The organism is Flavobacterium micromati, from assembly GCF_900129585.1.
GTDB lineage: Bacteria > Bacteroidota > Bacteroidia > Flavobacteriales > Flavobacteriaceae > Flavobacterium > Flavobacterium micromati.
Map to the genome: position 1 here is coordinate 57,672 of NZ_FQWF01000006.1, position 55,499 is coordinate 113,170.

Consider the following 55,499-nt stretch of genomic DNA (forward strand, 5'->3'; position numbering starts at 1 on the left):
GATAGAACGACATCCGATAGAAGCTCGTTCACTAAATGCGCTTGATTTAATCTCAAGTTTTTTACATCTGTTAAATCATTTAGATTATTTAAAATACTATTTGGTTTTTTAATAATGACTTTACAAATGTCGTTAAGAGCTGCAATTATATGTTTACAAAGACCTCCATGATCGTAGGGACAGTTGCAGGAGGTTTGAATTTTTTTTGGATTAGAGATATTAATTTCTATCTGATATGGTGCAGTAGCTCCGCCAAGATACTCAAACTCAAACTGACCAAAATAAGTATTTGTCAACGTTGGACTTATGTTCTTCGCATTGGCGATGCTACTTTTACTGCTATTTTCTTTTAGATAATCTTGTATATATTTTAGGTCAGTTGGCTCCATTATTAAACGATATAAATCAGTATTTAAATTAACCCCGCTCTTTTCAACAAAGCATCTGGCTTTGGTTCTTGGCCTCTAAAACGTTTGTATAATTCCATCGGTGGTTCAGTTCCACCTTTAGAAAGTACGTTTTCTTTAAATTTGGTTGCGACCTCTTTATTAAAAATTCCTTTTTCTTTAAAGTATTCAAAGGCATCTGCATCTAAAACTTCTGCCCATTTATAACTATAGTAACCAGAAGAATAACCACCTTGAAAAATATGTGAAAATGCAGTACTCATCGCGTTTTCAGCAACTTCGGGATACAATTGTGTGGCGGAAAATTGTTCAGTTTCGAAAGTTTTAATATCTGTAATATTCGAAGGATCTTGGCCGTGCCAACCCATATCTAGCAATCCAAAACTCAACTGACGCATTGTTGCTAATCCTTCTTGAAAACTCGCGCTTTCTTTGATTTTGTTTACGAAGTCTTGCGGAATCACCTCGCCGGTTTCATAATGCGTTGCAAATAAAGCCAGAGCTTCGGGTTCGTAACACCAGTTTTCCATCACTTGACTTGGCAATTCGACAAAGTCCCAATAAACAGAAGTTCCTGATAAACTGGGATAAGTGGTGTTGGCCAACATTCCGTGTAATCCATGTCCAAATTCATGAAATAACGTAGTTACTTCGTTAAAAGTCAATAAAGATGGTTTCGTTTCAGTAGGTTTCGTAAAATTACAAACGTTCGAAATGTGCGGTCTTTCGTTTACGCCATCTTTTAGATATTGTGATTTAAATGAGGTCATCCAAGCGCCATTGCGTTTCCCTTTTCGAGGAAAAAAATCAGCGTAAAATACAGCTACTAAATCCTTTTTTTTATCTGTAACTTCGTAAGTAATTACTTCAGGATGGTATTTATCAATATCAAATACTTCTGTAAAAGTCAGTCCGTATAATTTATCAGCAATCGTAAAAGCACCTTTTAAGACTTTCTCTAACTGAAAATACGGTTTTAATTTTTCATCATCTAAATTAAAAAGCTTTTGTTTTAATTTTTCAGAATAATAACTGCCATCCCATTTTTCTAACTGTTCGATTCCGTCTATTTCTTTGGCGAAAGCCGATAATTCTTCGAATTCTTTTAGTGCTGCAGGTTTGGCTTTTGCCAAAAGATCATTGGAGAACGAAAGTACTTTTTCTGGGCTTTGTGCCATTCTTTCTTCTAAAACAAAATGAGCATGCGTTGCGTATCCTAATAATTGGGCCCTTTCAAAACGTAATTTAGTAATTTTTAAAACGATTGCCTGATTGTCAAATTCATTGTTTTGAAAACCTCGAGATCCAAAAGCAATTGCTAATTTTTTACGCAGTTCACGATTATCGGCGTAAGTCATAAAAGGAACATAACTAGGATGGTCTAAAGTAAATATCCAACCTTCTTTATCTTGTGCTTTCGCCAAAGAACGAGCTGCTTCAATGGTGCCTTCTGGTAAACCTGCTAAATCTTTTTCATCTGTCAAATGCATTTCGAAAGCATTGGTTTCAGCCAAAATATTTTCGCCAAATTGCAAACTTAATTTTGATAGTTCTTTGTCAATTATGCGTAGTTCATTTTTTTTATCTTCAGGTAGATTTGCTCCGTTGCGTGAAAAGCTTTTATATTTTTTGTCTAATAAAGTGCTCTGTTCTGCGGTAAGTTGAATAGATTTTCTTGAATTATAAACTGCTTTTACCCTTGCAAATAGTTCAGGGTTTAATCGGATGTCGTTTCCAAATTCAGATAAAAGTGGGGAAATTTCTTGTGCAATTTTTTGCATTTCATCATTGGTTTCAGCCGAATTTAAGTTGAAGAAAACACTAGAAGCTCGATCAAGAATTTCGCCGGTGTAATCCATTGCTTCAATGGTGTTTTCAAAGGTTGGAGCGTCAGGATTATTTACGATAGAATCAATTTCGGCTTTGGCCAAAGTGATTCCTTGCTGAATAGCAGGTAAAAAATCTTCGTTTTTTATTTGTGAAAAAGGAGCTGTATTGTGTTTAGTAGAAAAGTATTTTGTTAAGATATTCATTGCTAGTGTGGTTGTTCCTATTAATTATTTTGAATTTTTTATTTTCACAAAGGTAGCGATTTATAAAAAAGACAATGATAAAATAGAGGTGATTATCTTTCCGTAGTTTATGAGGATTCGTGTTATAGTTATGTTATTTATTTTTTTGAAAGTTTTTAAAGGCGTAATTTCGAGTAAAGGTTAATTATTGCAAAAAATTAGTCAAAAATCATTTTAAAATAAGATTATGAATTATCAAATTATAATAAAGCGAGTTGATACTGTGAATGAACTAGAAGGATATTGGTCAGATGAAGATCTTATTCATTTACTAGAAAAATTCAATTATCCAGACGGCGCAACTGCTGAGAAAAAGAATTTACCAGAATTGTTAGAAATGGCTATCTCAGATTACGAGCCCAATGAGGCCGCCGAAATTGTCCTTACCTATAAATTGTCGGAGGAATTAAATGAGGGACAAATTCAGCAAATTTCACATAACATGTTAATCGATAAAGTATGCGAGGAATATCCTGAAATTCACCTGCAAGGAAGATTATTTCATACAAACCAATTACTTTTTAAGGCCTATAACGGAAAGTTTCCAAATGCAAAAGCCTCAGTTGTGCATTTCTCAATGACACCTGATGAAGATAAAACGGCAAAGGTTTTGACTAAAGAAAACGTGTTAAAATTATTAAATAACGGATTGTCTGATAGAAATCTTATTAAACGATTGTTTGATGATCAAATCTCTCAAAACATTCCTTTTCCAGAAGCCGAAGGAATTATTTGGGAATTAAAAACAGACGACAATGTAAATTATACTTTAGTGACTTCAGAGAATTGGATAAATAATGAAGATCTAATTAGTTCAGAATTTGAAAGTATATTGGAAGAAATTATCGAAGAGGTTTAATTGTAGATCACAAAGCTATAAAACGTCAAAGGCCTCCTGAAATTCGAGGCCTTTGATTTTTGTGTTTTTTTCCGACACGAATTTTACGAATTAGCACAAATTAATTACAGAGCTTTATGTCTTAATTTTTATTTTTTCAAACTTTCCGAAGCTTTATTTACGGCCTCTTTCAATTCTAACTTATAAGCAATTATGCGGTCTAAAATTTCTTTGTTGCTGCTTCCAATAATTTGAGCCGCTAGAATTCCAGCATTTTTTGCTCCATTTAGTGCTACAGTTGCTACAGGAACGCCGCCTGGCATTTGTAAAATAGATAAAACCGAATCCCAACCATCAATAGAATTACTTGATTTCACTGGAACACCAATCACCGGAAGTGGTGACATTGATGCGACCATTCCTGGTAAATGCGCCGCGCCTCCAGCTCCGGCAATGACCACTGAAATTCCTCTTAAATGAGCGTTTTGACTGAAATCAAATAATTTTTCAGGTGTTCTGTGAGCCGATACAACATCAACTTCCACCTCGATTTTAAATGATTTTAATATATCTATTGCTTCTTGCATTACAGGCATATCGGAGATACTTCCCATTATTACGGCTACTTTCATATTAGCCCCCTAATCCCGCCTTGGCGGGGGAATTCCTACTAGGGGTAAGTAGGGTTTTAGTTAATTTTATTATTAGGTTAGTCTTTTAAATCATTGAAAAGAACATAAAGTACAAAGACGAAGAATAGAAGGGCGATTAAAGAAAATGAAATTATTAAAAAATTTACAATTCGAATCCCTAAATATTCGTTTCTATCTACCAATTTGTCGTAAGCCTCTTTTAAATAATTAGAGTTATCTGCTATATTTAAAAAGTGAAGGAAAGCTGTAAATAAATCCATTTTCCAAATTTTAAATTAATCCAATATTATTTTTAAATTTTCTTGAACTTTCCGAGCTAAATTTTCAGGTAATGTTCCAATTTTTTTTAGCAATCTAGTGTTGTCTATTGCTCTTATTTGGTCGATCATAATATCACAATCCTGTTCAGTATTTGCGATTCCCTTTTGAATGTTTACTCTTAATATATCTGCTTTAGGCTTTACTATTGAAGTGATCGGACAAATTACGGTAGAAGGATGTTCAATGTTATTTAGTAAATCCGTTTGAACAATTAATACGGGTCTTATTTTACCCAACTCTGTTCCATTTCGTGGATTTAGATTAGCAAGCCAAATTTCAAATTGATTAATTTTCATAATCAAAATCTTCAAATTCGCTCAAAATATCCATCGAATTTTCAGCAACTAATTTTGATTCCGCTTTTAGTTTTTTTGCTAACAAGCTTTTTTTATTGACTTTGTTATAAAATTCTATTGCTTCGTTTATGTAACGATTCCGAGGTTTATCTAATGATTCTAAAATGTTTTCCGTTTCACTAAATATAACATCGTCAATTTTTAAAGAAATAGTTTTCATAATGTCATTTTTTTTTACACAAAGGTATATATAAATGGTATATACTAATTAACGAAAAAAGCTAAAAAGTTCCAAATCACTATATTTTTACAATCTACTAATCACTCTTATACTTTTCTTCACATCCTCGGCAATTCGTCTGGCTTCATTAATGTCTTTATTTACAATAGTAACGTGCCCCATTTTTCTAAAGGGTCTTGTTTGCTTCTTTCCGTAAATATGAGGAGTAACTCCATTCCAAGCTAATATCTTTTCGATATTTTCATAGACAACATCTCCAGAAAAACCTTCGGCGCCAACTAAATTCACCATAATTCCAGCCACTTTACTATCAGTATTTCCTAAAGGCAAATCTAAAATAGCTCTTAAATGATTTTCAAATTGTGAAGTATAACTCGCCTCAATAGAATAATGTCCAGAATTATGTGGTCGTGGTGCGACCTCGTTTACAATAATCTCGTCATCCTCTGTTTGGAACATTTCTACCGCTAAAAGTCCAACATGATTGAATTTTTCAGAAACATGTAAGGCAATAGTTTTTGCTTTTTCGGAAACTTCATCGCCTATTCGAGCAGGACAAATCACATATTCAACTTGGTTGGCTTCGGGATGAAACTCCATTTCAACTACAGGATACGCTTTTATTTCGCCGGTAGGGGAACGACAAACAATCACCGCTAATTCATTTTTAAACGGAATCATTTCCTCTGCAATGCATTCTACATTCGCTAGATTATCTAAATCAGAAATTTGTCTAATAACTTTTACGCCGTTTCCGTCGTATCCAAATTCAGTACATTTCCATACAAAAGGAAGCGTTATTTTCGCATCTAAAATAGAAACTATTAAAGCTTTTAAATCACTAAATCGTTGATAATTTGCCGTTGGAATAGCATTTTTTGTATAAAAATCTTTTTGAACACCTTTGTTTTGAATCAGTTTCAACGTTTTGGGAGAAGGATAAACTTTTAATCCTTCTTCCTCTAATTTTACTAAAGCTTCCAAATTAACTAATTCAATTTCGAAAGTCAAAATATCAACTAATTTCCCAAAATTATAAACAGTTTCAAAGTCCATTAAATCTCCCTTGACGAATTTATCGCAAGCTATTTTGCAAGGCGCTTCGTCACTAGGATCCAAAACATAAGTTTGTATGTCGAATTTGCGAGTGTCAAACAACATCATTTTGCCGAGTTGACCGCCGCCTAATATGCCGAGTTTAAAATCAGAAGAAAAATAATTCATTTGTTTTAGTTATTGTTTGTTAACGGTCAAATGCAGTCGCTACGCTCGTGTCATTGTGTAGATGTAATTGTTTAGTGTAATGCGTTTAAAAATTCATTAGGTGTAAATATCTTTATTTCAGCATTTTTATAATCTTTTAAATCTCTAGTCACAATACAATCCATATCGCTGATAGATTGAGCGGAAATTATTTGAATAGCATCTTCAAAATCTTTATGATTGGATTTAAGACTTTTCCTCAGGATCTCCTCAGTCACAGGAATTATTAAAATTGTATCTAATAAATCCTCGATGATAGATCGTAATTCGACTTCGTTTACCATTTTTTTTACAATATAATGTAATGTTCCGATAGAATGAGAAGTGGAGTATGTATTAATTTTGTTGTGCTGGCAATAATCAAAAATTGCTATTGATGATTCTGCAAAAGGTTTTCTGTTGGCTACAATGTCAACTAAAACATTAGTATCTAAAAAAATATTTTTATATACCATATTTTTCTTTGTAATATTCTTCTTTAGCTTTTTTAATATCAAAGTCATCTGGAAGGGTAATACGACCGATCAATTTTCTAATTTTTGGATCAACGTTTTTGTAATCCAAATCTCTTTTCGATGTCAAATTTCTAAAATAACTTTCTACCATTTCAGATAAACTTCTACCTGTTTCTTTGGCATAAATTTTAGCTTGCTCAATGACTTCTTTTTCTAACGATAAAGTGAGTTTAGTATTCATGTACGTATAGTTTTCACAAATGTACGTAAATATTATAATTGGTTACTCATCTTCTTTAAAATTTCAGTAGCAACAGCCTTGTAAGCATAAGAATGTTTATGATATGCATCTGTAAGAATACGTTGTAATTCAGAATAAATTCAATCGTTTACTTTGCCTATTTCATAAAGTGCTCGAATTTAATATGCTTTTGTAGAAACTTTTGTCATTTGTATCAACTATATTTTTATAAAGATCCATAATCATTTGAAACATTCAAAACAGAAAATTTTAAATATACAGTATTCTTATGCTTTTTAATCTAATTTCTAAATTCAGAAATTGCTATCTTTGCCCATTATTTTAAACATTAGATAATGATACAACTTCACGATAAACAATTTGTTCCATTTATTTCTGCTAAAGAAATTCAGTTTGCCTTAGCAAAAATGGTTGCCCAAATAGAAGACGATTTTATAGATGAAATTCCGGTATTTGTCGGTGTTTTAAATGGTGCTTTTATGGTAGTTTCTGATTTTATGAAATTATATAAAAAACCATGTGAAGTCTCTTTTATAAAAATGGCTTCTTATGAAGGAACTTCCTCAACTAACGATGTAAAACAGTTAATAGGACTGAATCAAGACTTGACTGGACGTTCAGTTGTTATCATTGAAGATATTGTAGATACTGGAAACACCTTAGTAGAATTGAAAGAATTATTCAAAAAGCAAAATGTAAAACATTTTAAAATAGCGACACTTTTCTTTAAACCAGAAGCATATACTAAGGACATAAAAATCGATTATATTGGGATCCGAATTCCAAATAAATTCATTGTAGGTTACGGTTTGGATTATGATGGTTTGGGTCGGAATTTATCAGAAGTTTATAAATTAAAAGAATAACTACACAACAACATGACTAATATCGTTTTATTTGGAAAACCAGGAGCTGGTAAAGGAACTCAAGCTGAATTTCTAAAAGAAAAGTATAAATTAACACATATTTCAACTGGAGATGTATTTCGTTTTAATTTAAAAAATGATACTGAACTTGGTAAACAAGCCAGAGTTTTCATGGATGCGGGCGATTTAGTTCCAGATGAATTGACCACTAAAATGCTAATTGACGAGGTGAACAAACACCCAAATACGAACGGAATTTTGTTTGACGGATATCCCCGAACATTATCGCAATCAGTGGCATTGGATGAATTTTTGACTTCTATTAATTCAAAAGTTGCAGCAACAATTGCACTAGAAGCCGATGATGAAATTTTAATCCAGCGTTTGTTAGAAAGAGGAAAAACAAGCGGGAGAATAGACGATCAAGATGAAGAAAAAATCAGAAATCGTTACCAAGAATACAATGAAAAAACAGCGCCCTTAATGGATTATTACAAAGCGCAAGGTAAATTTTTTCCAGTAAATGGAATTGGCTCTATTGCTGAAATCACAGATAGAGTCAGTGCAGTTATCGATAATTTATAGAAGCTATTTCCAGCTGTACGTTACAAGTCCTCACTTACAAAACGTATTTTCTAAGCCATAAAAGGAGCTTTCGCTGGTCGCTCTTTTCTGTTAAGAAAATTACTTTTTATAAGTTCCGGGCTTTCCACTGCCATCTGGGCTAAAATAAGAATGATTAAGAATAATCGATTTAAAAATGAAAAATCGAGTAAGAATACCTAAACGAATCAAAATATAACATTGGAAATAGTAATAATATTTTTTCTAATACTGCTAAATGGGGTTTTCTCTATGTCCGAAATCGCCTTGATCTCAGCACGAAAAAATAGATTAGAAACAGCAGCAAAAAAAGGAAATAAAAGCGCAAAAATAGCACTTGATTTGGCTAATTCGCCAAATAAATTTTTGTCAACCGTACAAATAGGAATCACTTTAATAGGGATTCTTACTGGTATTTACAGTGGCGATAAAATAACCTCTGATGTTCAAAATTTCATACAAGGATTTGAAGTATTAAAACCTTATTCACCCGCCATTGCTGTAGGTCTGGTAGTTGTAGTATTGACTTTTTTCTCACTAGTTCTAGGGGAATTATTACCTAAAAGAATAGGATTAAATCACCCAGAAGCAATCGCTAAGGCCGTTGCGATGCCTATGAAGGTAGTGTCCATTGTAACAGCGCCTTTTATTTGGTTATTGACGCAATCAACTGAATTTCTTTTAGATGTTTTGCGAATAAAACCCACCGCTGATGGGCGCGTAACAGAAGAAGAAATAAAAGCTATAATTAAAGAGGGAACAGAAGGTGGCGAAGTGCAAGAAATAGAACAAGATATTGTGGAACGCGTTTTTCATATTGGCGACAGAAAAATAAACTCTTTAATGACACATAGAAAGTCGGTTATTTTTTTACCACTTTATGCAAACAAGGAGGAAGTAAAGAAATTTATGCTGGAGGAATTACATTCCATATATCCAGTTTATAATGGCAATTATGATGAGATTGTTGGTGTGGTGAATTTAAAGGATATTTTTGCTCATTTTGATAATGAAAATTTCAATTTGTCTGACATTATGACCGAAGCTCCTTTTATGATGGAGCAAACTACGGCTTATGTTGCGCTCGAAAATTTTAAAAAAACGGGTATTCATTATGCGTTTGTGTCTGATGAATATGGAGTTTTTCAAGGTGTGATTACGTTAAATGATATTTTAGAGGCTTTAGTTGGAGATGCGTCTGATTTTTATAAAGATGATTTTCAGTTAGTAGAACGAGAAGATGGCTCATGGTTAGTTGATGGTCATTATTCATTGCACGATTTCTTGACGTATTTTGAGTTAGATGAACTAATAAATGATTATGAAGTAACTACCGTAAGCGGTTTAATAATGACTGAACTTTCTCGTATTCCAAAACAGGGAGAGAAGTTGATTTGGCAAAAATTTCAGTTGGAAGTAATAGATATGGACGGCGTGAAGATTGATAAAGTAATGGTTAAGGCATTACAATAATTGTGTAAAGTGTTCGGTATTTTAAATTCAGCATTTTTACTGAAGCTAAAAAACCAAATTCTAAGCACTGAAAAAAAGAATTATGACAGAAGGAAATTTTGTAGATTACGTTAAAATATATGTTTCATCCGGAAAAGGAGGAAAGGGATCTACGCATTTGCATAGAGAAAAATTTATTGAAAAAGGTGGGCCAGACGGTGGTGATGGTGGCCGTGGCGGTCATGTTTATTTAGTTGGAAATAAAGGTCTTTGGACGTTGTTTCACTTAAAATTTGCACGACATATTAAAGCTGGAAATGGTGGAGATGGAAGTGGAGACCGAAGTACAGGTGCTGATGGAGATGATAAATATATCGAAGTGCCATTAGGAACGGTTGTAAAAGACAAAGAAACGGGAGAAATTCTATTCGAAATTACTGATGAGGGCGAAAAACAAATTTTGTCCCGCGGTGGTAAAGGTGGTTTAGGTAACTGGCATTTTAGAAGTTCTACAAATCAAACACCAAGATATTCGCAACCCGGTTTACCTGGCGCAGAAATGGATGTGATTTTAGAATTAAAAGTCCTTGCTGATGTTGGGCTAGTAGGTTTTCCTAATGCTGGAAAATCAACACTGTTGTCCGTACTAACTTCTGCTAAACCAAAGATTGCTGATTATCCGTTTACGACTTTAAAACCAAATCTTGGAATCGTGGCTTACAGAGATTTTCAATCATTTGTAATTGCTGATATTCCAGGAATTATTGAAGGCGCTGCTGAGGGAAAAGGTCTAGGGCATTATTTTTTACGTCATATTGAGCGTAATTCTACTTTACTATTTTTAGTTCCTGTTGATACGCCAGATATAAAAGGGGAATACGATATTTTAGTAAACGAGCTAACTAAATACAATCCTGAAATGTTAGACAAGGAGCGTATGGTTGTCATTTCTAAATGTGATATGCTAGATGATGAATTGAAAGCAGAATTAAAAACTGAGTTAGATATTTCTTTTAAAGATGTTCCATATATGTTTATTTCTTCTGTTGCACAACAAGGGCTAACAGAATTAAAAGATAAATTGTGGAAAATGTTGAATGAATAATTTGTACAAAATGTAATTTAAAGGTGTTCTAGAAATGGGGCACCTTTTTTTTGTAATATAATTACGAAATTCATAAAATTATATTAAAAAAAGGATTTTCACTGATGTTTGTTTTGTATTAAGATGTTGAAATTCCGAAAATGATTTATATTCGCACAACTAAAAAAATAATTGCATTATGAAAAAAATAATTTTATTCTTAACTATGTGCCTAATGGCTTTTCCAGCAAAAGCCGATGAAGGAATGTGGTTTTTGATGTTTATAGAAAGATTAAACCATAGAGATATGGCAAAAATGGGTCTGCAACTTACAGCCGAAGAAATTTACAGTATAAATAATCATAGTTTAAAAGACGCCGTTGTTCAATTTAATGGTGGTTGTACTGCTGAAATGGTTTCTAAAGAAGGTTTATTGTTAACTAATCATCACTGTGGATACGATGCCATTGCTGAACTTTCTTCAGAAGAGCAAAATTATCTTAAAAATGGTTTTTGGGCTAAAGACAAAGCTGCTGAGATGAAACCAAAATCGTTATTCGTTCGTTTTTTCGTTCGAATGGATGATGTTTCTAAAAGAATTTTATCAAAAGTGAATGATAAAATGACCGAAACAGAACGCAATAAAGCGATTCAGCAAGAAACTTCTTTGATCGAAAAAGAAAATAGCGAAGGTGGAAAATACACTGTTTCTGTTCGTCCTTTCTTCCAAGGTAATGAATATTACTATTTTGTTTATCAAGATTATAAAGATGTACGTTTAGTAGGAACACCTCCGGAGAGTCTAGGGAAATTTGGTGGCGACACTGATAACTGGGAATGGCCAAGACACACAGCTGATTTCTCTATGTTTAGAGTGTATGCTGATGCTAATGGTAATCCAGCTGAATACTCTAAAGATAATATGCCGTTAAAACCAAAACATTATCTACCAATAAGCTTAAAAGGAGTAGAGGAAAATGATTTTGCCATGATTTTAGGTTATCCGGGTCGCACGAATCGCTGGATGCCTGCAGGTGGGATTGAACAAAATGTGCAATTCGCTTATCCAGCATGGGTTGAAGGTGCAAAAACTGGAATGGATGTCATGAAGACATACATGGATAAGGATGAAAAGGTAAAATTAGAATATGCTTCAAAGTACGCTTCGACTGCTAATTACTGGAAAAACCGTCAAGGAATGATTGATGCTTTGACTAAAGCGGGAACGGCAAAAACGAAAGCAAAAGAAGAAGCCAAGTTCAATAAATGGGCAAATAAGACAGAGAATAAGGCTAAATATGGTTCTGTAATAGCAACCGTAAATGATTATTACACTCAAACAAATGTAAAAATGCTTCATGATAATTATTTGTCTCAATTAGTGAGAACAGCTAGTTACGGTGCAGCTCCTGCTACTTTAGGAAATTCACTAATTGCTTATTACAAAGAAAATGAAGCTAAAAAACAAGAAATGCTCCCGAGATTGAATCAACTTGTTGAAACGGTTTATGGAAAATTTCATGCTCCACTAGAAAAAGATGTTTTTATAGCTCAATTAAATTTATATACTTCAAAAGCTTCTGCTTACGGACTTCCTGAAAACATTGCTAAATTAAAAGAGGAGAATAAAGGAGATTTCACGGCGTATGTAGATATGGCTATTGGCAAAAGCATTTTTGCTACAAAAGAAAGTGTTTTGGCATTCATGAAAGATCCAAAACCAGAAAGTATTGCCAGCGATCCTTTGTATGTTATTTCTAATGAATTAATGACAAAAATGAGAGCTAAAACACCAGAGCAATTAAAAGCAGATGATGATTTTGCAATTGCTTTCCGTAATCTTGTTGCGGGTTTACGTGAGTCTAAAATGAATTCAATTCAGTATCCGGATGCCAACTCAACGTTGCGATTGACTTATGGAAAAGTACGTGCTTTGCCAGCGGATAAACGTAATGATGCTGCCGTAAATAATTATACTACAATGACGGGTTTGGTTAAAAAGTATAAAGCTGGTGATGCGGAATTTGATTTACCAGCCCGAGTATTAGAACTAAATAAGTCAAAAGACTTTGGAGAATATGCGGATAAAGATGGTTATATGCCCGTAAATTTCTTGACCGATAACGATATTACGGGAGGAAATTCAGGTTCGCCAGTATTAAACGGAAAAGGAGAACTTACAGGTATCGCATTTGATGGAAACATCGAAGCTATGGCTGGCGATGTGATATTTGATAAAAAGTTACAAAGAACAATTAACTTAGATATTCGTTATGTGCTTTGGATAATTGATAAATACGCGGGTGCTAAACACATTATTGACGAAATGACAATTGTGAGATAAAATTCTCTTCTAAAATCTAAAAGCCTCTTACCTTGTTGTCAAAATAAGTAAGAGGCTTTTTTAGTTAAACCTTTTAACATGAAAATAGATTTCAAAAGTAAATTTCGTTATTTTTGAAGAATGAAACATATATTTTATTTAATAATATTTCTGCCAATGGTGATCTGGTCTCAATCTAATTTTGAAAAAGCGGAAAAATTATTCGAAGCTGGAAAATATGATCAAGCTCAGTCTGCCTTTGAAACTCTTTTAAAAGTTAATCCTTCCAACTTAAAAACAATCGAGTATTTAGGAGATATTGCAGGAAAAAATAAATCGTGGGACAAAGCAATCACTTATTATAAAAAGCTAAAAGAACTAAAACCTGCTGAGGCTAATTATTTCTATAAATATGGAGGTGTATTGGGAATGAAAGCAAAAGAGGCTAATAAGTTTAGAGCACTTGGAATGATTGATGAAGTGAAAGCTTCTTTTTTAAAAGCAGTGAGTTTAAACCCAAAACATATCGAAGCACGGTGGGCCTTAATAGAACTATATATTCAGTTACCGGGAATTGTAGGCGGAAGCGAATCAAAAGCCATTAAATATTCTAACGAACTCTCAAAGCTTTCAGCAGTTGACGGGTATCTATCAAGAGGACATATTGAGGAATATTTCGAGAGATATGAATCTGCTGAAAAGCAATATAAAAAAGCTTTTGAACTCACCAAATCAAAAGTGGCTTATCAAAAATTATACAATTTGTATGTATACAAAATGAAAAATGCGGGAAAAGCAAAACAGTTAAAAACCTCGTAACTAACATAGTTAAATAAGGTGCCTTAGCGATACAATAAAATTTAAACAATCTTAAATTACATTATGAATTCCAACATCAACGACAATGTAGTTGTTCCCCCTTCCGGGGTTAGGGGGCTTCGCCTTCATTTTATAGCAATAGGCGGCAGTGCCATGCATAATCTCGCGTTAGCATTGCACAATAAGGGATACCAAGTTACAGGAAGCGACGACGCTATTTTTGAACCATCAAAATCTAGGTTAGATAAAAAAGGAATTTTGCCAGCAGAATTAGGTTGGTTTCCAGAAAAAATAACAACTAATGTCAAAGCAGTTATTCTAGGAATGCATGCAAAAGCAGATAATCCAGAATTACTAAAAGCGCAGGAATTAGGAGTTACAATTTACTCATATCCTGAGTTCTTGTATGAACAGTCTAAAAATAAAACACGCGTGGTAATAGGAGGCTCTCATGGGAAAACTACGATTACATCGATGATTTTACACGTGATGCACTACCATGATATTGCTGTTGATTATATGGTTGGCGCGCAACTAGAAGGTTTTGATAATATGGTTCATCTTACTGAAACGAATGATTTCATTGTTTTAGAAGGAGATGAATATTTGTCTTCGCCCATCGATAGAAGACCAAAATTTCATTTATACCAACCTAATATTTCGTTAATTTCGGGTATTGCTTGGGATCATATTAATGTATTTCCAACGTACGAGAATTATGTAGAACAATTTGAAATTTTTATTGGCAAAATAACAAATGGTGGAATTCTGGTGTATAATGAAGATGATCCAGAAGTAAAACGTGTTGCTGAAGCCGCAACAAACCCAATCCGTAAAATTGCTTATCATACGCCCAAATATTCAGTTCAAGATGGAATAACATTGCTTGAAACTCCTGAAGGTGATATGCCTATTGAAGTTTTTGGAGCGCATAACTTAAATAATTTGGCTGGCGCCAAATGGATTTGTCAAAGTATGGGAGTCGATGAAGCTGATTTTTATCAAGCCATTGCTAGTTTTAAAGGTGCGTCCAAACGTCTAGAAAAAATAGCTGAAAGCAAAGAAAAAGTCGCCTACAAAGACTTTGCACATTCCCCTAGTAAAGTTGCAGCCACTACAAAAGCGGTAAAAGAACAGTATCCAAACCGCACTTTAATCGCTTGTTTAGAACTTCATACCTATAGTAGTTTAAATGCAGAATTCCTCAAAGAATACGAAGGTGCATTAGAATATGCTGATGTCGCAATTGTTTTTTATTCTCCAGATGCGGTAAAAATAAAACAATTAGAAGAAGTGACTTATGAGCAAATTGCTACTGCTTTTAATCGTAAAGACTTAATAATTTACACTAATCCGGTAGAATTTAAAGATTATTTGTTCAATCTGAACTTTGAAAATTCAGCTTTGTTGTTAATGAGTTCGGGAAATTATGGGGGTTTAAATTTTGATGAGGTAAAGGAATTGATGGTAAAGTAATGGTATTAATATGAACTAATTTAAAAGTAGCAATATGGCTGAAAATTCCTTTTTCCCTATTACCAATTGGTCCGAAGATGATAAACCGCGAGAAAAACTAATGCTAAAAGGCAAAAGTGTTTTGAGTGATGCGGAATTGATTGCAATTTTGATAGGTTCAGGAAGTAGGAATGAATCAGCCGTTGATTTGAGTAAGAGAATTCTCGCTAGTGTAGATCATAATTTGAACGCGTTAGGAAAAGTATCATTGTCTCAATTAATGCAGTTCAAGGGAATAGGAGAGGCCAAGGCCATTTCGATTATAGCTGCTTTAGAATTAGGAAGACGTCGAAGAGCAGAAGATATAGTTGAGCTCAAGAAAGTAACTTCAAGCAAAATTATTTTTGAAATCATGCAACCTATAATTGGTGAGTTGCCTCATGAAGAGTTTTGGATTATCTATTTGAATAATTCGAATAAAGTAATTTCAAAATCGCAACTGAGCAAAGGAGGAATAACGGGAACTTTGGTTGATGTTAGGCTTGTATTTAAAACGGCGCTAGAATTGGGTGCAACTGGATTAATTCTATGTCATAATCACCCATCAGGAGCTTTAATTCCAAGTGACGCCGACAAACAAATAACACGTAAATTAAAATTAGCTGGGGAAAGTTTAGAGATAAAAGTTTTAGATCATGTGATCATAACTGAAACTAATTATTACAGCTTTGTAGATGAAGGAATATTTTAAATAAAGAAAATGAAACATACACACATAACAGACGTGTTTTTTGACTTAGATCATACGTTATGGGATTTTGACAAAAATTCGGGATTGACTTTTGAACTAATATTTAAAAGGAAACTTCCGACTATAAAAGTGCAACAGTTCATTGAAAAATTCGTTCCAATAAATCAGGCCTGTTGGAAATTATATCAACACGATGAAATTACACATGAGGAATTGCGTTATAATCGCTTGAAACATTCCTTTGATGCAATTAAATATTCTATCTCAGATCAAGAAATTGAAGATATTGCAAACGAGTACATTCATTTTTTACCCGAAAACAATCATCTTTTTGATGGTGCAATTGAGTTGTTAGAGTATTTAAAACCCAATTATAAGTTACATATTATCACTAATGGTTTCGCAGAAGTGCAGTTTAAAAAAATTACTAATGCTCAGATTGGATCTTATTTCCATACAATTACTAACTCTGAACTGGCTGGCGTAAAAAAACCAAATCCAATAATATTTAATTATGCTGTAGATTTGGCTAGAGCCAAAAAAGAAAATAGCATTATGATTGGCGATAGTTTAGATGCAGATGTTCAAGGAGCTTTAGATGCTGGTTTAAAAGCTATTTTTTTTAATGAAAGTAATATTCCAGTAGAGCCGCATATCAAACAAATTAACCATTTATTAGAACTCAAAAATTATTTATAAAATATGAAATGAGTATTACCTGGCTTTGGTCTTCTCCAAAGAAGGTATGCGAATTTGATATTCCAATAAAAACCAAATATTATCAAAATATGAAAAAATTAATTCTAGCATTACTCGTGTTTACAAGCAGTTATAATTACGCTCAATCAGTAAATGATTATAAGGCGGTTATAATTCCTTTACAGTACAAATTTTTGAAAAGTGAAAATCAATATCGTTTGAATACGGCTACCAAATTTAATCTCACCAAAGCCGGTTTTGTTTCTTTTTATAAAAATGAAAATTTAACTGCTGATTACAGCGATCGCTGTAGTTTACTTTACGCCGATGTAGAAAAAGAAGGTGGTTTTTTAATCACAAAACTATATCTTACTCTGAAAGATTGTAATGACAAAGTAATTTTCAAATCCATTGTTGGAAAAAGCAAGGAGAAGGATTTCCAACTTGCATACATGGAAGCTTTAAACCAAGCATTTCAATCAGTTTATGCTTTGCGATATAAATACAGCGGGGTTAGTGCGAAAAGTGAATCAATGGTAATACAACAAAAGGTTGTTAACTCAGTTGCTACAACACAATTCCAAAATACGGTTCAAACCTCTAATGTGGATTTAAAAGATTCAAACTTACTTTATGCTCAAGCCACACCTACTGGTTTTCAATTGATCGACAGCACGCCAAAAGTAGTTATGAAATTGATGAAAACCTCCCAGCCTAATTCTTTTATTGCAATAAGGGATTCAGTTCAAGGGTCGCTAATTTTAAAGGATAATCATTGGTATTTTGAATATTATCAAAACGACGAATTGATTTCGGAAAAAGTTGCAGTAAAATTTTAGTCGATTTTCGAATATTTAGAATAATGCTTTCAGTACAATGTTCAAAGATTTTTCTTTTGACTTATTTAAAAAAAAGCAAAATGCTACTTTTTGGATTTTAAAAACGCATATCAGTTAGCAAAAATTATTGCATCATTTAATATCCATATTTATCTTTCCAACGATTTTTTAGAAATTCGCGAATGCTGTTTTCTCTTGAATTATTTCCAGGAATATAGATTGGTTTTTTACTGATGGTTTCAGGTAAAAATTCCTGTTCTGCAAAATTGTTCGAGTAATCATGCGAATATTTGTATTCCTCGCCATAACCTAATTCCTTCATTAATTTAGTTGGTGCGTTTCGCAAATGGATAGGAACGGGCAAATCGCCAGTTTGTTTTACTAATTGCTGCGCTGTTCTAATAGCTAAATAAGACGCATTACTTTTAGCTGATGTTGCTAAATAAACCGCACATTGACTCAAAATAATTCGGCTTTCTGGATAGCCAATAGTACTAACTGCCTGAAACGTATTATTGGCCATGATAAATGCAGTTGGATTTGCATTTCCTATATCTTCACTGCTAAGAATTAGCATTCTTCTAGCTATAAATTTTACATCTTCACCGCCTTCAATCATTCTGGCTAGCCAATACACGGCGCCGTTTGGATCGCTACCGCGAATAGATTTTATAAAAGCGGAAACAATGTCATAATGTTGCTCGCCCGTTTTGTCATATAAAACAGTATTTTGCTGTACTAAAGCAAAAACGCGATCGTTTGTTATAATTATTTCGTCTTCATTGGATGCATTTATGACGAGTTCAAAAATATTGAGTAGTTTGCGTCCATCTCCGCCGGAAAGTCTCAGTAGGGCTTCTGTTTCGTTTAATTTTATGTTTTTAGTAGATAAGTAAGTATCCGTGGTCATTGCTCGTTGTAGTAATGATTCGAGATCATTTTTAGTAAAAGCATTCAAAACATAAACCTGGCAGCGAGATAGTAGTGCAGGAATCACTTCAAAACTGGGGTTTTCTGTTGTTGCCCCTATTAATGTAATCCATCCTTTTTCAACTGCAGCTAGAAGCGAATCTTGTTGCGATTTACTAAAACGATGAATCTCATCAATAAACAAAATGGGATTTTTGGTCGTAAATAAACCGCCGCTTTGCTTTGCCTTGTCGATAACCTCTCGAATATCTTTCACACCTGAATTTATAGCGCTCAAAATGTAAAAAGGACGTTTTGATTCTTGAGCAAGGATTTGAGCTAAAGTTGTTTTCCCAGTTCCAGGCGGTCCCCATAAAATCAAGGAAGGGATTATTCCTTTTGCAATTTGCTGTGTGAGTGAGCCTTCAGGTCCTACTAAATGGGACTGACTTATATAATCTTCGAGTTTTTGTGGACGGATCCTTTCGGCAAGTGGTGCTTCCATTGGTAAAAAGCTTAAAAATTATATTATTTGATTGTTGTCTGAAATCTAGGTACAGACTTTGCGAAATTAAACAATCTAAATTTAAATTATTCTTTATTTTTTCGGTTGCTGCCAAAGCCTCATAAAAGATTCACGATTAATTTTGAGAATATTAATTTGTGATATATTTTGGAAAGCTGGGTAATCCTTTTTGTTTAACTTTCACACTAATATGACAAATAAGCATCATTTTAATTTTGGTTGAGTTTTTGAGTAATTATTAACTTATGTATTCAAATCAATAATGGACAACGATTTTAAATTCACTAATGCTGTAATTACACTACCGCTGTTTTCTATCATAATCATTTGGTTTGTGTTCTGGTTGGAAATTAAATTTGGTTTTGATTTTGTTCAAAACGGTATTTATCCTCGAACTTTGTCCGGTCTGCAAGGCATATTGTTTAGTCCTTTCATCCATGCAGATTTAGAACACTTATATAATAATTCACTTCCGCTTTTTGCATTGTTAGCAGCTTTACAATTTTTTTACCGTAAACAATCAATAAAAGTTTTGTTCTTTGGAATAGCGCTTTCTGGTGCAATAACATGGCTTATTGCAAGGGATAGTTATCACATTGGTGCAAGCGGACTAATTTACGTTTTGTTTAGTTTTATCTTTTTTAAAGGAATTCAAACAAAACATATTCGGCTTGCGGCTCTTTCTCTTACTGTAATTGTCGTTTATGGCGGACTAGTTTGGTACATCTTTCCAACTCCCGCTGTGCTTGGCAAAAATTCTATTTCGTGGGAAGGCCATTTGTCAGGATTGTTGACAGGTTTTATTTTGACTTTAGTCTTACAAACCAAAGAATTTAAAAGAATACCAAAATATGAATGGGAGCAGCCGAACTATAATCCACAAGATGATAAATTCATGCAGCGTTTTGATCAAGAAGGAAACTTTACTAATTTACCAATAAAAGAGGAGCTGCCTATTTTAACTTATTACTCATCAGACGTTGCTGTGAGCTATACAATTATTCCGAACGAAAAAAACGAATTAATACCGGAGTCCTAATTCGTTTTTTAATCTGAAATCAATCCCGAGACTTCGGGACGCTAAGCAGCAATTTTAATCTTAATTTCTTTGTCTCACTGCTTCGTATAAAAATGCGCCGCATGCAACAGAAACATTTAGTGATCCTATGGTTCCAAACATTGGTAGTTTAGCTTTTTCATCGACAATCTTTAAAACCGAAGGGTTCACACCGCGATCTTCTGACCCCATAATAATTGCTACAGGTTCATTTAGTGAAATATCGTATATGTTTTTATCTGTTTTTTCGGTTGCTGCAACAGTTTTGATTCCGCTGGCCTGCAAAAGGAAAATAGCATCTTTAATATGTTCTACCTTACAAATGGGAATATTAAACACCGCTCCAGCAGATGTTTTTACTGTGTCTCCATTTACTGGTGCTGAACCAGCTTTTTGGACTATAATACCGTTTACTCCAGTGCATTCTGCAGTTCTAATTATTGCTCCAAAATTTCGTGCATCAGAGATTTGATCTAAAATTAAAAACAATGGTTTTTTTCCATTTTCAATAACAGATTCTATTAAAGTTTCCAAATCGAAGAAAGATATAGGGGAAATAGTCGCAACTGCACCTTGATGGTTATTGGGAGTCAATCTATTTAATTTTTCTACTGGAACATAAGAGAAATTGATGTTTCCTCTTTTCATCACTTTCATTAAGTCTTTCATAAGTTCGCTACTCGCTTCCTTTTGAATGTAAACTTTATCTACTGTTGCTCCCGCTTGTATAGCTTCAATTATTGCTCTAATCCCAAAAATTTGATGTTCTTTTTCCATGTGGCAAAGATATAAAAAAAAACCACCAGCAATGCTGATGGTTTTTATTAGTTAAGATTTTATTACAAATCCCACCATACTTTATTACTTAATGAAACATACGGTAATGGAATACCAGGGCCCGCTTGCAGTGATGCATTATTAACATTAATCTCAATTTGAGGATATGATAATCTTACAGGGATAGCATTAGTGGTTCTGTTATTAACAGAGGGAGTTAGTGCTGGGAAACCTGTTCTTCTCCAATCGACAAATGATTCATATGCTCCTTGGTACATAGTGATCCATTTTTGTTCCATAATTCTCTGTAACGTATTGTTATAAGTTACAAGGGGATTAGCTAGGTATGCTACTGTCGATGTTGCTAAACCAAGTGATGTTAAATCTTGAGTAATCGCATTATTATAATTTAATGTAGCGTTAGTTACATCAGAAGCTCTAAAATAAATTTCTGCTTTAATAAAATTTACTTCAGCAGCACTTATAAAAATAACTGGTGAATCTGTAGAAGCGTAAGCGGATCCAGTTCTTGAAAATAAACTTTCACCTGCGTCATCAGTATCATCACCTGGAATATTTCCCAAAACTTGCCCTGCAAGAGTTCCATTTACAATAGGTTTGAAATATACAGCAATTCTTGGATCTGCCAATGATTTCATCTTGTCAACAATGGTATTCGCAACTGCATTATCTCTTCTTCCAGAAAGTTCGTCAAATTGAAAGATTGGATTTGAGTTAGAAGCACTTGTTCCAAAGACTAATTTTGCATCATTTACAGAATTAGTAATCAAAGTTGGGTTTGTTTGTAAAAAAGTAAGTGCCGCTGCTGGTCTTCTTAAACTTAAATGGTTTAATAATCGTAATTTTAAAGAATTTCCAAAAGCTGCCCATTTTGTTGCAGACCCACCATAGACCACATCGGCTGTGCCAGGATTAGATCCTGCATTTGTCGTTACATTGGCAATACCTAAATCAACTCGTGCCAATAGATTATTGTATATATCCTCTTGCTTATCATAAGCAGGAGTCAAAATTGATGATAATTGTAAAGCGTCAGAATAAGGGATGTCTCCAAAAGTATCCGTTAATACACTAAAGGTGTACACTTGCAGCAATTGTGATATTCCTGTATACAGTCTATCATTGGTTGCAGTTGTGTTATTTTCGATAGTTTTTAAGTCGATTAACACATTGTACATGTTTGTCCATAATCCATCTGTAGAGGAAGGAGTAATATCGTAGCGAGCATATTCATTAGGTTGACCTCTATGACCTGCATAATACTGGACAATATTAGATGGCATACGTGTAGCTTCACCTCCAATGATGTACCCTAAGTTAACCTCAGAAGAGGTTAGTAATGTTGAATTAGGAACTGCAGTTGGAGCATTAGGATCAGTATTTATATCCAATTCACTTGTGCATGACGAGAGCAATAATATACTTGCAAAAACCCCAACAAAAAGATTTTTGGTGTTTATTATTCCGTCATAAATTTTTATTTTTTTCATCTTTCTTTTATTTTTAAAATTGAACTCTTAGATTAAAACCAATTGTTCTAGTTGTAGGAAAAGCAAATCTCGAAACACCCTGAGCATTACCAGTTCCAAAAGAACTTGATTCTGGATCAATGTGAGGTACTTTCGTCCATAACGCTAAATTACGACCATATAGACTTACGTCTAAAGCCTTTATACTACTATTGTTTAATTTAAATGTGTATCCAATAGAAGCTTCACGCAATTTTACCCAGTTATTTTCGTAAACGTACTCTTCGTTAGGATATGCGCTACCGTACCATACTCCATCGCGTTTAAGAACTACATCATTTGGATTTCCAGTTGTTTGATTAACACCAGGAAAAGTGTAATCATCTTCTCTGCTTGCAGTTTTTGCACTTACTCCATAAAAATCTAACAATTCTTCAGTTCCACTATAAATCGATCCACCTTGTCTTGTATCAAATTGAGCAGAAATATAAAGATTTTTATAAGTAAAAGTATTAGTTAATCCACCCGTCCAGTCTGGCTCAACATAACCTAGGTTTTTACCATCTTCAAAAAGAGGGTATCCATCATTATCAGTTAATATTTGTCCACTGTCGTTTCTAGCATAACCAGATCCAATAATGCTTCCGTAACGTTCGCCTTGTACAGCAAAGATTGCAGGATTTCCAGCAAATCCACCTAAGAATATTTTGTCAATACCAGGGAAAGTTTGGTCAACATTAGATTTTATTTTACTAAAGTTAACATTTATGTCCCACTTGAAATCTTTAGTTTGGATTGGCGTCCCACGTAAAGACAATTCTATACCTCTAGAATTTGTTTCACCACTGTTGATGATGGTTTGTTGAGCGCCAGTAGTTGGAGAAATGTCTAATGGAATGATTCCACCTGTATTGACATTTCTAAAAAAGGAAGCGTCTAATCCCAGTCTGTTTTTAAACATTTTTAATTCAACACCAATTTCATATTCTGTTGTAAATTCTGGTTTTAAATTAGCGTTTGCAATTGTATTGTTTACAGTATATCCAGGAAGACCATTAAATGGGAAAACTATCCCATCAGTAAATCCATCTGCAAATTGACCCAACTGAAATGTTTGTTCTGTTAAGTAAACTCCTGCATCACGAGCGGTTTTTGATGCTCCAACGCGTAATTTACCGTAACTAAGCACATCTCCTTTTATATCTAATGCTTCTGAAAATATAAATGAAGCACTCGCCCCTGGATAGAAGAAACTTCTATTTTGTTGCGGAAGTGTTGAACTCCACTCATTTCTTCCAACGATATCTACGAATAAATAATTATTATAACTTAAGGTTAAATTCCCGAAAGCTCCTATTAGGTTTCGCTTACTTGTTGAATTGAAAGCAGGGTCAAAAGTTTGGATGTTATTGGTATTTTGAATGCCAGGTAAAACTAATTGAGATCCTGTTATAACACTTTGTCTAAATGTTCTTGTATTTATATCCTGTCCAATTAACAATGTCGCCTCAAATTTATCAGCAAACTTCTTATTGAACGTTGACGTTAAGGTTGAAGTAATTTCATTTCTTGTTACATCATCAAATGAAAGAAATCCATTTGGAGCACTTCCACTATTCTTATCTCTAAAAAATTTTCTATTGTCAACTAAATTATCATTACCCAATCGGTAGTTAACTTTCATCCAAGGAGCAACATCATAAGCTAAATTTACGCTCATTATATATCTTCTACTATCACTTATTGCAGAGTTTTTATTAACTGTCCAAAAAGGGTTGTCAAATGATCCGCCACGAGAGTTGATTTGGCGTCCGTCTGGTCTTTCAAATCCGTATCCTGACAAATTCCAAGATACAGGAGTATGGAATAAGGCAAAAATAGGGTTATTACCATCTTGACCTGTAAAAGGTAAGTCTCCATTAGAAATGTTATAAGAGAAATTAACTCCAGCGCTAAACTTATCACTGAACTTATAATTTCCATTAAAACGAGCATTAATTTTATCAAAACCTTGATTAGGTATGATTGACGTTTGTCTAGAATTTCCTAATGAAACAAACATGCTATACTTATCTGAAGAATTAGACAATGATATATTGTTATTGTTTGTAAATCCAGTATTTAAGAAATCTTTTCTTGGATTAAATGCTTTTAATTGGATAGGTTGTGGACCTAAACCTCGAGCTGCTCCAGCTCCAGCGCTGTTTACAGTTTGTCCTGTGATGCGTGGTCCAAAAGAACGCGATCCTCCTTCAGCATAAGTTACACCATTATTACCTTGTGCAAATTCTGTTTGATAGTCAGGTAATACTAAAGCCTCGTCAACTGCAACTTGGCTAGTAAATTCGATAACTGGTACTCCATTGCTATTTTTTCCCGTTTTGGTAGTTATTAAAACCACACCATTAGAACCTCTATTCCCGTAAAGAACCGCTCCAGCAGAACCTTTAAGAACCGTTACGGATTCAATATCGTTTGGATTAATATCCGAAGCTCTGTTTGGACTTGCAAAACCTGCAACCGTATCACCATTTCCATCATTTGAATTAGAAATTGGAACACCATCAATAACGTAAAGTGGCTCATTAGAGTTAGTAAGTGACTTATTTCCACCTCTAATAACTAATCTACTTGCTTGCCCTGGGGCTCCGCCAGAGGCAATTACTTGCACACCTGCAACTTTTCCTCCAAGTGCATTTACAAAATTCTGATTTCCACCTTTAGTTATGTCGTCACTTCCAACAACAGAAGTAGCGTAACCTAAAGCTCTTTCTTGTTTTTTGATTCCCAAAGCTGTTACTACAACAACTTCAAGTTCATTAGCGTCATCTTTAAGCTTTACATTAACAATAGCTGATGTAGCAGCTACTTCTTGTGTTTTCATCCCAATATAACTAAATAATAAGATTTGATTGGGAGATGCTTTAATGGAAAATTTTCCATCAAAATCTGTTTGTGCTCCAGACTGAGTTCCTTTGATTAAAACGCTTACCCCAGGGAGAGGTAATCCCGCATTATCCGAAACAGTTCCTGAAACGGTTCTTTCCTGCGCAAACGTAATTTGCGCCACTAATGCTATCAATAGCATTAAGAAGCCATTTAATTTTAATTTCATTTTATTATATTTTGAATTAGTTCTACAAACTTCTTAATAATTTGTTAACATTCCTAATATAAATATTGGTATTTCTGTGCAATATCAAAATTTAACATTATAGCTAATATGCACAATTGTATTTGAAAATTGGAACGGCTGATTTTTAGCTCGACCATTTGCGACCGATAGTTTAAACAATCCATTAAAGGTTTGTAATCCTAATCCCATGCCAAATCCAAACAAATTTTCTGTCACGTCAGCCGCGTCTAAAAATGGTTTATTTTTAAATATACTGTAATCCAAGATAGTATGAGTGTAAAGTGTAGGAGCAATCACATAACGATACTCAGTTTGAACTGTTGAGGAGAAATAGGCTTCCAGACTATTTTCTGCAAAACCACGGATGCTATTTAAACCCCCAAAACGGAAAAGCTCATTTGTTAAATATCTGTCGCTTTGTAAATAATAATTTTGACTGTTGATATAGATAGAGTTTTTCTTATTTAAGTAAAAATTATGAATTGCTTGTAAATTTATTGTAAACTGTTTATCACTCGAATTTTCTGGCGCTTCGCTAATGGCTCTACTTCCCACTCCAGTCGTGATTTGAAATTTGGTTTCGACTGGGAAATTCGAATCAGATCTGTCGGGTTTAATGTATTCGAAACTAGAAGTAACAAAACTATTGTTGAAATCACTAATAGATGTTCCAACTGAATTTTGGATATCGCTCGATTCAGTAGCTTGATAGCCTAAATAAAAACGAGACGAGTAATTTATATAGTAACTTAAATCTATCGCTGTCTTAGTGTTTTGGAAAGTCGAGTCCTGTCTAAATATGTTTATTTGTGCTTTGAGACCTATTGGTGTTTTAAAAAGATAGGGAAGTTCAAAACTACCTTTAAATGTTTTTTGATCGTTGCCGTCACTTTTCCAATAAAGAGCAAGTTGCTCTCCAAAACTTAGAATATTATTTAATGTTACGTCAAGGTAACCAATTAAGTCAATTTTGTTGTTTTCATTATTTGCAAAGCCAAGAAAGCCGTCAAAGTTATTGGCATTGGTTTTTTCTAAATAAACGAAGACGGTGGTCGAGTCTTTAGTGAATAGAATTTCAGGAAATTTAATCTGATTTACAAACCTAAATTTTCCAAAATCTTCATGAATTTCTGTTACTGTTTTTTGATTGAATAATCTTTTCTGATATTTTCTATTTATTTGTTTTAAATGGCCTTTTGGAAATTTATTTTTACGCCCATCGTCAGAATATCGGATTGTTATTCCGTTGAGCAATCTTTGCTGAGTCAGTTCTACTTTTAAATCTGCATATAACGTGTGTTCGACTCTTTCAATATTTTCTAATTTTACATTAGCCAATGCAAAACCTTTTTCTTCTAGAGATTGAATGGTTTGATTTAAAAACGAATCTAATTTAGAATACAATATAATCACTATGTTATTTTTGGATTGAAGTGTTTTGTTTACAGAAAAATTTTCAGGAACAGTGATATGTATGAAATCGGTTTTTTCACCCAAGCTAAAAGTGCTGATGTAGCTACTGTCATTTAATTTTTCAGTTTTAGAGGCAATAATATCAATGTAACCTTTTTGAGATAGTGCTGCTGTCGCTTTATTTATTTCTTCGTTGATCGTTTTTAAGCTGTTGTGAGATCTCGTATATTGTAGGGAATCAATTTGCACAGTCTCTGCTGTCGTCTTACCAATAATTTTTAGTTTTAAATTTTGCGCAGCAGAGCCCCAGCAGATATTTAAGATTAAAATTATGCGTAGAAGTGATTTCAAATGATGTCTTTTTTTAACGGAATGGTTTGCAAATATCTATAGTTTGAGTGTAAAATCAAACTGTAAAATGATCTTGTTAAATTGTCATAAAAAAATGCAGTAGTTGAAATGCTTTTTTAATTAAGGACAATTCAGTAGATCTTTAAAGAACAAATATTTAGTTGATAAAAAAATTAGTCATTTAACGTTTGTCAAGTAAAAATTATTTTCTACATTTGCAACCCCGTAAAAAGCGGGAATTTAATATAATAAGAAATTTTTAGTATTAATTATGCCAACAATTCAACAATTAGTAAGAACAGGAAGAACTCAGATAACTAAGAAGAGTAAATCGGTTGCTTTAGATTCTTGTCCTCAAAGAAGAGGGGTTTGTACGCGTGTTTACACTACAACACCAAAAAAACCAAACTCTGCAATGCGTAAAGTAGCGCGTGTACGTTTGACAAATGGTAATGAAGTGAATGCTTACATCCCTGGTGAAGGACACAATCTACAAGAGCACTCGATAGTATTAGTTAGGGGTGGAAGGGTAAAAGATTTACCAGGAGTTAGATACCACATCGTTCGTGGTGCACTTGATACGTCAGGAGTAGCAGGAAGAACGCAAAGAAGATCTAAGTACGGAGCTAAACGCCCAAAAGAAGCAAAAAAGTAATTTAAAGTTTGCATCGTAGAGACGCGATTTATCGCGACTGTATAATTGTGAAATTTATTAAAAAAAAGACATGAGAAAAAGAGCGGCAAAGAAAAGACCACTTTTACCAGATCCAAGGTTTAATGACCAACTGGTAACACGTTTTGTGAACAACTTAATGTGGGATGGAAAAAAATCGACAGCGTTTAAAGTATTTTATGATGCTATTGACATCATTGAGTCTAAAAAACAAGATGCAGAAAAACCATCATTAGAAATATGGAAAGATGCTTTAACTAATGTTATGCCTCACGTAGAAGTACGTAGTCGTAGAGTAGGTGGAGCAACATTTCAAATTCCAATGCAAATTAGACCAGATAGAAAAATTTCTATGGCTATGAAGTGGTTGATTATGTATTCAAGAAGAAGAAATGAAAAGTCTATGGCTCAGCGTCTAGCATCAGAATGTTTAGCTGCGGCTAAAGAAGAAGGTGCTGCTGTAAAGAAAAGAATGGATACTCACAAAATGGCAGAAGCTAATAAAGCATTCTCTCACTTTAGATTTTAATTCTTAAGAAATGGCTAGAGAACTTAAATATACAAGAAATATAGGAATTGCTGCTCACATTGATGCTGGTAAAACAACAACAACAGAGCGTATTTTATTCTATACAGGAAAATCACATAAAATTGGTGAAGTACATGATGGTGCTGCAACAATGGACTGGATGGCACAAGAGCAAGAAAGAGGTATTACAATTACGTCGGCAGCTACTACTTGTGAATGGAATTTCCCAACAAAACAAGGTAAAACTTTACCTGAGACATTACCTTATCACTTTAACATTATTGACACTCCAGGACACGTTGACTTTACAGTTGAAGTAAACCGTTCGTTACGTGTACTTGATGGTCTTGTTTTCTTGTTTAGTGCTGTTGATGGTGTTGAGCCTCAATCAGAAACTAACTGGAGACTTGCTGATCAGTATAATGTACCACGTATTGGTTTTGTCAACAAAATGGATAGACAAGGTTCTAACTTCTTGATGGTTTGTCAGCAAGTAAGAGATATGTTGAAATCAAACGCAGTTGCAATCACTTTGCCAATTGGTGAAGAAAATGATTTTAAAGGTGTTGTCGATTTAGTAAGAAACCAAGCGATTGTTTGGGATGAAGAAGGTATGGGAGCAACTTACGAGATTGTACCTATTCCTGAAGATATGATTGCTGAAGTAAAAGAATACAGATCGATTCTTATTGAGGCAGTTGCTGATTATGATGAGAACTTGCTTGAAAAATTCATGGAAGATGAAAACTCTATCACAGAGGAAGAAATCAACACTGCATTGAGAGCTGCTGTAATGGACATGGCTATCATTCCTATGATTGCTGGTTCGTCTTTTAAAAATAAAGGAGTGCAATTCATGTTAGATGCAGTATGTAAATACCTACCATCTCCAATGGATAAAGCAGGCATTGAAGGAATTCATCCTGATGACGCTGAATTATTAGAAGAAGATCAAGTTAAAATTTTACGTAAACCAGACGTTAAAGAGCCTTTCGCTGCTTTAGCATTTAAGATCGCAACTGACCCATTCGTAGGTCGTTTAGCTTTCTTCCGTGCTTATTCAGGAAGACTAGATGCTGGTTCTTATGTATTGAACACGCGTTCTGGTAACAAAGAAAGAATTTCTCGTATCTACCAAATGCATGCTAACAAACAAAATCCTATCGATTATATCGAAGCTGGAGATATTGGAGCTGCTGTTGGATTTAAAGATATCAAAACTGGAGATACATTGTGTGATGAAAAGCACCCAATTATTTTGGAGTCAATGAAATTCCCTGCACCAGTTATTGGTATTGCAATTGAGCCTAAAACTAAAGCTGACGTTGATAAAATGGGTATGGCTTTGGCTAAATTAGCTGAAGAAGATCCAACATTTACAGTTAGAACTGATGAGGCTTCGGGTCAAACTATTATCTCAGGTATGGGTGAGCTTCACTTAGATATCTTAGTTGATAGAATGAAACGTGAATTCAAAGTTGAAGTGAACCAAGGTGAGCCTCAAGTTGAGTACAAAGAAGCATTTACTAAAAGTGCAGTACACAGAGAAACGTATAAGAAACAATCAGGTGGTCGTGGTAAATTTGGTGATATCGTATTTAAATTAGAGCCAGCTGATGAAGTAGAAGGGAAAGTTCCTAAAGGATTACAATTCGTTAATGCTGTAAAAGGTGGTAACGTTCCTAAAGAATACATTCCATCTGTAGAAAAAGGTTTCAGAGAAGCTATGAAAACGGGTCCTTTAGCAGGATACCAAGTTGATAGTTTAAAAGTAACTTTAACGGACGGATCTTTCCACCCTGTCGATTCAGATGCATTGTCTTTTGAATTAGCAGCGAGAATGGGATATAGAGAAGTAGCTAAAGCTGCTGGAGCTGTTATTCTTGAGCCAATCATGAAAATGGAAGTTATTACACCAGAAGAAAACATGGGAGATATCGTAGGTGATATTAACCGTCGTAGAGGCCAGGTGAATGACATGGGTGATAGAAATGGAGCAAAAACTATTAAAGCAGATGTGCCTTTATCAGAGATGTTTGGATATGTTACAACATTAAGAACATTATCTTCTGGAAGAGCAACTTCTACAATGGAATTTTCGCACTACGCTGAAACACCTTCTAATATTTCAGAAGCAGTAATCAAAAAAGCAAAAGGAAACGCTTAATCTTTAAGAAAATGAGTCAAAAAATCAGAATAAAATTAAAATCTTACGATCACATGTTGGTAGACAAGTCTGCTGAGAAGATTGTAAAAACTGTTAAAAGTACAGGTGCAGTAGTTACAGGACCAATTCCTTTGCCAACTCACAAAAAACTTTTCACTGTATTGCGTTCTCCACACGTTAACAAGAAAGCGAGAGAGCAATTTGAAGTAATGTCATACAAGAGATTGATTGATATTTATTCATCTTCATCTAAAACTATTGATGCATTAATGAAACTTGAATTGCCAAGTGGAGTTGAAGTTGAGATCAAAGTTTAAGTAGTTTCAGAGTAAAAAAGAACGCTGCTTTTAATTGAAAAATATTTTTTTGGTTTGTGTGTAAATAAGTTATACTTTTGCACCACTTTAAAAAAATAGGATTCGGTTAAAAGCTGCGTTCTATATTTATATTTAATAATTAATAATTAATATTTATGTCTGGGTTAATTGGTAGAAAAATCGGCATGACTAGCATTTTCGACGAAAACGGGAAGAATATTCCTTGTACAGTAATCGAAGCTGGACCATGTGTTGTTACCCAAGTCAGAACCAAAGGTGTTGACGGGTACGAAGCGTTGCAACTTGGTTTCGATGACAAAAACGAGAAACATTCCACAAAAGCGGCTTTAGGTCACTTTAAAAAAGCGGGAACTGTAGCTAAGAAAAAGGTCGTTGAATTTCAAGATTTTGCAACTGAACAAAAATTAGGAGATCTTATTGATGTTTCTATTTTTGCTGAAGGAGAGTTTGTAGATGTACAAGGTGTATCTAAAGGTAAAGGTTTTCAAGGGGTTGTTAAACGTCACGGTTTTGGTGGTGTTGGACAAGCAACTCACGGTCAACACAACCGTTTAAGAGCGCCAGGTTCTGTAGGAGCTTCTTCTTATCCATCTAGAGTATTCAAAGGAATGCGTATGGCTGGAAGAATGGGAGGAGATAATGTAAAAGTTCAAAACCTTAGAGTTTTAAAAGTAGTAGCTGAAAAGAACCTACTTGTTATTAAAGGATGTGTTCCTGGATGTAACAACTCTTATGTAATCATTCAGAAGTAATGGAAGCAAAAGTATTAGATTTCAACGGAAAAGATACTGGAAGAAAAGTTCAACTTTCTGATTCAGTATTTGGTATAGAACCAAACAATCACGCAGTATATCTTGATGTAAAGCAATATCTTGCTAATCAACGTCAAGGAACGCACAAAGCTAAAGAAAGAGCTGAAGTTGCGGGATCTACTCGTAAGATTAAAAAACAAAAAGGAACAGGAACTGCTCGTGCAGGTTCTGCTAAAAATCCATTGTTTAAAGGTGGTGGAACAGTTTTTGGACCAAGACCAAGAAGTTATTCATTTAAATTGAATAAAAGCTTGAAACGTTTGGCAAGAAAATCTGCTTTCTCAATTAAAGCTAAAGAGGCAAACATAATTGTACTTGAAGATTTTAATTTTGAAACACCAAACACTAAAAATTTCATTAACGTTTTGAAAGCTTTAGAGTTAGAAAATAAAAAGTCACTATTTGTATTGGGTGACACCAATAAAAATGTATATTTGTCCTCACGCAATTTAAAGGGCTCTAGCGTTGTAAGTAGCTTAGAATTAAGCACTTACGCTATATTAAACGCTAATAATTTAGTGCTTTTAGAGAGTTCTTTAGAGATAATTGAAGAAAATTTAAGTAAATAATAGGATATGAGCATCATAATTAAGCCTATAGTAACGGAAAAAGTAACCAAAGAAAGTGAAGTTTTAAACCGCTTCGGATTCGTTGTTGACAAAAAAGCAAATAAAGTACAAATTAAGAAGGCTATTGAGGCTGCTTATGGAGTAACGATTTTGAGTGTTAACACGATGAACGTAAGACCGGATAGAACTACAAAATACACTAAAAGTGGTTTAATCAGTGGAAAGACCAATGCAATCAAAAAAGCAATTGTTCAAGTACAAGAAGGACAAACAATTGATTTTTACAACAATATCTAAGATAGAAAAATGTCAGTAAGAAAATTAAAACCTATTACCCCAGGTCAGCGATTTAGAGTTGTGAATGGTTATGACGCCATTACAACTGATAAGCCGGAACGCTCTTTGATAGCGCCGATAAAAAACTCTGGAGGTAGAAATAGTCAAGGAAAGATGACCATGCGTTATACGGGTGGTGGTCACAAGCAGAGATATCGTATCATTGATTTTAAACGTACAAAAGAAGGAATTCCAGCTACAGTGAAATCAATTGAATATGATCCAAATCGTACTGCATTTATCGCATTGTTAGCTTATGCTGATGGTGAGAAAACGTACATTATTGCTCAAAACGGATTGAAAGTAGGTCAGAAGTTAGTTTCTGGTCCAGAATCTCAACCTGAAATTGGTAATACTTTACCTTTAAGTAAAGTTCCACTTGGAACTGTAATTTCTTGTATCGAATTGAGACCAGGGCAAGGTGCGGTAATCGCTCGTTCTGCTGGAACATTTGCTCAATTAATGGCAAGAGATGGAAAATATGCGACAATCAAAATGCCTTCTGGAGAAACAAGATTGATCTTGTTGACATGTTCGGCTACAATTGGAGCAGTATCTAATTCAGACCACCAATTAGTTGTATCAGGAAAAGCTGGTAGATCAAGATGGTTAGGAAGAAGACCTAGAACAAGACCTGTTGCAATGAACCCTGTCGATCACCCAATGGGTGGTGGTGAAGGACGTTCTTCTGGTGGACATCCACGTTCAAGAAATGGAATACCAGCAAAAGGTTATAGAACTCGTTCTAAGAAAAACCCGAGTAACAAGTATATCGTAGAACGTAGAAAGAAATAATAAGATATGGCACGTTCATTAAAAAAAGGACCTTTTGTTCATTATAAGTTAGACAAGAAAGTTCAAGAAAACATCGCAGGTGGAAATAAAGGAGTAGTAAAGACTTGGTCTAGAGCTTCGATGATTACTCCAGACTTTGTTGGACAAACTATCGCAGTTCATAACGGTCGTCAATTTGTACCAGTTTACGTAACAGAAAACATGGTAGGTCACAAATTAGGAGAATTTTCACCAACTAGATCTTTTAGAGGTCATGCTGGAGCAAAAAATAAAGGTAAAAAATAAGAAGCAATGGGAGTTCGTAAAAGAGAAACAGCAGATGCGAGAAAAGAGGCTAATAAGTCTATTGCTTTCGCGAAATTGAATAACTGCCCTACTTCACCTAGAAAAATGCGCTTAGTAGCGGACTTGGTAAGAGGTCAGAAGGTAGAGAGAGCATTAAACATCTTAAGATTTAGTTCTAAAGAGGCTTCAAGAAAATTAGAAAAATTGGTTTTATCTGTAATTGCCAACTGGCAAGCAAAAAACCCTGAAGCTAATATGGAAGAAGCTGGTTTATTTGTAAAAACGATTACAGTTGATGGTGGAATGATGTTGAAAAGACTTCGTCCAGCTCCACAAGGTCGTGCACACAGAATTAGAAAACGTTCTAATCACGTAACAATCGTGCTTGGATCTATTAATAACACACAAGCAATTTAATACAAGATGGGACAAAAGACAAATCCAATTGGAAATAGACTTGGTATCATCAGAGGATGGGACTCAAACTGGTATGGTGGAAATGATTATGGTGATAAACTTGCCGAAGATTATAAAATCAGAAAGTATATCCATGCTCGTTTATCAAAAGCTAGTGTATCAAAAGTAATCATTGAGAGAACTTTGAAACTTGTAACCGTTACTATCACTACTGCTAGACCTGGTATTATTATCGGAAAAGGTGGCCAAGAGGTAGACAAGTTAAAAGAAGAACTTAAGAAAATTACTGACAAAGAGGTTCAAATCAACATCTTTGAAATTAAAAGACCTGAACTTGACGCGTATCTAGTTGCTACAAGCATCTGTCGTCAAATCGAAAGCCGTATTTCTTACAGACGTGCAATCAAAATGGCAATTGCTGCCTCTATGCGTATGAACGCTGAGGGTATCAAAGTTTTGATTTCTGGTCGTTTGAATGGTGCAGAGATGGCTCGTTCAGAAGGTTTCAAAGAAGGAAGAGTTCCTTTATCAACTTTCAGAGCTGATATTGATTATGCTTTGGCAGAAGCTCACACTACTTATGGTAGAATGGGAATCAAAGTATGGATCATGAAAGGTGAAGTTTATGGAAAGAGAGATCTTTCTCCACTTGCTGGAATGGACAAAAAACAATCTGGTACTGGTGGAGGTAAAGGTGGCGATGCTCCTAGAGGAGACAGAAAGCCTTTTAACAAAGGTGGAAAACCAGACGCTCGTAAACGAAAGTAAATTTTTAAATTAAAGAAAAATGTTACAGCCTAAAAGAACAAAATACCGTAAGGTACAAAAAGGTAAAATGAAAGGGAACTCTCAAAGAGGGCATGAACTTTCTAATGGAATGTTTGGTATTAAATCTGTACATGAAGATGGAATGTTCCTTACTTCTCGTCAAATAGAAGCTGCGCGTATTGCTGCAACTCGTTTTATGAAAAGAGAAGGACAATTATGGATCAAAATATTTCCAGACAAACCAATTACTAAGAAGCCTCTTGAGGTACGTATGGGTAAAGGTAAAGGAGCCGTTGAATATTGGGCTGCTGTTGTTAAACCCGGAAGAATTATGTTTGAAGTTGGAGGAGTACCTTTGTCAGTTGCAAAAGAGGCGTTACGTCTTGCAGCTCAAAAGCTTCCAGTAAAAACTAAGTTCGTTGTTGCTAGAGATTTCGAAGCATAATTAATAGTATATTATGAAACAATCAGAAATAAAAGATCTTTCTGCAGCAGAGTTGCAAGAAAAGCTTAGCCAGACTAAGAAAACATATGCTGATCTAAAAATGGCTCACGCTATTTCACCAATTGAGAATCCACTTCAAATTAGAAGTGTAAGAAGAGTGGTTGCTAGATTAGCTACAGAACTTACTAAAAGAGAGTTACAATAACTGTAGTCTGCTGAAAGATGGAAGAAAAAAGAAATTTAAGAAAAGAGAGAATTGGTGTTGTTACTTCAGACAAAATGGACAAGTCTATTGTTGTTGCTGAAGTACGTAAAGTAAAACACCCATTATACGGTAAGTTCGTGTTGAAGACTAAAAAGTATCACGCACACGACGAAATGAACGACTGTAACATTGGAGATACTGTAAGGATCAGCGAAACGCGTCCTTTAAGTAAAACTAAATGTTGGAGGTTAGTTGAAATCTTAGAAAGAGCTAAATAATTATGGTACAACAAGAGTCAAGATTAAAAGTAGCAGATAATACGGGAGCAAAAGAAGTTTTAACTATCCGTGTTTTAGGAGGTACCAAAAGAAGGTATGCCTCTGTTGGTGACAAGATTGTAGTTTCTATCAAAGATACGGCACCTAACGGAAGCGTTAAAAAAGGAGCTGTTTCAACTGCAGTTGTTGTACGTACCAAAAAAGAAGTGAGAAGAGCCGATGGTTCTTACATCCGTTTCGATGACAATGCATGTGTTCTTTTGAATGCTGCAGGGGAAATGAGAGGAACTCGTGTTTTTGGTCCAGTAGCAAGAGAACTTCGTGAAAAACAATTCATGAAAATTGTATCATTAGCACCAGAAGTGCTTTAATTCGTTTTAAGATGATAAAGCTAAAAATAAAATCAGGTGACATCGTAAGAGTAATTGCTGGAGACCATAAAGGTGAAGAAGGTAAAGTATTACGTGTGTACAAGGAGAAAAACAAAGCAATTGTTGAAGGTGTAAACATGGTATCTAAACATACGAAACCAAGTGCAAAAAGCCCTCAAGGTGGTATTGTAAAGAAAGAAGCTTCTATACAAATATCTAACATCTCTTTAATTGATCCTAAAACTAAGGAAGCAACTAGAGTTGGTATTAGAGTAGAAGGAGATAAGAAAGTAAGATTTTCAAAAAAATCTAATCAAGTACTATAGTAATGGCATATATACCTAGACTAAAAGAAGAATATAAGAGCAGAGTAATCGCATCTCTTAAAGAGGAATTCGGATACGTAAACGTAATGCAAGTTCCTAAATTGGAAAAAATCGTTTTAAGTAAAGGAGTTGGTGCAGCTGTATCTGATAAAAAACTAATTGACTATGCGGTTGATGAGTTAACAAAGATCACTGGACAGAAAGCAATATCTACTATCTCAAAGAAGGACGTTGCGTCATTCAAATTGAGAAAAGGGATGCCTATTGGAGCAAAAGTTACTTTGCGTGGAGAAAGAATGTATGAGTTTTTAGATAGACTTGTTACTTCTGCTTTACCACGTGTAAGAGACTTTAGTGGTATTAAAGCCACTGGTTTTGACGGAAGAGGTAATTATAACCTTGGTGTTTTGGAACAAATCATTTTCCCAGAAATTGATATCGATAAAGTTAACAAAATATCAGGAATGGATATCACTTTTGTAACATCTGCAAAAACCGATAAAGAAGCAAAGTCTCTATTAACAGAATTAGGATTACCTTTTAAAAAGAACTAAGACATGGCTAAAGAATCAATGAAAGCCCGCGAGGTTAAGAGAGAAAAAACAGTAGCTAAATATGCTGAGAAAAGAAAAGCTTTGTTAGAAGCTGGAGATTTCGTAGGTTTGCAAAAGTTACCGAAAAATGCTTCACCAGTTCGTTTGCACAATCGTTGTAAATTAACAGGTAGACCAAGAGGGTATATGCGTCAATTCGGTCTTTCACGTGTTACATTTCGTGAAATGGCAAATAACGGATTGATACCAGGTGTTAAAAAGGCATCTTGGTAAGACGTAATTTTATTACGTTTTGATACAGACTTAACTTACGTTTTGTCTGTATCATTAATATTTATAAATTGGTTTCAGGTTCAATAAGATCGTCTTAAAGAAAACCAAAACCGCAAATTAATACAAATGTATACAGATCCTATTGCCGATTATTTGACAAGAGTTCGTAACGCTGTGGCTGCAAACCACAAAGTTGTTGAGATTCCTGCATCTAATCTAAAAAAAGAAATAACCAAGATCTTATTTGATCAAGGTTATATCTTGAGTTACAAATTTGAAGACAACGCCGTTCAGGGTTCAATCAAGATCGCTTTGAAGTATGATAAAGATACTAAAGAGTCAGTAATTAAAGATATCCAAAGAATTAGTAAACCAGGTTTACGTAAATATTCAAGTTCTTCATCTATCCCTAGAATTCTTAACGGATTAGGTATTGCTATCGTGTCAACTTCAAAAGGGTTAATGACTGGAAAGAAAGCAAAACAGTTAAACGTAGGTGGTGAAGTAATTTGTTACGTATACTAATTTAAAGACTATATAAAGATGTCAAGAATAGGTAAAAGCCCAGTAACAATACCAGCTGGTGTAACTGTAGAAGTTGCTAATGGTATTATTACAATAAAAGGAAAAAATGGTCAACTAACTCAGGAGTTCTCGGACGTTACTGTTACAGTTGAAGGCGATCAGGTTCAAGTAGAAAGATCGTCTGATCACAAAGACCAAAGAGCAAAACACGGATTGTATAGATCTTTAATCAATAATATGATTATAGGTGTTACAGAAGGTTTTACAAAGTCTTTAGAATTGGTTGGAGTAGGATATAGAGCTTCAAGTCAAGGGCAAAAATTAGATTTAGCACTTGGATTCTCTCACAATATTGTTTTAGAAATTGCTCCTGAAGTTACTTTAGTAACAATATCTGAAAAAGGTAAGAACCCTATAGTTAAATTAACATCATTTGACAAACAACTTTTAGGTCAAGTAGCTGCGAAAATCAGAGGTTTCCGTAAGCCTGAGCCGTACAAAGGAAAAGGTGTTAAATTCGTAGGTGAAGTATTAAGAAGAAAAGCAGGTAAATCAGCTTAAAAAATAAGATTATGTCATTAACAAAACCTGAAAGAAGACAAAGAATTAGATTCAGAATTAGAAAAACGATTAGTGGTACTGCTACAAATCCAAGACTATCTGTATTTAGAAGTAACAAAGAAATTTATGCTCAACTTATTGATGACGTAAACGGAGTTACTTTACTAGCAGCTTCTTCAAGAGAAAAAGAAATAGGTAACGGTACGAATATTGAAGTGGCCACAGCAGTTGGAAAACTAGTTGCTGAGAAAGCTTTGGAAGCTGGTATTGATGTGGTAACTTTCGATAGAGGAGGTTATTTATATCACGGTCGTATTAAATCATTAGCAGAAGGCGCAAGAGCGGCTGGACTTAAATTCTAATATAGTATGTCTAATAGTAAATACAAGAATGTAGAGTTAGTAAAGCCAAGTGGTCTTGAATTAAAAGATCGTTTGGTAAGTGTGAATCGTGTTACTAAAGTTACAAAAGGTGGTAGAGCATTTGGTTTTTCTGCTATTGTAGTTGTTGGTGATGAAAATGGAGTAGTTGGACATGGTTTAGGGAAATCTAAAGACGTTTCTGAAGCAATTGCGAAAGCCGTAGAAGATGCTAAGAAAAATCTAGTAAAGATTCCTTTAAATGGTCTTTCTGTTCCTCACGAACAAAAAGGTAAATTTGGTGGTGCACGTGTATTTTTAATTCCTGCCTCTCATGGTACAGGAGTTATTGCTGGTGGAGCTGTTCGTTCAGTTCTTGAATCAGTTGGAATTCACGATGTATTATCTAAATCACAAGGATCTTCAAATCCTCACAACGTAGTAAAAGCAACTTTTGATGCTTTATTACAAATGAGAAGTGCTTATAGTGTTGCAAAACAAAGAGGTATTTCTTTAGAAAAAGTTTTTAAAGGTTAATTCAAGGAAATTATGGCTAAATTATTAGTAAAACAAGTTAGAAGCAAAATCAACTGTCCCCTTACTCAAAAAAGAGGATTAGAAGCTTTAGGTCTACGTAAAATGGGACAGGTTGTAGAGCATGATTCAAACCCTACAATCCTTGGGATGATAAATAAAGTTAAACACTTAGTTTCTGTCGAGGAAGCTAAATAACAAATACTGTTATGAATTTAAGTAACTTACAACCTGCTGAAGGTTCTACACACAATCAAAATAAGAGATTAGGTAGAGGAGAAGGTTCTGGAAAAGGTGGTACTTCTGCAAGGGGACACAAAGGAGCAAAATCTCGTTCTGGTTATTCTAAAAAGATTGGTTTTGAAGGTGGGCAAATGCCACTTCAAAGACGTGTACCTAAGTTTGGTTTTACAAACATCAATCGTAAAGATTACGAAGGTGTAAATCTTGATACACTTCAACTTTTAGTTGATAATGGTGTGATTAAAGATACTGTTGATATGACAGTTTATGTTGCTAATCGTTTAGCTACCAAAAATGAAATCGTTAAGATTTTAGGTAGAGGTGAACTGACAGCAAAATTAAAAGTAACCGCTCACAAATTTACTGCTACTGCAAAAGCCGCTATTGAAGCTGCTGGTGGAGAAGCTGTAACAATGTAATTTTTCTATTAATATGAAGAAATTTATTGAATCATTAAGTAATGTTTGGAAGATTGAAGAACTTAAGAATAGAATCTTAATAACATTAGGTTTACTTTTAGTTTATCGTTTTGGGGCTCAAGTTACCCTACCAGGCATTGATGCCACACAGCTCGGTAATTTAGCTGGTCAAACCAAAGACGGAATTGGTTCAATTCTTGACATGTTTACTGGTGGTGCATTTTCTCAAGCATCTGTTTTTGCTTTAGGAATTATGCCTTATATTTCTGCTTCCATTGTTGTTCAGTTAATGGGAATTGCGATTCCTTATTTACAAAAGCTACAAAGTGACGGAGAAAGCGGTAGAAAAAAGATTAATCAAATCACTCGTTGGTTGACAATTGCGATTACGTTAGTTCAGGGTCCAACCTACATTTATAATTTATACAGAACGTTACCTAGTAATGCTTTTTTGTTGGGATTCAATTCATTTGAATTCTTATTTTCGTCGGTTATTATTTTAGTTACAGGGACGATTTTCGCCATGTGGTTAGGAGAGAAAATTACTGATAAAGGTATAGGAAATGGTATTTCATTGTTGATTATGGTCGGTATTTTGGCTAGATTTCCGCAAGCATTTATTCAAGAATTTACAACAAGAGTTACCAATAATAATGGTGGTCCAATGTTGTTAGTTATTGAAATCATTATCTGGCTTTTAGTTATTATCTGTTGTGTATTGTTAGTGATGGCTGTTAGGAGAATACCGGTTCAGTATGCGCGTCGTACGACTTCAGGTGATTTCGAGCAGGATATGTTAAACGGAAATAGACAGTGGATTCCTTTAAAGCTTAATGCTTCAGGGGTTATGCCAATCATTTTTGCGCAAGCAATTATGTTTATACCAGCAGCTTTAGCTGGATTGTCTAAATCAGATACATCACAATCCATTGTCGGCGCTTTTAGTAATATGTTTGGATTTTGGTATAATTTAGTATTTGCAACTTTAATAATTGTATTTACGTTTTTTTATACTGCAATTACAGTACCTACTAATAAAATGTCTGATGATTTAAAGAGAAGCGGTGGTTTTATTCCAGGCGTTAGGCCAGGAATTGAAACTTCTGATTATCTTGACAAAGTGATGTCTTTAATAACTTTTCCAGGATCTTTATTTCTAGCTTTAATTGCTGTGTTCCCAGCGATAATAGTAAGTTTGATGGATGTTCAGCAGTCTTGGGCAATGTTTTTTGGAGGTACTTCATTAATAATTATGGTTGGTGTTGCCATAGATACAATGCAGCAAATCAATTCATATTTGTTGAATAGACATTATGATGGTTTAATGAAAAGTGGTAAAAATAGAAAAGCAGTAGCTTAACTTTATGGCAAAACAATCAGCAATAGAACAGGACGGATCAATCATCGAAGCATTGTCGAATGCGATGTTCCGTGTAGAGTTAGAGAATGGGCATATTGTAATAGCACATATATCTGGAAAAATGCGTATGCATTACATCAAATTATTACCTGGTGATAAAGTGAAACTAGAAATGAGCCCTTACGATTTGTCAAAAGCAAGAATTACTTATAGATATTAAAGGATATTCAAAATGAAAGTTAGAGCTTCAGTAAAAAAGAGAAGTCCCGAGTGCAAAATTGTGCGAAGAAAAGGGAGATTGTACGTAATAAACAAAAAGAATCCTAGATTTAAACAAAGACAAGGATAATTATGGCAAGAATAGCAGGGGTAGATATCCCAAAAAACAAGAGAGGTGTTATAGCACTTACCTACATCTTTGGATTAGGAAAAAGTAGAGCAATTGAGATTTTAGAAAAAGCTCAAGTTAGCCAAGACAAAAAAGTTCAAGATTGGAATGATGATGAGATCGGAGCAATTCGTGAAGCAGTATCAACTTTCAAAATTGAAGGAGAATTGCGTTCTGAAGTTTCTTTAAACATCAAACGTTTAATGGATATTGGTTGTTATAGAGGTATCCGTCATAGATCTGGTCTTCCATTAAGAGGGCAAAGAACTAAAAACAACTCTAGAACAAGAAAAGGTAAAAGAAAAACTGTTGCTAACAAGAAAAAAGCAACTAAATAATAAGTAATATGGCTAAAGCAACTGCAAAAAAACGTAAAGTTATCGTTGAATCAACGGGAGAAGCTCATATTTCTGCTACTTTTAACAATATCATCATTTCTTTAACTAACAAAAAAGGTGAAGTTATTTCTTGGTCGTCAGCTGGAAAAATGGGTTTTAGAGGTTCTAAAAAGAACACTCCATACGCGGCTCAAATGGCAGCAGAAGATTGTAGTAAAGTAGCTCTTGAAGCTGGATTGAAAAAGGTTAAGGTTTATGTAAAAGGACCAGGAAACGGACGTGAGTCTGCTATTCGTTCTTTACATAACGGTGGAATTGAAGTTACAGAGATTATCGATGTTACTCCAATGCCTCACAACGGATGTCGTCCTCCAAAGAGACGTAGAGTTTAATAATATATTTAAGTATAACTAGGTAGAATACACGATTATCGAAGGATATGACCTGAATTCATAATCTCTACCTTAATTTAATTTTTAGAAATGGCAAGATATACTGGTCCAAAAACTAGAATTGCACGTAAATTTGGCGAAGCAATTTTCGGAGATGACAAAGCATTCGAAAGAAGAAGTTACCCACCTGGACAACACGGGATGGCTAAAAAAAGAGGTAAAAAATCTGAATATGCAATCCAGTTAATGGAAAAGCAAAAAGCTAAATATTCTTATGGAATATTAGAAAAGCAATTTAGAGGTTTATTTAAGAAAGCATCAGCAACCAAAGGTGTTACTGGTGAAGTTCTTTTGCAATTATGTGAAGCAAGACTAGACAACGTAGTTTTTAGAATGGGAATTGCTCCTTCTAGAAGAGGTGCTAGACAATTAGTTTCGCACAGACACATTACCGTGAACGGTGATGTAGTAAATATCGCTTCTTACCACCTAAAGCCAGGTGACAAAGTTGCAGTTCGTGAAAAATCTAAATCTTTAGATGCTATCGAACGTTCTTTATCTAATTCAAGTCATGTTTATGAGTGGATTACATGGAATAATGATGTTAAAGAAGGTACTTTTGTTACTGTACCTGCGAGACTTCAAATTCCAGAAAACATTAAAGAACAATTAATCGTAGAGTTGTACAACAAATAATAATTGACTTAGTCGAAATTTATGGCAATATTTAATTTTCAGAAGCCCGATAAAGTTATCATGATCGATTCAACCGATTTTGAAGGTAAATTTGAGTTTAGACCTTTAGAACCTGGTTACGGATTGACTGTTGGTAATGCACTTAGAAGAGTTTTGCTTTCAGCATTAGAAGGTTATGCAATTACATCGGTTCGCATAGAAGGTGTAGATCATGAGTTTTCTACTATAGCAGGAGTTGTTGAAGACGTTACCGAAATTATTCTTAATCTTAAGCAAGTACGTTTTAAACGTCAAATCGAAGATATAGATAATGAATCAGTTACCATTTCGGTTTCTGGTAAAGATCAATTAACAGCTGGTGATTTTCAAAAATTTATTTCAGGTTTCCAAGTTCTGAATCCAGAACTTGTAATTTGTAATTTAGACAGTAAAATCAAACTTAATTTCGACTTAACAATCGAGAAAGGTAGAGGTTACGTTCCTGCTGAAGAGAATAAAAAACAAAATGCTGCAATTGGAACTATATTTACAGACTCAATTTTTACTCCGGTAAAAAATGTAAAATACACGATCGAAAACTTTCGTGTAGAGCAAAAAACAGATTATGAAAAATTAGTTTTTGAAATAAAGACGGATGGTTCTATTAATCCAAAAGATGCTCTTACTGAAGCTGCAAAAGTTCTTATTCACCATTTCATGTTGTTTTCTGACGAAAGAATTACACTTGAGGCTGACGAAATTGCACAAACAGAATCGTATGATGAAGAATCATTACACATGAGACAATTGCTTAAAACTAAGCTTGTTGATATGGATCTTTCTGTGAGAGCATTAAATTGCTTGAAAGCGGCTGAAGTTGATACACTTGGTGATTTAGTATCGTTCAATAAAAATGACCTAATGAAATTCCGTAATTTTGGTAAAAAATCTTTAACTGAACTTGATGAACTTGTTGCAGTTAAAAATTTAAACTTCGGTATGGACTTAGCAAAATACAAATTAGATAAAGAATAAATTACTTCATATTTTGATCTCCAACGCGGATAGCATCAAGATGAAAGTATAAAAAAACACGTCATGAGACACGGAAAGAAATTCAATCACTTAAGCAGACAGACTGCACATAGAAAATCTATGTTAGCTAATATGGCTTGTTCTCTTATTGAGCACAAACGTATTAATACTACTGTTGCTAAAGCAAAAGCGCTTAAACAATTTGTTGAGCCTTTAATAACAAAATCTAAAGCTGATACGACTCACAATCGTCGTATTTGTTTCGCTTATTTACGTAGCAAATATGCGGTAACTGACTTGTTCAGAGACGTAGCTGCTAAAGTAGGTGACCGTCCAGGTGGATACACACGTATCATTAAAGTTGGAAATCGTTTAGGAGATAATGCTGATATGGCAATGATCGAACTTGTAGATTTCAATGAACTTTACAACGGAGGTAAAAAAGAAGTTAAAAAAGCAAAAAGCCGTCGTGGTGCTAAAGCAAAGAAAGCAGATGATGCTACTGAAGCTGCAGCTCCAACTGCCGAAGCTGAAACAACAACTGACCCTGCAGAATAATTATGCTAATAATAATTCAATAAAAACAAGGATAGGCTATTTATAGTTTATCCTTTTTTTTTGATTTTTTTTTTGGAGCAGAACTAAATGTTTTTATCACTTGCTCACTCCTGCTGTATGCTGTATCTCCTCGCCCAAACGCTGGGCAAGGAGGATGCCGCTTCCATCAGGGCTGTTGTGGAAAAGTAATACTTTGAACACTAATTTTGGGGGCTCCAAGAACATTTACCGTATATTTTTTTTGCTTTGACTATTTTAAAAAATTAAATTTGCACTTTAATTACTGATGTAAAATTACTTTGGCATTTTTGTCAACAACACAACATTTACACTACTACTAATGAAATACACAACAAGACAAAGCGCTATTCTCCTATTAAGTGATGGAACTATTTTTCACGGAAAGTCGATAGGAATTAGTGGAACTGCTTTTGGTGAAGTTTGCTTTAATACAGGAATGACTGGTTACCAGGAGATTTTTACAGACCCTTCTTACTATGGGCAATTGATGGTGGCAACCAATGCGCACATTGGGAATTACGGAGTAAATGATTCTGAAGTCGAATCAGATAGCATAAAGATAGCAGGATTAATTTGTAAAAATTTCAGTTTTAACTATTCTCGTGTAGATACATCAGGAAGTTTAGAAGATTATTTTACTAAACAAAATCTCATTTGTATTTCTGATGTGGACACACGAGCACTTGTAAGTTACATTCGTGACAACGGAGCCATGAATGCAGTAATTTGTACGGATGGCACTTCTATCGAGGATCTAAAGGAAGCACTTATTAGCGTTCCTGACATGAATGGCTTAGAATTGGCTTCTAAAGTTTCTACAAAAGAATCTTATTTATTCGGTGATGAGAATGCAACATATAAAATAGCAGCATTAGATTTAGGAATAAAGAAAAATATTCTTCGCAATCTTGCAAAGAGAGATTGCTACATAAAAGTGTTCCCATACGATTCGACTTATCAAGAATTAGCATCCTTTAATCCTGACGGGTTTTTCTTGTCAAATGGACCAGGAGATCCTGAGCCGCTTTCGGGTGCTATTCAATTGGCTAAAGAAATCTTGGAACACAATAAACCATTATTTGGGATTTGTCTTGGACATCAAGTAATAGGTTTAGCGAACGGAATTTCTACCTACAAAATGTTCAACGGTCATCGAGGAATTAATCATCCAGTAAAAAATGTAATTACAGGTAACGGAGAAATTACTTCTCAAAATCACGGTTTTGCCGTAAATAAAGAAGAACTTGAAAGCAACGCTGAACTAGAAATCACACATGTACACCTTAATGATGGAACTGTAGCTGGAATGCGTATGAAAAATAAAAATTGTTTTTCTGTTCAATACCATCCTGAAGCCAGTCCTGGACCACATGATGCGTCCTACTTATTTGATCAATTTATCGATAATATTAAAGGATAATTTTAGTGATTAGTGTATTTATGTACTAAGTTCTAAATGAATAAGGGATTTACTTTTTGAAAAGTAGATCCCTTTTTTATTAAAAAGATCTGTAGTTAAACCGGAATTTATTTTAGATTCATATTATAAATATGCTCGATTGCGTTACACGATAATTATATCTTCTCCAAATAATTACAACGTTTTCGTTAATAAGATTCACTTTTTTCATTAAATGAATCAAAAAGATAGGATATATTTGTAATAAAATTTAAAATTAAGGATATGAGTATAATTATCAAAATTCACGCAAGACAAATTTTCGATTCAAGAGGAAATCCCACTATCGAAGTAGATGTTATTACAGATAATGGTGTGTTAGGAAGAGCAGCAGTACCATCAGGAGCATCAACTGGTGAACATGAGGCAGTTGAGTTACGAGATGGAGGTAAAGCTTATCTAGGGAAAGGCGTTCTAAATGCAGTAAAAAATGTAAATACTGTTATATCTGAGGAACTTTTAGGAGTTTCAGTTTTTGAACAAAACTTAATTGATCAAATGATGATTGATTTAGATGGAACTTCTAATAAATCTAATTTAGGTGCTAATGCAATTTTAGGAGTTTCTCTAGCGGTTGCAAAAGCTGCCGCTAACGAACTAGGTTTACCTTTATACAGATACATAGGTGGTGTTTCGGCTAATACATTGCCAGTTCCGATGATGAATATTATCAATGGAGGATCTCATTCTGATGCGCCAATAGCTTTTCAAGAATTTATGATTTTTCCAGTGAAAGCGACTTCTTTTACACATGCAATGCAAATGGGAACTGAAATTTTTCATAGTTTGAAAAAAGTTCTACATGATAGAGGCCTTTCAACAGCCGTGGGTGACGAAGGTGGTTTTGCACCTAATCTACCAGGAGGAACCGAGGATGCTTTAGATACTATCAAAGTAGCAGTTGAAAAAGCGGGTTACACTTTTGGTGATGAAATTATGATTGCTTTAGACTGTGCTGCAGCAGAGTTTTATGTAGATGGAAAATATGATTATTCAAAATTTGAAGGTGAAACAGGGAAAATAAGATCTTCGGCAGAACAAGTTGATTATTTAACGGAACTTGCCGCCAAATATCCAATTATTTCTATCGAAGATGGAATGGATGAAAATGACTGGGATGGATGGAAACTACTTACAGAGAAGATCGGAGATAAAGTACAATTAGTTGGAGATGATCTTTTTGTTACCAATGTAGAGCGATTGTCAACAGGAATTACTAAAGGAATTGCAAATTCAATCTTAATAAAAGTAAATCAAATAGGTACTTTAACCGAAACTATAGCTGCTGTTAATATGGCTAAAAACGCAGGATACACTTCTGTGATGTCTCATCGATCAGGTGAGACTGAAGACAATACCATTGCTGATTTAGCGGTAGCGTTGAACTGCGGACAAATAAAAACAGGTTCTGCTTCGCGCTCTGATCGTATGGCAAAATACAATCAATTACTTCGTATTGAAGAGGAGTTAGGAAATACAGCATACTTCCCAGGGAAAAATGCTTTTAAAAATTAGTAAATTTTTGTGTAAGTCTTTTAAAAACCGTTCTATAAATGAGCGGTTTTTTTTGTTATTTTTAACACATTCGTTGGATTATTCTTTTTTTAGTTGGTCTTTAATTCAGTAGATTTGGTAAATTATTATTTTTAAAAGTTTATTTCAATTATATTATGTCAAAAACAGCAATATTAGAGGTTAATAGTGAAAAATTTGAACTACCAATGGTTACGGGAAGTGAAAATGAAGTGGCTATAGATATTAGTAAATTACGTGATTTGTCAGGAATGATTACGCTAGATCCAGGTTATAAGAATTCAGGTTCCTGTACCAGCGAAATTACTTTCTTAGACGGTGAGTTAGGAATTCTGCGCTATCGAGGATATTCCATTGAAGATTTAGCTGAAAAAGGACATTTCCTTGAAGTGTCTTATTTAGTTATTTTTGGAGAATTACCAACTGCATCTCAATTAGAACAATTTGAAAAAGATATTACCAGATACACTTTGGTAAATGAAGAAATGAAAAGCATCATTGATGGTTTTCCTAAAACAGCACACCCAATGGGCGTGTTATCTGCTTTAACAAGTGCTTTGACAGCTTTCAATCCTAGATCAGTAAATGTAGAGAATGAAAAAGAAATGTATGAAGCTGTTTGTAAAACGATGGCAAAATTCATGGTTATTGCAACTTGGACATACAGAAAAAGTATGGGTTATCCGTTGAATTATTATGATAATACAAAAGGATATGTAGAAAATTTTATGCGATTAATGTTTGAATTACCTACTGAGCCGTACAAACAAAATCCTATAGTTATCAATGCGTTAGACAAATTATTTATCCTTCACGCTGATCACGAACAAAATTGTTCAACATCGACAGTTAGGATGGTAGGATCTTCTCATGCGGGTTTATTTGCATCAATTTCAGCGGGAGTTTCTGCACTTTGGGGACCTCTACATGGTGGAGCAAATCAAGCAGTTCTTGAAATGCTGGAAGAAATTCACAGAACAGGTGGTGATGCCGATAAATATTTGGCTAAAGCCAAAGATAAAAATGATCCGTTTAGATTAATGGGTTTTGGTCATAGAGTATATAAGAATTTCGATCCAAGAGCCAAAATTATTAAAAAAGCTGCGGACGAAGTTTTATCGACTTTAGGCGTAAATGATCCAATTCTTGCTATTGCAAAAAAACTAGAGGAATCAGCATTAGTGGATGAATATTTTGTTTCAAGACAGTTATATCCTAACGTAGATTTTTATTCAGGAATAATATACAGAGCTTTAGGAATTCCTACTGATATGTTTACGGTAATGTTTGCTATAGGTCGTTTGCCAGGTTGGATCGCACAATGGAAAGAGATGCGTGAAAACAAAGAACCAATAGGAAGACCGAGACAAATTTATACAGGACATCCGTTAAGAGATTTTGTAACATCTGAAAAAAGATAAATTCATATTCAAAGCTTCACATTTGTGGAGCTTTTTTTATATTTGCCAAAACCCGAAAGCATGCTAGAGTTAAATATAAATAATGAAACGTCCAGACTGACTGCAGTAGTATTAGGTTCTGCATTAAGTAATGGACCTACACCAAAACCTGAAGAAGCTTACGATCCAAAATCATTAGAACACATTCTGGCGGGAACATATCCGCACGAATCAGATATGATCAATGAAATGGATTCGTTTTTGAAAGTGTTGAAAAAGTATAATGTAACCGTTTTTCGTCCAGAGAACATCGAAAATTACAATCAGATTTTTGCTCGGGACATCGGTTTTGTTATTGGTGATGTTTTTGTAAAATCAAATATTCTACCAGATCGAGAGCGCGAATTGGATGCGATTCAATATGTTATCAACCAAATTAATCCCATAAAAGTAGTTCGACCGCCAGAGGAAGTACACATAGAAGGCGGTGATGTAATGTTGTGGAATGATTATATTTTTATTGGAACTTATAAAGGAAGCGATTATAAATATTATATCACAGCGAGAACTAATAAGGAAGGAGTTCAATATATTAAAAATTTGTTTCCAAATAAAATTGTCAAAGAGTTCGATTTGGTAAAATCTAAAATTGAAGCACGGGATAATGCGTTGCATTTAGATTGCTGTTTTCAGCCTGTTGGGATAGATAAAGGGATTATTTACAAAAGTGGATTCCGTGAAGAGGCGGATTATTTATTTCTTGTCAACCTTTTTGGCAAGGAAAATTTATTTCATCTAACAAGAGACGAAATGTACAATATGAATTCCAATGTTTTCTCTATAGATGCCAATGTGGTCGTTTCAGAAAGAAACTTTACTCGACTTAATAATTGGTTGCGGCAAAATGATTTTATTGTAGAAGAGATTCCGTACGCAGAAATTGCTAAGCAAGAAGGGTTGCTTCGCTGCTCAACTTTACCGCTGATTAGGAAAATAACTTAGCCAGCTTTGGCCAGACGACCAAAACTAAAAATATAAAAATTGTAACAATAATTAATTCCCATATTTGGGTGAAAAATATGAAACAAACAACAAATTCAATATTGATGATTCGGCCAGTGGCGTTCAGAATGAATGAACAAACTGCAGTAAACAATTATTATCAAAAAGTTCTAGATGGACTTTTACCAGCAACTGTAAACGCAAAGGCACAGCAGGAATTTGACACTTTCGCCGAGAAATTACGGGCTGTGGGGGTTGATGTAACCGTAGTTGATGACACTTTAGAACCAAGCACTCCGGATAGTGTTTTTCCAAATAATTGGATCTCCTTTCATGAAAATGGAGATGTTGCTTTATATCCCATGTTTGCTGAAAATCGTCGTGAAGAACGCCGCGAAGAGATTTTGGATATGTTAGAAGATAAAGGTTTTGTAATCCATAATATTGTTGATTATACTTCGGCTGAAGAGGATGGTTTTTTTCTTGAAGGAACAGGAAGTTTACTTCTTGATCGAGCAAATAATAAGGCGTACTGCGCTTTATCTCCGCGTGCTGATGAAGAATTATTCATAGAATTTTGTGAGGATTTTGATTATGCTCCGGTAATTTTTGAAGCTTTCCAAACTGTATACGGTGAGCGAAAACTCATTTATCATACTAATGTGATGATGTGTTTAGGCGAAACTTTTGCTGTAATTTGTTCTGATTGTATCGATGACAAAAAAGAGCGCAAAATGGTTCTTGATAATTTAAAGGAAAATGGGAAAGAAGTTGTTATTATTACCGAAGGGCAAATGAATAATTTTGCAGGTAATATGCTTGAAATTCGCGGAGCTAATGAAAAAAGATACTTAATAATGAGCACATCGGCACATCAAAGTTTGACGGATAAACAAGTGAAACAATTAGAAAAGCATGCTGAAATCCTGAGTTCTAGCTTGGACACAATAGAAGCGTGTGGAGGCGGAAGTGCTAGGTGTATGATGGCTGAGATTTTTCTGCCAAAAAACTAACTTTAAAAGCTCTGACGTTATAAATTAGATTTTATAATGTTAATAATTGCACTTACTATGTACTGAATTCCTATTGCAATTACAATAAAACCAACAATTCTTGAGATTGCTACAATCCCTGAAGCGCCTAGAATTTTGGCCAAATAATGAGCACTTCTCAGTATAATAAAAATAGTTATTGCAATGGCAAGAATCGCAAATGAAGATATAATAATCTCCATCGTTTCATTGTGTTCCTGATAAAATGCAATGAGTAACGAAATAGAACCTGGACCAGCAAGCATAGGAATTGCTAACGGAGTCAATGCTATATCGTTTCGTTTTTGTGCATCAGTTTCTGCTTTTTTACTAATACCACGCTTTTTAGTGAATTTACCTGAAAGTAATGAAAAACCCGAATTTACGATTATGATGCCGCCTGCTATTCGCAGTGCATCAATACTAATTCCAAAGAAAAGTAAAACATACTGTCCTATAAAAAAAGATACAATTAAAATGATAAATACATTAATCGCTGTCCATAAAGAAATTCTGGAACGTTCTTTTTTAGTGTCATCTTGTGTAAGTCCCACAAAAATAGGAACGGTACCAATAGGGTTCAAAACCGAAAAAAGAGCAACAAATAAATAAATAAAGAGATCCATATTTTCAAATTATTACGGCAAAAATACTCTTTTTTTATTCTTTTAAGTTAAGCGATTGTTTTTATTAAATTATTACTACTACAAATAGTCAGGTCATTTACCGTCGCGAATTGTTTTTAATTAATCTAATTTTTATAAATTAGAAAATTATAGTAAAGAGAATAAAATATTATGTTTTTTTAAACTATTGAAGAAATATAAGGATATTTAAGTTTTTGCTTTGATGCTTGCTAAACCACGATCAGGCTGCTTTTTAGACGCTAATTATAAGTAAACCTTAAAATACCTAAACGAATAATCCTTTTTGATTACTTTTGCCGGATACAATTTTAGATAATGATAAAAAATAAAAAAACTTTAGTTCTTGGTGCTACGACTAAACCAGAACGATACGCTTTCAAAGCAGTAAATATGTTAGTAGATAAGGGACATTCTGTGCTTGCATTGGGTCAAAATGCAGGTGAAGTTGCTGGTATAAAAATTCAAACAAAAGCAATCCCATTAAAAAATATCGACACTGTCACGTTATATTTAAATCCAATGCGTCAGCGTGATTATTACAATTATATAGTGGACACAAAGCCAAAGCGTGTTATTTTTAATCCAGGAACGGAAAATCCAGAATTTTACCAGTTATTAAAATTAAATGATATTAAAGTTGAAGTTGCCTGTACACTGGTGTTATTGTCGACTAATCAATATTAATAGTTTGATAAATTTATTTACGAAATATACTAACGGCTATTCATTTGAAGTGTTTGGTAAATTGAATAATATTGAGCTTAAAGTTTGGTAAATAATTGGTTTTTCAATAGTATTCGTAAGCTTCGTATTAACTTTAATGTGATATAATTGTTGTTTGATATTTTGATAAATAAATCACCTAAAAATCTATCGAGATAAAAATTTCTCGTTTCCAAATTGACTACTTTTGCAGTTATGGAATTTTCTTCGAAATTAATAGAGAAAGCGGTGAACGAAATGTCACAGCTACCTGGAATTGGCAAACGAACGGCGCTTCGACTCGTTTTACATTTGTTAAAACAACCCAAAGAACAAACTGGATTTTTATCGCAATCACTTGTTGCAATGCGGGAGGATATAAAATATTGCATTAGTTGTCATAATATTTCTGATAGCGCAATTTGTGAAATTTGCGCTAATAAAAGCCGGAATCATCAAATAATTTGTATCGTAGAAGACATACGAGATGTCATGGCAATTGAAAACACCGGGCAGTTTAGAGGAATCTACCATGTTTTAGGAGGTAAAATTTCTCCTATTGACGGCATTGGCCCAAGCCAACTAAACATAACCACATTAGTGGAGAAAGTAAAGTCAGGAAATGTAAGCGAAGTAATATTTGCTTTAAGTTCAACAATGGAAGGTGACACTACAAATTTTTATATTTATAAACAAATTATAGAAAGTACTATTATTATTTCGACAATTGCTAGAGGAATTTCTGTGGGTGACGAGTTAGAGTTTGCAGATGAAGTTACATTAGGTCGAAGTATTTTACAAAGAGTTCCATTTGAAAAGGGATTTAAAAATAATTAAATTAGCTATTTATAGATTCGCAATGCTTTTAAATCCTAAATGAAAAGCTATATTTGTCGATAAAAATTCCAAAAAATGAGCAGATTAGTACTCTTTTTATTGCTATTTGTTAGTATGTTGTTTACTTCTTGTATTCCTACTAGCGATTTAATTTATCTTCAAAAAAAAGACGGTTCAAAGCCAACATCTTCGGTTTCGGCGGTAGAAACAAAACCTTATCGTTTACAAATAAATGATGTCTTGAGCATCACTATAAAAGCAATAGATCCAAAATTAGTTACTATTTTTAACCCAACAAGTAATGATGCTACCGCTGGAAAATCAGAGACAGCATTGTATTTTGATGGATTCACCGTCGATGACCACGGCAATATTCGTTTTCCTGTATTAGGAGAATTAAACGTTATAGGTTACACGCTTGATGAAGTTAGAATTCGAGTTGAAAAACAATTACTTTTAGAATATTTCACTAAAGAAGCTGATATTTTTGTAACCGTGAAGTTAGCGGGTTTTCGATATACAATCAATGGAGAAATAGGCGCTCCCGGGACAAAAAGTTTATTTCAGGAACATGTAAATATCATGGAAGCTATTGCAAATGCAGGCGATATAACGATAACTGGAAATAGAAAAGCAGTAACGATCATGCGAAAAACGCCAACAGGTGTTGAAATGCACGATCTAGATCTCACCGATATAAACGTAATGAAATCTCCGTATTTCTATTTACAACCTAACGATTATATTTATATCAAACCATTGAAACAGAAATCTTGGGGTACAGGAAAAACAGGTATAGAGTCATTAGGAACTATAATTACTTTACTATCTTTAGCCACTACAACTTTTTTGCTATTAAGAAACTAAAAACTGAAGTACTAGAATGTTAGATATAAAAGATTTTTCGATTTTTGAAAATCAGGTTAGTTTTGACTTTAAAGGATTTTTAGTTAAAATAGGAAGCTATTGGAAGTGGTTTTTAGCTAGTTTGTTAATCAGTTTTACAATTGCCTACCAGGTCAATATACGTAAAGAGAAAATCTATGGTATGGAAACCCTTATTTCAATAAAGGAAGAAAGTAATCCGCTTTTCACTTCAAATACAAGTTTAGTTTTTAACTGGGGCGGGACATCAGATCAGGTTCAAACTATTTCCACAACATTACAATCACGCTCCCACAATGAGTTAGTTGTTGATAAACTGCAATATTACATCAATTATCTCGTGGAAGGAGAATACAATTTAATTGATGGCTATGGTGCTGTTCCATTTTATGTAGCTATTGATAAATCTAAGGCGCAACTTGCGGGCGCACTTATTGGAATCAAATTTATAAGTGAAAATGAATACGAAATCAGAATTCCTTTTGAGAATCCGAGCGTTTCTGTTATTACTTATGCAAGTAATAGCTATAGTTCTACAGCAGTTGTCACAGGCGATTTTGTTAAAAAGTATAAAGTAGGTGAAAAAGTTTCGCTGCCGTTTCTGAACTGGAAATTACAAATCACTGACAATCCAGGCTTTTATGTAGGAAACGAATATTTTGTCAGTTTTAGTGATTTTGACGGAACAGTATCCGGATACAAGGGAATAAATGTTGGTTCAGACGATAAAGGGGGGTCTATTATTACCTTGGCAATGCAGGGAACAAATAAAGCTAGACTGGTAGAATATTTAAATTCGACTGTCAAAATGCTAATCAAAAGACAGCTTGATAGTAAAAATCAGTTTGCTACAAATACAATTGCCTTTATAGATAGCACACTAGTAGCTATGGAATCCCAGTTAAAGGAAACTGGGGATGAGCTCAAAACTTTTCGCAAGGGGAAAAATATTTTTGATGTCGAAGATGGTGGAGCTAAATTCGCTGATAAAATCCTCGAGTTTGACATTACAAAAGATGAAGTAAATCGCAAAATGGCGTATTACAACTCGCTGAAAGCCTATTTGAAAAACAGTGTAAATTATGGTAAACTACCC

The 55,499-nt window shown here is 34.2% G+C and carries 68 protein-coding genes (2 of these 68 cut by a window edge); 53 read left to right on the forward strand and 15 right to left on the reverse strand.

The window, feature by feature from the left end:
* Together BUB42_RS07710 and BUB42_RS07715 are read right to left on the reverse strand one after the other, a co-directional pair.
* On the reverse strand, positions 1 to 389 hold the 5' portion of the coding sequence (locus tag BUB42_RS07710; protein WP_073018870.1) for an SNF2-related protein. Its footprint begins 3,280 nt before the window's first position; only the first 389 of its 3,669 coding nucleotides appear in the window; the start codon lies at positions 387 to 389; its stop codon lies off the left edge, out of view.
* Between the two features lie 23 nt (positions 390 to 412).
* The gene (locus BUB42_RS07715; RefSeq protein ID WP_073018872.1) at positions 413 to 2,440 is read right to left on the reverse strand and encodes a M3 family metallopeptidase; all 2,028 of its coding nucleotides are present in this window, start codon (positions 2,438 to 2,440) and stop codon (positions 413 to 415) included.
* Between the two features lie 226 nt (positions 2,441 to 2,666).
* Between BUB42_RS07715 and BUB42_RS07720 the strand changes: the two genes are divergently transcribed.
* A complete protein-coding gene (locus BUB42_RS07720) occupies positions 2,667 to 3,338 on the forward strand; it encodes a hypothetical protein (RefSeq protein WP_073018873.1) in 672 nt (223 codons plus the stop codon).
* A gap of 128 nt (positions 3,339 to 3,466) precedes the next feature.
* On the opposite strand, the gene purE is transcribed toward BUB42_RS07720, so the two are convergent.
* The 7 genes from purE to BUB42_RS07755 form a co-directional block, all read right to left on the reverse strand.
* Entirely contained in the window at positions 3,467 to 3,949 is a 483-nt protein-coding gene (purE, locus tag BUB42_RS07725) for a 5-(carboxyamino)imidazole ribonucleotide mutase (protein ID WP_073018875.1), read from the reverse strand.
* Between the two features lie 77 nt (positions 3,950 to 4,026).
* The gene (locus BUB42_RS07730) at positions 4,027 to 4,230 is read right to left on the reverse strand and encodes a hypothetical protein (protein ID WP_073018877.1); all 204 of its coding nucleotides are present in this window, start codon (positions 4,228 to 4,230) and stop codon (positions 4,027 to 4,029) included.
* 15 nt (positions 4,231 to 4,245) lie between these two features.
* Positions 4,246 to 4,587 (reverse strand): type II toxin-antitoxin system PemK/MazF family toxin, encoded by a 342-nt coding sequence (locus tag BUB42_RS07735; protein ID WP_073018879.1) that lies wholly within the window; start codon positions 4,585 to 4,587, stop codon positions 4,246 to 4,248.
* Positions 4,577 to 4,807, reverse strand: a complete 231-nt coding sequence (locus tag BUB42_RS07740; protein WP_073018881.1) for a ribbon-helix-helix domain-containing protein — start codon at positions 4,805 to 4,807, stop codon at positions 4,577 to 4,579. The genes BUB42_RS07735 and BUB42_RS07740 overlap by 11 nt, the downstream gene beginning before the upstream one ends.
* Before the next feature lie 87 nt (positions 4,808 to 4,894).
* Positions 4,895 to 6,052 (reverse strand): 5-(carboxyamino)imidazole ribonucleotide synthase, encoded by a 1,158-nt coding sequence (locus tag BUB42_RS07745; protein WP_073018883.1) that lies wholly within the window; start codon positions 6,050 to 6,052, stop codon positions 4,895 to 4,897.
* 71 nt (positions 6,053 to 6,123) lie between these two features.
* Positions 6,124 to 6,546: a type II toxin-antitoxin system VapC family toxin gene (locus tag BUB42_RS07750; protein ID WP_073018885.1), complete on the reverse strand. Its 423-nt coding sequence runs from the start codon at positions 6,544 to 6,546 to the stop codon at positions 6,124 to 6,126.
* Positions 6,536 to 6,787, reverse strand: a complete 252-nt coding sequence (locus BUB42_RS07755; protein WP_073018887.1) for a DUF6364 family protein — start codon at positions 6,785 to 6,787, stop codon at positions 6,536 to 6,538. The genes BUB42_RS07750 and BUB42_RS07755 overlap by 11 nt, the downstream gene beginning before the upstream one ends.
* A 356-nt stretch (positions 6,788 to 7,143) precedes the next feature.
* On the opposite strand from BUB42_RS07755, the gene hpt reads away from it, so the two are divergent.
* From hpt to BUB42_RS07805, 10 genes are all read left to right on the forward strand, one after another.
* Complete coding sequence (gene hpt, locus BUB42_RS07760; protein ID WP_073018889.1) at positions 7,144 to 7,674, forward strand: hypoxanthine phosphoribosyltransferase; 531 nt, start codon at positions 7,144 to 7,146, stop codon at positions 7,672 to 7,674.
* A 12-nt stretch (positions 7,675 to 7,686) separates the two neighbouring features.
* On the forward strand, positions 7,687 to 8,259 hold the full coding sequence (locus BUB42_RS07765; protein ID WP_073018891.1) for an adenylate kinase: 573 nt from the start codon (positions 7,687 to 7,689) through the stop codon (positions 8,257 to 8,259).
* A gap of 219 nt (positions 8,260 to 8,478) precedes the next feature.
* Positions 8,479 to 9,750 carry a hemolysin family protein gene (locus BUB42_RS07770; RefSeq protein WP_073018892.1) on the forward strand — a complete coding sequence of 424 codons (1,272 nt, stop codon included), beginning with the start codon at positions 8,479 to 8,481 and terminating at the stop codon, positions 9,748 to 9,750.
* Between the two features lie 82 nt (positions 9,751 to 9,832).
* Complete coding sequence (gene obgE / locus BUB42_RS07775; RefSeq protein ID WP_073018894.1) at positions 9,833 to 10,834, forward strand: GTPase ObgE; 1,002 nt, start codon at positions 9,833 to 9,835, stop codon at positions 10,832 to 10,834.
* A 178-nt stretch (positions 10,835 to 11,012) separates the two neighbouring features.
* A complete protein-coding gene (locus BUB42_RS07780; protein ID WP_073018896.1) occupies positions 11,013 to 13,157 on the forward strand; it encodes a S46 family peptidase in 2,145 nt (714 codons plus the stop codon).
* A 120-nt stretch (positions 13,158 to 13,277) separates the two neighbouring features.
* Positions 13,278 to 13,955, forward strand: coding sequence for a tetratricopeptide repeat protein (locus tag BUB42_RS07785; RefSeq protein WP_073018898.1), 678 nt, complete (start codon positions 13,278 to 13,280; stop codon positions 13,953 to 13,955).
* Between the two features lie 63 nt (positions 13,956 to 14,018).
* Complete coding sequence (locus tag BUB42_RS07790) at positions 14,019 to 15,431, forward strand: UDP-N-acetylmuramate--L-alanine ligase (RefSeq protein WP_073018905.1); 1,413 nt, start codon at positions 14,019 to 14,021, stop codon at positions 15,429 to 15,431.
* Positions 15,432 to 15,465: 34 nt separating this feature from the next.
* A complete protein-coding gene (gene radC, locus BUB42_RS07795) occupies positions 15,466 to 16,161 on the forward strand; it encodes a RadC family protein (protein WP_073018908.1) in 696 nt (231 codons plus the stop codon).
* 9 nt (positions 16,162 to 16,170) lie between these two features.
* The gene (locus tag BUB42_RS07800) at positions 16,171 to 16,860 is read left to right on the forward strand and encodes a YjjG family noncanonical pyrimidine nucleotidase (protein WP_073018910.1); all 690 of its coding nucleotides are present in this window, start codon (positions 16,171 to 16,173) and stop codon (positions 16,858 to 16,860) included.
* A gap of 8 nt (positions 16,861 to 16,868) precedes the next feature.
* Positions 16,869 to 17,699: a hypothetical protein gene (locus BUB42_RS07805; RefSeq protein WP_244533902.1), complete on the forward strand. Its 831-nt coding sequence runs from the start codon at positions 16,869 to 16,871 to the stop codon at positions 17,697 to 17,699.
* 136 nt (positions 17,700 to 17,835) lie between these two features.
* Here BUB42_RS07805 and BUB42_RS07810 read toward each other — a convergent pair whose 3' ends face one another.
* Positions 17,836 to 19,113 carry a replication-associated recombination protein A gene (locus BUB42_RS07810; RefSeq protein ID WP_073018923.1) on the reverse strand — a complete coding sequence of 426 codons (1,278 nt, stop codon included), beginning with the start codon at positions 19,111 to 19,113 and terminating at the stop codon, positions 17,836 to 17,838.
* 283 nt (positions 19,114 to 19,396) lie between these two features.
* Here BUB42_RS07810 and BUB42_RS07815 point away from each other — a divergent pair, with 283 nt between their 5' ends.
* The gene (locus BUB42_RS07815; RefSeq protein ID WP_073018926.1) at positions 19,397 to 20,173 is read left to right on the forward strand and encodes a rhomboid family intramembrane serine protease; all 777 of its coding nucleotides are present in this window, start codon (positions 19,397 to 19,399) and stop codon (positions 20,171 to 20,173) included.
* Positions 20,174 to 20,233: 60 nt separating this feature from the next.
* Here BUB42_RS07815 and rlmB read toward each other — a convergent pair whose 3' ends face one another.
* The 4 genes from rlmB to BUB42_RS07835 form a co-directional block, all read right to left on the reverse strand.
* Complete coding sequence (gene rlmB / locus BUB42_RS07820) at positions 20,234 to 20,968, reverse strand: 23S rRNA (guanosine(2251)-2'-O)-methyltransferase RlmB (RefSeq protein WP_073018932.1); 735 nt, start codon at positions 20,966 to 20,968, stop codon at positions 20,234 to 20,236.
* Between the two features lie 62 nt (positions 20,969 to 21,030).
* Positions 21,031 to 22,479: a SusD/RagB family nutrient-binding outer membrane lipoprotein gene (locus BUB42_RS07825; protein WP_073018934.1), complete on the reverse strand. Its 1,449-nt coding sequence runs from the start codon at positions 22,477 to 22,479 to the stop codon at positions 21,031 to 21,033.
* A 13-nt stretch (positions 22,480 to 22,492) separates the two neighbouring features.
* Positions 22,493 to 25,573 (reverse strand): SusC/RagA family TonB-linked outer membrane protein, encoded by a 3,081-nt coding sequence (locus BUB42_RS07830; protein WP_073018936.1) that lies wholly within the window; start codon positions 25,571 to 25,573, stop codon positions 22,493 to 22,495.
* Positions 25,574 to 25,657: 84 nt separating this feature from the next.
* Complete coding sequence (locus BUB42_RS07835) at positions 25,658 to 27,358, reverse strand: BamA/TamA family outer membrane protein (RefSeq protein WP_073018938.1); 1,701 nt, start codon at positions 27,356 to 27,358, stop codon at positions 25,658 to 25,660.
* Between the two features lie 271 nt (positions 27,359 to 27,629).
* Here BUB42_RS07835 and rpsL point away from each other — a divergent pair, with 271 nt between their 5' ends.
* The 37 genes from rpsL (at position 27,630) to ctlX (ending at position 51,314) form a co-directional block, all read left to right on the forward strand.
* On the forward strand, positions 27,630 to 28,013 hold the full coding sequence (gene rpsL, locus BUB42_RS07840; protein WP_007136570.1) for a 30S ribosomal protein S12: 384 nt from the start codon (positions 27,630 to 27,632) through the stop codon (positions 28,011 to 28,013).
* A 70-nt stretch (positions 28,014 to 28,083) separates the two neighbouring features.
* The gene (gene rpsG / locus BUB42_RS07845; protein WP_073018940.1) at positions 28,084 to 28,560 is read left to right on the forward strand and encodes a 30S ribosomal protein S7; all 477 of its coding nucleotides are present in this window, start codon (positions 28,084 to 28,086) and stop codon (positions 28,558 to 28,560) included.
* A 10-nt stretch (positions 28,561 to 28,570) separates the two neighbouring features.
* Positions 28,571 to 30,727: an elongation factor G gene (gene fusA, locus BUB42_RS07850; RefSeq protein ID WP_073018942.1), complete on the forward strand. Its 2,157-nt coding sequence runs from the start codon at positions 28,571 to 28,573 to the stop codon at positions 30,725 to 30,727.
* 11 nt (positions 30,728 to 30,738) lie between these two features.
* Entirely contained in the window at positions 30,739 to 31,044 is a 306-nt protein-coding gene (rpsJ, locus tag BUB42_RS07855) for a 30S ribosomal protein S10 (RefSeq protein ID WP_011963470.1), read from the forward strand.
* A 155-nt stretch (positions 31,045 to 31,199) separates the two neighbouring features.
* Positions 31,200 to 31,817: a 50S ribosomal protein L3 gene (rplC, locus tag BUB42_RS07860; RefSeq protein ID WP_066081043.1), complete on the forward strand. Its 618-nt coding sequence runs from the start codon at positions 31,200 to 31,202 to the stop codon at positions 31,815 to 31,817.
* Complete coding sequence (rplD, locus tag BUB42_RS07865) at positions 31,817 to 32,446, forward strand: 50S ribosomal protein L4 (RefSeq protein ID WP_073018943.1); 630 nt, start codon at positions 31,817 to 31,819, stop codon at positions 32,444 to 32,446. The genes rplC and rplD overlap by 1 nt, the downstream gene beginning before the upstream one ends.
* 6 nt (positions 32,447 to 32,452) lie before the next feature.
* Positions 32,453 to 32,743 carry a 50S ribosomal protein L23 gene (gene rplW, locus BUB42_RS07870; RefSeq protein WP_073018945.1) on the forward strand — a complete coding sequence of 97 codons (291 nt, stop codon included), beginning with the start codon at positions 32,453 to 32,455 and terminating at the stop codon, positions 32,741 to 32,743.
* A 9-nt stretch (positions 32,744 to 32,752) separates the two neighbouring features.
* On the forward strand, positions 32,753 to 33,577 hold the full coding sequence (gene rplB / locus BUB42_RS07875; protein WP_073018947.1) for a 50S ribosomal protein L2: 825 nt from the start codon (positions 32,753 to 32,755) through the stop codon (positions 33,575 to 33,577).
* Between the two features lie 6 nt (positions 33,578 to 33,583).
* The gene (gene rpsS / locus BUB42_RS07880; protein ID WP_007136562.1) at positions 33,584 to 33,862 is read left to right on the forward strand and encodes a 30S ribosomal protein S19; all 279 of its coding nucleotides are present in this window, start codon (positions 33,584 to 33,586) and stop codon (positions 33,860 to 33,862) included.
* Between the two features lie 6 nt (positions 33,863 to 33,868).
* Positions 33,869 to 34,279 carry a 50S ribosomal protein L22 gene (rplV, locus tag BUB42_RS07885; RefSeq protein ID WP_066081038.1) on the forward strand — a complete coding sequence of 137 codons (411 nt, stop codon included), beginning with the start codon at positions 33,869 to 33,871 and terminating at the stop codon, positions 34,277 to 34,279.
* 6 nt (positions 34,280 to 34,285) lie between these two features.
* Positions 34,286 to 35,047, forward strand: a complete 762-nt coding sequence (rpsC, locus tag BUB42_RS07890; protein WP_073018949.1) for a 30S ribosomal protein S3 — start codon at positions 34,286 to 34,288, stop codon at positions 35,045 to 35,047.
* A gap of 19 nt (positions 35,048 to 35,066) precedes the next feature.
* A complete protein-coding gene (gene rplP, locus BUB42_RS07895) occupies positions 35,067 to 35,492 on the forward strand; it encodes a 50S ribosomal protein L16 (RefSeq protein ID WP_007803637.1) in 426 nt (141 codons plus the stop codon).
* A gap of 13 nt (positions 35,493 to 35,505) precedes the next feature.
* The gene (gene rpmC / locus BUB42_RS07900) at positions 35,506 to 35,697 is read left to right on the forward strand and encodes a 50S ribosomal protein L29 (RefSeq protein WP_066081030.1); all 192 of its coding nucleotides are present in this window, start codon (positions 35,506 to 35,508) and stop codon (positions 35,695 to 35,697) included.
* A gap of 17 nt (positions 35,698 to 35,714) precedes the next feature.
* The gene (rpsQ, locus tag BUB42_RS07905; RefSeq protein ID WP_072992295.1) at positions 35,715 to 35,975 is read left to right on the forward strand and encodes a 30S ribosomal protein S17; all 261 of its coding nucleotides are present in this window, start codon (positions 35,715 to 35,717) and stop codon (positions 35,973 to 35,975) included.
* 2 nt (positions 35,976 to 35,977) lie between these two features.
* Positions 35,978 to 36,346 (forward strand): 50S ribosomal protein L14, encoded by a 369-nt coding sequence (gene rplN, locus BUB42_RS07910; protein ID WP_026717863.1) that lies wholly within the window; start codon positions 35,978 to 35,980, stop codon positions 36,344 to 36,346.
* A gap of 11 nt (positions 36,347 to 36,357) precedes the next feature.
* Positions 36,358 to 36,672, forward strand: a complete 315-nt coding sequence (gene rplX, locus BUB42_RS07915) for a 50S ribosomal protein L24 (RefSeq protein WP_073018951.1) — start codon at positions 36,358 to 36,360, stop codon at positions 36,670 to 36,672.
* A 2-nt stretch (positions 36,673 to 36,674) separates the two neighbouring features.
* Entirely contained in the window at positions 36,675 to 37,226 is a 552-nt protein-coding gene (gene rplE / locus BUB42_RS07920) for a 50S ribosomal protein L5 (RefSeq protein WP_073018953.1), read from the forward strand.
* A 3-nt stretch (positions 37,227 to 37,229) separates the two neighbouring features.
* Positions 37,230 to 37,499, forward strand: coding sequence for a 30S ribosomal protein S14 (rpsN, locus tag BUB42_RS07925; protein WP_007136553.1), 270 nt, complete (start codon positions 37,230 to 37,232; stop codon positions 37,497 to 37,499).
* Between the two features lie 126 nt (positions 37,500 to 37,625).
* Positions 37,626 to 38,024, forward strand: coding sequence for a 30S ribosomal protein S8 (rpsH, locus tag BUB42_RS07930; protein WP_026707006.1), 399 nt, complete (start codon positions 37,626 to 37,628; stop codon positions 38,022 to 38,024).
* Positions 38,025 to 38,042: 18 nt separating this feature from the next.
* Positions 38,043 to 38,585: a 50S ribosomal protein L6 gene (gene rplF, locus BUB42_RS07935; RefSeq protein WP_073018955.1), complete on the forward strand. Its 543-nt coding sequence runs from the start codon at positions 38,043 to 38,045 to the stop codon at positions 38,583 to 38,585.
* A gap of 11 nt (positions 38,586 to 38,596) precedes the next feature.
* Positions 38,597 to 38,947 carry a 50S ribosomal protein L18 gene (rplR, locus tag BUB42_RS07940; RefSeq protein WP_073018957.1) on the forward strand — a complete coding sequence of 117 codons (351 nt, stop codon included), beginning with the start codon at positions 38,597 to 38,599 and terminating at the stop codon, positions 38,945 to 38,947.
* A 6-nt stretch (positions 38,948 to 38,953) separates the two neighbouring features.
* Positions 38,954 to 39,481 (forward strand): 30S ribosomal protein S5, encoded by a 528-nt coding sequence (gene rpsE / locus BUB42_RS07945; protein WP_073018959.1) that lies wholly within the window; start codon positions 38,954 to 38,956, stop codon positions 39,479 to 39,481.
* A gap of 12 nt (positions 39,482 to 39,493) precedes the next feature.
* The gene (rpmD, locus tag BUB42_RS07950; RefSeq protein ID WP_027310825.1) at positions 39,494 to 39,676 is read left to right on the forward strand and encodes a 50S ribosomal protein L30; all 183 of its coding nucleotides are present in this window, start codon (positions 39,494 to 39,496) and stop codon (positions 39,674 to 39,676) included.
* Between the two features lie 11 nt (positions 39,677 to 39,687).
* On the forward strand, positions 39,688 to 40,140 hold the full coding sequence (gene rplO / locus BUB42_RS07955; RefSeq protein ID WP_066081007.1) for a 50S ribosomal protein L15: 453 nt from the start codon (positions 39,688 to 39,690) through the stop codon (positions 40,138 to 40,140).
* 13 nt (positions 40,141 to 40,153) lie between these two features.
* Complete coding sequence (gene secY / locus BUB42_RS07960) at positions 40,154 to 41,500, forward strand: preprotein translocase subunit SecY (protein WP_073018960.1); 1,347 nt, start codon at positions 40,154 to 40,156, stop codon at positions 41,498 to 41,500.
* A 4-nt stretch (positions 41,501 to 41,504) separates the two neighbouring features.
* Entirely contained in the window at positions 41,505 to 41,720 is a 216-nt protein-coding gene (infA, locus tag BUB42_RS07965) for a translation initiation factor IF-1 (protein WP_007136545.1), read from the forward strand.
* Between the two features lie 12 nt (positions 41,721 to 41,732).
* On the forward strand, positions 41,733 to 41,849 hold the full coding sequence (gene ykgO / locus BUB42_RS07970) for a type B 50S ribosomal protein L36 (RefSeq protein ID WP_008992256.1): 117 nt from the start codon (positions 41,733 to 41,735) through the stop codon (positions 41,847 to 41,849).
* A 2-nt stretch (positions 41,850 to 41,851) separates the two neighbouring features.
* Positions 41,852 to 42,226, forward strand: a complete 375-nt coding sequence (gene rpsM, locus BUB42_RS07975; protein WP_073018962.1) for a 30S ribosomal protein S13 — start codon at positions 41,852 to 41,854, stop codon at positions 42,224 to 42,226.
* Positions 42,227 to 42,234: 8 nt separating this feature from the next.
* On the forward strand, positions 42,235 to 42,618 hold the full coding sequence (rpsK, locus tag BUB42_RS07980) for a 30S ribosomal protein S11 (RefSeq protein WP_024981527.1): 384 nt from the start codon (positions 42,235 to 42,237) through the stop codon (positions 42,616 to 42,618).
* A 90-nt stretch (positions 42,619 to 42,708) separates the two neighbouring features.
* Positions 42,709 to 43,314, forward strand: coding sequence for a 30S ribosomal protein S4 (gene rpsD / locus BUB42_RS07985; protein ID WP_072992271.1), 606 nt, complete (start codon positions 42,709 to 42,711; stop codon positions 43,312 to 43,314).
* Positions 43,315 to 43,335: 21 nt separating this feature from the next.
* Complete coding sequence (locus tag BUB42_RS07990) at positions 43,336 to 44,328, forward strand: DNA-directed RNA polymerase subunit alpha (protein WP_072992269.1); 993 nt, start codon at positions 43,336 to 43,338, stop codon at positions 44,326 to 44,328.
* Between the two features lie 63 nt (positions 44,329 to 44,391).
* Positions 44,392 to 44,886 carry a 50S ribosomal protein L17 gene (gene rplQ / locus BUB42_RS07995; protein WP_073018964.1) on the forward strand — a complete coding sequence of 165 codons (495 nt, stop codon included), beginning with the start codon at positions 44,392 to 44,394 and terminating at the stop codon, positions 44,884 to 44,886.
* A 340-nt stretch (positions 44,887 to 45,226) separates the two neighbouring features.
* Entirely contained in the window at positions 45,227 to 46,327 is a 1,101-nt protein-coding gene (carA, locus tag BUB42_RS08000) for a glutamine-hydrolyzing carbamoyl-phosphate synthase small subunit (RefSeq protein ID WP_073018966.1), read from the forward strand.
* 264 nt (positions 46,328 to 46,591) lie between these two features.
* Positions 46,592 to 47,881 (forward strand): phosphopyruvate hydratase, encoded by a 1,290-nt coding sequence (gene eno, locus BUB42_RS08005; RefSeq protein WP_073018968.1) that lies wholly within the window; start codon positions 46,592 to 46,594, stop codon positions 47,879 to 47,881.
* 155 nt (positions 47,882 to 48,036) lie between these two features.
* Positions 48,037 to 49,320, forward strand: a complete 1,284-nt coding sequence (locus tag BUB42_RS08010; protein ID WP_073018969.1) for a citrate synthase — start codon at positions 48,037 to 48,039, stop codon at positions 49,318 to 49,320.
* Positions 49,321 to 49,380: 60 nt separating this feature from the next.
* Positions 49,381 to 50,301: a dimethylarginine dimethylaminohydrolase family protein gene (locus BUB42_RS08015; protein WP_073018972.1), complete on the forward strand. Its 921-nt coding sequence runs from the start codon at positions 49,381 to 49,383 to the stop codon at positions 50,299 to 50,301.
* A gap of 77 nt (positions 50,302 to 50,378) precedes the next feature.
* Positions 50,379 to 51,314, forward strand: a complete 936-nt coding sequence (ctlX, locus tag BUB42_RS08020; RefSeq protein WP_073018982.1) for a citrulline utilization hydrolase CtlX — start codon at positions 50,379 to 50,381, stop codon at positions 51,312 to 51,314.
* A 17-nt stretch (positions 51,315 to 51,331) separates the two neighbouring features.
* On the opposite strand, the gene BUB42_RS08025 is transcribed toward ctlX, so the two are convergent.
* Positions 51,332 to 51,958 carry a MarC family NAAT transporter gene (locus BUB42_RS08025; RefSeq protein ID WP_073018984.1) on the reverse strand — a complete coding sequence of 209 codons (627 nt, stop codon included), beginning with the start codon at positions 51,956 to 51,958 and terminating at the stop codon, positions 51,332 to 51,334.
* A 339-nt stretch (positions 51,959 to 52,297) separates the two neighbouring features.
* Between BUB42_RS08025 and BUB42_RS08030 the strand changes: the two genes are divergently transcribed.
* The 4 genes from BUB42_RS08030 to BUB42_RS08045 form a co-directional block, all read left to right on the forward strand.
* Positions 52,298 to 52,663: a CoA-binding protein gene (locus BUB42_RS08030; RefSeq protein ID WP_073019139.1), complete on the forward strand. Its 366-nt coding sequence runs from the start codon at positions 52,298 to 52,300 to the stop codon at positions 52,661 to 52,663.
* Between the two features lie 234 nt (positions 52,664 to 52,897).
* A complete protein-coding gene (recR, locus tag BUB42_RS08035) occupies positions 52,898 to 53,518 on the forward strand; it encodes a recombination mediator RecR (protein WP_073018986.1) in 621 nt (206 codons plus the stop codon).
* 75 nt (positions 53,519 to 53,593) lie between these two features.
* Positions 53,594 to 54,385: a polysaccharide biosynthesis/export family protein gene (locus BUB42_RS08040; RefSeq protein ID WP_073018988.1), complete on the forward strand. Its 792-nt coding sequence runs from the start codon at positions 53,594 to 53,596 to the stop codon at positions 54,383 to 54,385.
* Between the two features lie 16 nt (positions 54,386 to 54,401).
* A protein-coding gene (locus tag BUB42_RS08045) for a polysaccharide biosynthesis tyrosine autokinase (RefSeq protein ID WP_073018989.1) crosses the window boundary here: on the forward strand, positions 54,402 to 55,499 show its start. The gene runs 1,353 nt beyond the window's last position; 1,098 of the gene's 2,451 nt are visible here — the first part of the coding sequence; the start codon lies at positions 54,402 to 54,404; the stop codon falls past the right edge of the window.

What these genes read in the sequence shown, in the direction of transcription:
- BUB42_RS07805 (WP_244533902.1), top strand. Translation starts at nt 16,869, where the DNA reads ATGAGTATTACCTGGCTTTGGTCTTCTCCAAAGAAGGTATGCGAATTT.
- rplN (WP_026717863.1), top strand. Translation starts at nt 35,978, where the DNA reads ATGGTACAACAAGAGTCAAGATTAAAAGTAGCAGATAATACGGGAGCA.
- rpsQ (WP_072992295.1), top strand. Translation starts at nt 35,715, where the DNA reads ATGGAAGAAAAAAGAAATTTAAGAAAAGAGAGAATTGGTGTTGTTACT.
- rplW (WP_073018945.1), top strand. Translation starts at nt 32,453, where the DNA reads ATGAGCATCATAATTAAGCCTATAGTAACGGAAAAAGTAACCAAAGAA.
- rpsE (WP_073018959.1), top strand. Translation starts at nt 38,954, where the DNA reads ATGTCTAATAGTAAATACAAGAATGTAGAGTTAGTAAAGCCAAGTGGT.
- BUB42_RS07765 (WP_073018891.1), top strand. Translation starts at nt 7,687, where the DNA reads ATGACTAATATCGTTTTATTTGGAAAACCAGGAGCTGGTAAAGGAACT.
- BUB42_RS08015 (WP_073018972.1), top strand. Translation starts at nt 49,381, where the DNA reads ATGCTAGAGTTAAATATAAATAATGAAACGTCCAGACTGACTGCAGTA.
- BUB42_RS07790 (WP_073018905.1), top strand. Translation starts at nt 14,019, where the DNA reads ATGAATTCCAACATCAACGACAATGTAGTTGTTCCCCCTTCCGGGGTT.
- BUB42_RS07990 (WP_072992269.1), top strand. Translation starts at nt 43,336, where the DNA reads ATGGCAATATTTAATTTTCAGAAGCCCGATAAAGTTATCATGATCGAT.
- ykgO (WP_008992256.1), top strand. Translation starts at nt 41,733, where the DNA reads ATGAAAGTTAGAGCTTCAGTAAAAAAGAGAAGTCCCGAGTGCAAAATT.
- radC (WP_073018908.1), top strand. Translation starts at nt 15,466, where the DNA reads ATGGCTGAAAATTCCTTTTTCCCTATTACCAATTGGTCCGAAGATGAT.
- rlmB (WP_073018932.1), bottom strand. Translation starts at nt 20,968, where the DNA reads ATGGAAAAAGAACATCAAATTTTTGGGATTAGAGCAATAATTGAAGCT.
- BUB42_RS08010 (WP_073018969.1), top strand. Translation starts at nt 48,037, where the DNA reads ATGTCAAAAACAGCAATATTAGAGGTTAATAGTGAAAAATTTGAACTA.
- rplC (WP_066081043.1), top strand. Translation starts at nt 31,200, where the DNA reads ATGTCTGGGTTAATTGGTAGAAAAATCGGCATGACTAGCATTTTCGAC.
- BUB42_RS07755 (WP_073018887.1), bottom strand. Translation starts at nt 6,787, where the DNA reads ATGAATACTAAACTCACTTTATCGTTAGAAAAAGAAGTCATTGAGCAA.
- carA (WP_073018966.1), top strand. Translation starts at nt 45,227, where the DNA reads ATGAAATACACAACAAGACAAAGCGCTATTCTCCTATTAAGTGATGGA.
- purE (WP_073018875.1), bottom strand. Translation starts at nt 3,949, where the DNA reads ATGAAAGTAGCCGTAATAATGGGAAGTATCTCCGATATGCCTGTAATG.
- BUB42_RS07810 (WP_073018923.1), bottom strand. Translation starts at nt 19,113, where the DNA reads ATGGAAGCACCACTTGCCGAAAGGATCCGTCCACAAAAACTCGAAGAT.
- rplE (WP_073018953.1), top strand. Translation starts at nt 36,675, where the DNA reads ATGGCATATATACCTAGACTAAAAGAAGAATATAAGAGCAGAGTAATC.
- BUB42_RS07830 (WP_073018936.1), bottom strand. Translation starts at nt 25,573, where the DNA reads ATGAAATTAAAATTAAATGGCTTCTTAATGCTATTGATAGCATTAGTG.
- rpsK (WP_024981527.1), top strand. Translation starts at nt 42,235, where the DNA reads ATGGCTAAAGCAACTGCAAAAAAACGTAAAGTTATCGTTGAATCAACG.
- rpsL (WP_007136570.1), top strand. Translation starts at nt 27,630, where the DNA reads ATGCCAACAATTCAACAATTAGTAAGAACAGGAAGAACTCAGATAACT.
- rplX (WP_073018951.1), top strand. Translation starts at nt 36,358, where the DNA reads ATGATAAAGCTAAAAATAAAATCAGGTGACATCGTAAGAGTAATTGCT.
- rpsD (WP_072992271.1), top strand. Translation starts at nt 42,709, where the DNA reads ATGGCAAGATATACTGGTCCAAAAACTAGAATTGCACGTAAATTTGGC.
- rplP (WP_007803637.1), top strand. Translation starts at nt 35,067, where the DNA reads ATGTTACAGCCTAAAAGAACAAAATACCGTAAGGTACAAAAAGGTAAA.
- BUB42_RS07735 (WP_073018879.1), bottom strand. Translation starts at nt 4,587, where the DNA reads ATGAAAATTAATCAATTTGAAATTTGGCTTGCTAATCTAAATCCACGA.
- rplV (WP_066081038.1), top strand. Translation starts at nt 33,869, where the DNA reads ATGGGAGTTCGTAAAAGAGAAACAGCAGATGCGAGAAAAGAGGCTAAT.
- BUB42_RS07815 (WP_073018926.1), top strand. Translation starts at nt 19,397, where the DNA reads ATGGACAACGATTTTAAATTCACTAATGCTGTAATTACACTACCGCTG.
- BUB42_RS07745 (WP_073018883.1), bottom strand. Translation starts at nt 6,052, where the DNA reads ATGAATTATTTTTCTTCTGATTTTAAACTCGGCATATTAGGCGGCGGT.
- rpmD (WP_027310825.1), top strand. Translation starts at nt 39,494, where the DNA reads ATGGCTAAATTATTAGTAAAACAAGTTAGAAGCAAAATCAACTGTCCC.
- rplR (WP_073018957.1), top strand. Translation starts at nt 38,597, where the DNA reads ATGTCATTAACAAAACCTGAAAGAAGACAAAGAATTAGATTCAGAATT.
- infA (WP_007136545.1), top strand. Translation starts at nt 41,505, where the DNA reads ATGGCAAAACAATCAGCAATAGAACAGGACGGATCAATCATCGAAGCA.
- BUB42_RS07720 (WP_073018873.1), top strand. Translation starts at nt 2,667, where the DNA reads ATGAATTATCAAATTATAATAAAGCGAGTTGATACTGTGAATGAACTA.
- rpsN (WP_007136553.1), top strand. Translation starts at nt 37,230, where the DNA reads ATGGCTAAAGAATCAATGAAAGCCCGCGAGGTTAAGAGAGAAAAAACA.
- rpmC (WP_066081030.1), top strand. Translation starts at nt 35,506, where the DNA reads ATGAAACAATCAGAAATAAAAGATCTTTCTGCAGCAGAGTTGCAAGAA.
- ctlX (WP_073018982.1), top strand. Translation starts at nt 50,379, where the DNA reads ATGAAACAAACAACAAATTCAATATTGATGATTCGGCCAGTGGCGTTC.
- recR (WP_073018986.1), top strand. Translation starts at nt 52,898, where the DNA reads ATGGAATTTTCTTCGAAATTAATAGAGAAAGCGGTGAACGAAATGTCA.
- BUB42_RS07785 (WP_073018898.1), top strand. Translation starts at nt 13,278, where the DNA reads ATGAAACATATATTTTATTTAATAATATTTCTGCCAATGGTGATCTGG.
- BUB42_RS07715 (WP_073018872.1), bottom strand. Translation starts at nt 2,440, where the DNA reads ATGAATATCTTAACAAAATACTTTTCTACTAAACACAATACAGCTCCT.
- rplD (WP_073018943.1), top strand. Translation starts at nt 31,817, where the DNA reads ATGGAAGCAAAAGTATTAGATTTCAACGGAAAAGATACTGGAAGAAAA.
- BUB42_RS08040 (WP_073018988.1), top strand. Translation starts at nt 53,594, where the DNA reads ATGAGCAGATTAGTACTCTTTTTATTGCTATTTGTTAGTATGTTGTTT.
- eno (WP_073018968.1), top strand. Translation starts at nt 46,592, where the DNA reads ATGAGTATAATTATCAAAATTCACGCAAGACAAATTTTCGATTCAAGA.
- rpsC (WP_073018949.1), top strand. Translation starts at nt 34,286, where the DNA reads ATGGGACAAAAGACAAATCCAATTGGAAATAGACTTGGTATCATCAGA.
- hpt (WP_073018889.1), top strand. Translation starts at nt 7,144, where the DNA reads ATGATACAACTTCACGATAAACAATTTGTTCCATTTATTTCTGCTAAA.
- BUB42_RS07780 (WP_073018896.1), top strand. Translation starts at nt 11,013, where the DNA reads ATGAAAAAAATAATTTTATTCTTAACTATGTGCCTAATGGCTTTTCCA.
- BUB42_RS07800 (WP_073018910.1), top strand. Translation starts at nt 16,171, where the DNA reads ATGAAACATACACACATAACAGACGTGTTTTTTGACTTAGATCATACG.
- fusA (WP_073018942.1), top strand. Translation starts at nt 28,571, where the DNA reads ATGGCTAGAGAACTTAAATATACAAGAAATATAGGAATTGCTGCTCAC.
- BUB42_RS08025 (WP_073018984.1), bottom strand. Translation starts at nt 51,958, where the DNA reads ATGGATCTCTTTATTTATTTATTTGTTGCTCTTTTTTCGGTTTTGAAC.
- rpsS (WP_007136562.1), top strand. Translation starts at nt 33,584, where the DNA reads ATGGCACGTTCATTAAAAAAAGGACCTTTTGTTCATTATAAGTTAGAC.
- rpsJ (WP_011963470.1), top strand. Translation starts at nt 30,739, where the DNA reads ATGAGTCAAAAAATCAGAATAAAATTAAAATCTTACGATCACATGTTG.
- BUB42_RS07740 (WP_073018881.1), bottom strand. Translation starts at nt 4,807, where the DNA reads ATGAAAACTATTTCTTTAAAAATTGACGATGTTATATTTAGTGAAACG.
- rplB (WP_073018947.1), top strand. Translation starts at nt 32,753, where the DNA reads ATGTCAGTAAGAAAATTAAAACCTATTACCCCAGGTCAGCGATTTAGA.
- rpsG (WP_073018940.1), top strand. Translation starts at nt 28,084, where the DNA reads ATGAGAAAAAGAGCGGCAAAGAAAAGACCACTTTTACCAGATCCAAGG.
- BUB42_RS07750 (WP_073018885.1), bottom strand. Translation starts at nt 6,546, where the DNA reads ATGGTATATAAAAATATTTTTTTAGATACTAATGTTTTAGTTGACATT.
- rplF (WP_073018955.1), top strand. Translation starts at nt 38,043, where the DNA reads ATGTCAAGAATAGGTAAAAGCCCAGTAACAATACCAGCTGGTGTAACT.
- rpsM (WP_073018962.1), top strand. Translation starts at nt 41,852, where the DNA reads ATGGCAAGAATAGCAGGGGTAGATATCCCAAAAAACAAGAGAGGTGTT.
- secY (WP_073018960.1), top strand. Translation starts at nt 40,154, where the DNA reads ATGAAGAAATTTATTGAATCATTAAGTAATGTTTGGAAGATTGAAGAA.
- rplQ (WP_073018964.1), top strand. Translation starts at nt 44,392, where the DNA reads ATGAGACACGGAAAGAAATTCAATCACTTAAGCAGACAGACTGCACAT.
- BUB42_RS07825 (WP_073018934.1), bottom strand. Translation starts at nt 22,479, where the DNA reads ATGAAAAAAATAAAAATTTATGACGGAATAATAAACACCAAAAATCTT.
- obgE (WP_073018894.1), top strand. Translation starts at nt 9,833, where the DNA reads ATGACAGAAGGAAATTTTGTAGATTACGTTAAAATATATGTTTCATCC.
- BUB42_RS07730 (WP_073018877.1), bottom strand. Translation starts at nt 4,230, where the DNA reads ATGGATTTATTTACAGCTTTCCTTCACTTTTTAAATATAGCAGATAAC.
- rplO (WP_066081007.1), top strand. Translation starts at nt 39,688, where the DNA reads ATGAATTTAAGTAACTTACAACCTGCTGAAGGTTCTACACACAATCAA.
- rpsH (WP_026707006.1), top strand. Translation starts at nt 37,626, where the DNA reads ATGTATACAGATCCTATTGCCGATTATTTGACAAGAGTTCGTAACGCT.